This is a genomic window from Kitasatospora sp. Root107 (assembly GCF_001424875.1).
Taxonomy (GTDB): Bacteria; Actinomycetota; Actinomycetes; order Streptomycetales; family Streptomycetaceae; genus Kitasatospora.
This window is the reverse complement of record NZ_LMCT01000073.1, coordinates 96451-151653: the sequence shown is the minus strand read 5'-3', so window position 1 is coordinate 151653 and position 55203 is coordinate 96451. Positions and strand designations below refer to the sequence as shown.

The window sequence follows — 55203 nt, the reverse complement described above, 5'->3', positions numbered from 1 at the left end:
CGAGGCGGAACTCGACCTGCAGCGCGGTGATCGGCGTGACCACCGTCAGCTCCAGGGTGTGCCGGGTGCCCGAGAGGCCGAGCGGCCGGCATTCGGCCAGGCCGGTCAGCACCTCCGGCGACTTGGCGGCCGGGACACTGTCGGCCGGGACGCCGCCGGCGGGCTGTGCGGCGGCGATCGGTGGCTGGCTGGGGCCGTGGCCGGTCGGCGGGCCGAGGGACGGACCGGCCGACGGCACGGCGGACTCGGACCCGGACTCGGACGGGCTCGGGGAGGCCGGCGGCCCGACGGGGGCCCCGGTGGCCGGCGACGGCGGCGCGGAGCTCCGGGACGGCGTCGGCCCTGCGGTGACCGGGCGGGCCGGGGGCTGGCTGGGCTTTGCGGCCGGGGTCCCGGTCTTGACGGCCGGGCCGGGTGTGGTGGGCGAGGTGGCCGTCGCACTGGGGGCGGCCGAGCTGCTCGCGGCCTGCTGCGGGACGGCGTCGGGGCTCGGCGCGGGCGGGCTGGCACCGACGTTGATGAGCCCGGGCGGCCGGCCGACGTTCTGCTGCTGGCTGACCAGCCAGGTGGTGGCCACGCTGATGCCGACCACGGTGGACATCGCCATCGCGGCGCCGGAGAACCGGAAACCGGGCAGCCGGAAGCGGGCGCCGATCGGCTTCGGCCGGCCGTGCCTGGCCTGCCGCTGGTCGGGCTCGGCGACCCGCACCGTCCCGCTCTCCTCGCGGAGCATCAACTTGCCCCCTCCCCACCGTCCGGGCATGACACCGCCCGGGCGCGGGCAGAGTGCTGGAGAGACTACCAGCGGTCACCTGACGGTTCGCCAGGCCCGGTGCGAAACGTCTTGATGACACTTCTGCTCCGTCAGTTCTGGCGGCCCCGAAGGCTGTTGGCGGGTGGTCGGCCGGCCGTTGCAACCTCTTTGCAACCGTTGCAGCGGGCGGCGCACTGCCGCAGTCTGGGCAGAACCCCAGCCGCCTCGGAGAGATCGTCATGCCGCGCGACCCACTGTCAGCAGCCTCGAACCCGCCGTTCGCCGCCACCCCCACGGGCGACGAGGCGGTCCGACCCGACGAGCCCGGGCCGGTGGAGGAGATCCTGATGCTGCGGATCGCACTTGACGAGGACTCGGTGGGCGAGGTGCGCACCCGGTTCAGGTACGACCCGGACCGGCCTTACGAGGTGCTGCTCACCTTCCACCTGGGCCGCTCGGACGAGGCGGACTGGGTGTTCTCCCGTGACCTGCTCCGGGACGGCCTGCAGAGCCTGAGCGGCCAGGGCGACGTCAAGCTCTGGCCCGCGTACTGCCCCTGCCACGGCTCGACCCTGCACCTGGCGCTCGAATCACCGCACGGGCAGGCCCTGTTGGAGGTCTCCAAGCCGAAGGTGAAGGACTGGCTTGACCGCACCTACGCCTGTGTCTCGGCAGCGGACGAGGCGGCCGCCGGGCCGACCGACGACCAGCTCGCCGCACTGCTCGCCGAGGGCTGAGACTCTCCGGGCAGGCAGGAGCCGACGCACCCGGCCCCCGGCAGCCTGAGCACCCCGCGCAGCAGGTCGGCCCGCAGCTCCCGGACGGCCGGGGCGGAGGAGGTCGGCAGCAGGTCGTACGGGTCGCCGGGAGGCAGCACCGAGACCTCGGCGGACCGGCTGAGCCGGTAGGGCCGGTGGTCCAGCAGCCCGCCCAGGTAGCGCCGCAGCCGGGAGATCTCGGCCCGGACGGTGACCGTCCTGGCCCGGTCGCCGAACAGTGCCTCGGCGAGCTGGGCGGCGCTCAACCCGTCCCGGTGCACCGCGAGCAGCAGCACGAGTTCGGCGTGCCGGGGGCTGAGCGCGTGCGACCAACTGCCCACCGCGCCGCGGACGGCCAGCTCGGGCCGGGTGCTGCGGCGCAGGTCCAGGGTGATCGTGGCGCCCTCGGTCTGCTCGGCCAGACCGTCCGGGTCGGTGCCACCGCGCAGCGGGCGGATCAGCCAGCCGTCGGCCAGCGGTTCGACCGCGCACTCGCCGATGGTGGGCAGCCAGAGCCGGGGTGAGGAGCCGAGCCCCTCGGCGGGCAGCCGCAGCCGGGGGACCGGCGGCAGGCCGATCGCGGCGGCTGTCCAGCCCGCGCCGTCCACCACCATGGCGGGCTGGTCGACCCGGGCCAGCAGCGGGATGGCCACCGTGCGCAGCTGGTGCAGCGCCTCCAGCTGACGGGCCTTCAGCTCGGCCTCGGCCAGCCGGGCGGCGGTGGCGGCGAGCGGCAGCAGGTAGGGCGCCATGGTGCGGGCGGGGCCGCTGAGGTTGACCGCGCCGAGCAGCTGACCGGTGCGCGGGTCGTGGATCGGGGCGGCCACGCAGGTCCAGTCGTGGTGGCTGCGCAGGTAGTGCTCGGCGGAGTGCACCTGCATCGGACGGCGGACCCGCAGCGCCATGCCTATCCCGTTGGTCCCCACCTCGTCCTCGACCCAGCGGGCGCCGGTCTCGAAGCCGATGCCGTCGGCGATGCGCAGCAGCGGGCGTTCGCCCTCGTGCCAGAGCACATGGCCCTCACCGTCGCTGATCGCCAGGATCAGCGGGATTCCGCTGGTGGGGAGCAGCAGGGTGGAGCGGAGCACCGGGAGTATCTCGGACAGGTGGGTCTCCCGGCGGCGGTGCTCGACCTCGGCCAGGCTCAGCCGGTATGCGTTCCGGCCTCGCTCCGGGTCGAGCCCGAGCCGGCGCAGCCGCTCCCAGGAGTCCCCGATCTCCGGCCTGGGCTCGGGGGCGCCGGGGTCTCCCGACATCGTCCGGTCGTGCTGTCGGTCCAGATCGAGGGCCTCCGGGGTCCGGCGAGGCTGCGGGACCGCGCGATGACTCTCCAGCAAACCGGTGCCTCCCCGTCCCGTGGTGTCCCGAGACAGGTTACGACCGTCGGCCCGTCGAATGGGGGGCTTGGCAAATCTTTCGACCGTTCGGTATGGAGACGATCTGTCAGGGTTTGACGAGAAATCAGGATCTTCTGCGGCGTCTGATAGTAGTTGTCTCTGTGATCCCATTTGTTCAGGAGACGTTCAGGTCCGCGCCCCTCGCCTACGACGGCAGCGGGATCGACGGCGGCCTCTACACCACGGTCACCGGCTGGGCGCAGGACGCCCCGCACTGGTTCGACCGGCTGGTCGAGGTCTGGTCGGACCTCGGCCTGGTGGTCTTCGCGCTCTTCATGCTCTACGGCTGGTGGCGGGCCAGAAGCGCCGATCCGGTGGTGATGGCCCGGGTGCTGGCGGCCCCGCTGATCGTGGCCGCCGCCTACCTGGTGAACCTGGCGCTGAAGAGCCTGGTGGAAGAGGTGAGACCCTGCCGGCAGATCCCCGGCAGCGTCACGTTGGAGTCCTGTCCGCCGCCGGGCGACTGGTCCTTTCCGAGCAACCACGCGGTGATCGCCTTCGCCACCGCGACCGCGCTCTGGTTCGCCTGGCGGGCGCTCGGCCTGGTGTGCGGGGTGGCCGCGCTGCTGATGGCCGCCTCCAGGGTCTGGATCGGGGTGCACTACCCGCACGACGTGGTGGCCGGTGCGCTGGTCGGCATCCTGGTGGCGATCCCGCTCGCGCTGGCGGCGGCCCGCGCCGCTCCGCTGGTGGACCGGGCCCGCAGCGGCCCGCTCGGCCCGATGTTGTCTGTACAACTCTTGAGGGGCGGTTAATCTCCGCGCCGCCGGTCGGACGTCCGTAGGACACCTGGAGGCTTCAGTCTGGCCGCCATGAGAGTCATCGTCGTAGGAGCGGGCGTGCTGGGGACCATGCACGCCTGGCAGGCCGTCGAGCGCGGCCACGAAGTCGTCCACCTGGAGCGCGAGAGCGAGGCGCGCGGCGCCTCGGTGCGCAACTTCGGCCTGGTCTGGGTCAGCGGCCGGGCCGCCGGGGAGGAGCTGGCGGTCGCGCTCCGGGCCCGCGAGCTCTGGGAGGGCATCGGCGCCAAGGTGCCCGGGCTGTACTTCCGGGGCAACGGCTCGCTCACCGTGGTCCGTACCGAGGCCGAACTCGCGGTGGCCGAGCAGGCCCTGCTGCGGGACGACGCCGAGGCCCGGGGCTACCGGCTGCTGGACGCCGCGCAGACCAGGGCGGCCAACCCGGCCCTGCGCGGCAAGCTGCTCGGTGCGCTGCACTGCGACCGGGACGCCGCCGTCGAACCCCGGATCGCCCAGCCCGCGCTGCGCACCGCGCTGGAGGCTACCGGCCGCTACACCTTCCTGCCCGGGCGCGAGGTACGCGAGGTGGTCGGCGAGAACGCCGTCCGGGACGACCACGGCCAGACCCACCAGGGCGACCTGGTGATCCTCTGCACCGGTGCCTGGCTCGGCGGTCTGGTCCGCGAGCTGGCCCCCGAACTGCCGGTCCGCAAGGTCCGGTTGCAGATGATGCAGACCGATCCGCTGGGCGAGCCGCTGCCGACCTCGGTGGCCGACGGCGACAGCTTCCGCTACTACCCGGCCTTCGCAGGACCCGCACTGGAGGAGCTGCGCGCCGCCCAGCCGCAGGGCCCGGTGGCAGCCGAGCACAGGATGCAGCTGCTGATGGTCCAGCGCCAGGACGGCGGCCTGACCATCGGTGACACCCACGAGTACGACCAGCCGTTCAACTTCGACGTGGTCGAGGAGCCGTACGAGCACCTGGCCGCCGTGGCCGAGGAGCTGCTCGGCCGGCCGCTGCCCCGGATCAGGCACCGCTGGGCCGGGGTGTACGCGCAGTGCGTCGACATCACCCGGGTGGTGCACCGGGAGCAGCTGCGCAGCGGCGTCTGGCTGGTCACCGGGCCCGGTGGGCGCGGGATGACCTGCTCGCCCGCGATCGCCGAGACCACCGCCCAACTCGCCAACCTGTAAGGGTAGTTCTGCAATGACTGACATCTCTCTGGTCGTACTCGACATGGCCGGCACCACCGTGGCCGACGACGGTCTGGTCGAGCGGGCCTTCCAGGCCGCCGCCGACGGGCAGGGCGTCGAGGCGGGCAGCGCCCAGCACCAGCGGATGCTGGAGCACGTCCGGGCCACCATGGGCGAGTCGAAGATCTCGGTCTTCCGCCACCTGTTCGGCGCGGAGGAGCGGGCCCAGCAGGCCAACCTGGACTTCGAGGCCGCCTACCACCGGCTGGTCGACGAGGGCCACTGCGCGGCACTGCCGGGCGCGGCCGAGGCGATCGCCGAACTGCGCGCCTCGGGCCGCAAGGTGGTGCTCACCACCGGCTTCTCCCGGGCCACCCAGGACCGGATCCTGACCGCGCTCGGCTGGGAGTCGGTGGCCGATCTGACGCTCTGTCCGGCCGAGGCGGGCCGTGGCCGGCCGTACCCCGACCTGGCGCTGACCGCGCTGCTGCGCACCGGCACCGACTCGGTCCGGGAGCTCGCGGTGGTCGGTGACACCGGCTACGACATGCTCACCGGCGTCCGCTCCGGCGCCTCGGTGGTGGCCGGGGTGCTGACCGGTGCGCACGACCGCGAGCGGCTGCTCGCGGACGGCGCCACCCATGTGCTCGGCTCGATCGCGGAGCTGCCTGCACTGCTGGCCGGCTGACGGCTGGTCAGCTGGCGGCCGACGGGCCGGCCCGGGGCGGTGGGAGCCCCGGGCCGGCCCTTCTGATTTCAGCCGCCGGCCGGGAACCTGATCGGCATCGCGTCGGTCAGCCCGGGCGGCACCACCGCGATCAGCAGGGCGGTCAGCCCGTCGGGCCCGGCGTGCAGCACGGCGCCGCTGTCCAGCGGGCAGACCGCCAGCGCGTTCCGGCGCAGCGGCAGGGTGCTGCCGTCGGAGGTGACCAGGCGGCCGCCGCCGCTGACCACGAACCAGATCTCCTCGGTGCCCGCCCGCCCGCGGGCGTCGATCTGGCTGCCGGGGGTCAGCGCCAGGTGGTCCACCGCCTCCGTCTCGCTGTGGAAGAAGCCCCGGCGGGCCAGTGACTGTCCGGCGCTGCGTACGGTGCTGTCGCGCAGGGTGAGCGGGGCGCGGCCCGTCCGCGAGATGATCATGCTGCGCTCCCGTCCGTGATCCGGCGGCCGTCCCTGGCGTTCGGCACCCCCAGACTGGCGGTGAAGAACCGCAGCGGCAGCCCGTCGGCCTGCAGGGTGACCTGGCTGCCGAGCGGCAGGGTGACACCAGTGCCGGGCGCCAGCGGCACCTCGGTCTTCCCGGCCTTGGCCCGGCCGGTGCCGTTCAGCACGAACAGGGTGTGCTCGCGGTCGTCCGACCGGAAGGTCTCCTGTTCGCCGGGCTCCAGCGTGACCAGCCGGGCCTCCCGGAGCGGGCCGCTGAGCAGGGTGGTCAGGTCGGCCGGACCGTGCGCTTCGAGGTCGATGACGGTGGCGGCGGCGGTGGCAGCGGTGCTCATGAGGTGCCTTCCGGAGTGACTCGGATCGCCCGTCAGCGTGGCGGCGACGGGCGGGCTGATGACTTCGATGACGATCCAGTCGAGGTCCACGGCGCCCGGGTTGTTCAGCCGGTGCCGGGTGCCGACCGGGTTGGTGATCAAGGTGCCGGGCCCGACCGGGTGCAGCTCGCCGTCGAGCAGCAGCTCCCCCTGGCCGGAGACCACGAAGTACAGCTCCTCGGTCCGGCTGTGGTGGTGCACGCCGCACTCCGCCCCGGGCGGCAGGGTGGAGATCTCGATCGCCTCCCAGGTGCCGTCCAGACCGAGCCTGCGGGCCAGGCACTTCCAGCGAGCGACGGCCAGGCCGCCGTGCATCGCGTACACGTCGGAGGCACCGCCGGGTGCCGCGACGATCAGCTCGTCGGCGTACTCGACTGCCGTGGTGGTGGGGGTCGGCTGCATGCCGCTCTCCTCCTCGGGTGCTCGGTAGGGTTTCTGCACTGCCCCCATCGTGCGGAGCCCGCGGTCCCGGATGCCTGGGGCAGGTGTCACGAACCGGTCCCGAGAGCGGGGTTGGTTCGTCTGACAGCGGCTCGTCCATGTGCGAACATGTCCACCGCCAATGAGATCTGACGATCAGCCAGGGGGACTCGCATGATCAGAACAGGCACGCCTCAACCCATGCCCGGTTGGGACGGTGGCGACGGCAACAGCGCGTATCTGGACAAGACCCTGCGCCATGCCCCGGTCGAAACGGCACTCGACGACCGGGTCGGCCTGCGGACCCTGCTCGGCCTGGTGGCGCCCGCCTGGATCGTCGGCACCGTGGTCGCGGTGACCCTCGCCGTGTCGGGCCTGCTGATCGCGTCGGCCGGGGGCGAGTTCGAATCCGCCGTCAACAGCTACGGCAGCCGGTACGGCGACAGCGAGGGCGGCAGCGGCTTCGGCGTATTCCTGCTGATGTCGGCCCTCCCCGCCTCGTGGGTCGCCTTCCTGCTGGTGCTGCTGTTCCAGCGGGTGATCGAACCGATCGCCGAGTGGCGGGTGCTGCTGCACGAGCGGGCCGACAGCGATTCGGCGTACGCGCAGATCCGGATGGTGGTGCTGCAGCGCGGCTACCCGCTGGCCCACCAGGACGAGTGGACGGCGGCCGGTCCCGGCGGCCGTGACCTGGTGAAGCGGCTGGTGCTGAGCCAGGGGGACTGCACCGCGCACATCGCGGTCTTCACGTACGGCAACGGCCTGTACCTGGGCTGGCAGATGTGGCGTTCACGGCGGTCGAGCCGGCTGATCGGCCAGTACGTACGCGACATCGTCGGCAACTTCACCGGCAAGGCCGACCTGCAGTGGGCGATGGCCAGGACCGAGCAGGTCCGCGCCATGCGCGAGGCCGTGCACGCGGCCTGCCGGGAGGGGCTGGTGGTGGCGATCGAGGGCCGCCAGGTGCCGCTCAGCGCGGGGTTCCCGGACGGGCGGATCCCGCTGGTCAAGCAGGCGGGTGTGGCGGGCGCCGGGGTGCCGGCTCCGGTCTCCGGGGTGCCGGTGTCCGGTGCCACCGGGAGCTTCCCGGTTCAGCAGCCGCCGGCTCCGCCCGCCCGGTCGTACGGCCCGGTCGCCCCGCCCGCTCCGCCTGCTCCTCCCGCGCCGCCGGTCGGGCCGCCCGGTACGTGGTCCGGTGGCCCGGTCGGCCAGGGGTGACGGTGGATCAGTGGGGCCCCGGTGTCCTGGTCCGCGCCGACGGTTCGGGCGGGTACACCGCCTGGACCGCCCAGCGGATCGCTCCGGCGCCGGGTCTGGCCGAGCACCGGGCCTACACCGGGCTCGGTGAGGAGCAGCGTCGGATCGAGACCGAGGCGGCCGAACTGGCCTGGCTGTCCGGCCTGTGCCGCCCCGGCGGCCGCTTCGAACTGCGCTGCACCGGCGGTCCCGCAGATCCGGTCCGGGCCGTCCTGCTGACCAGGGCGGACGCGCCGACCCCGGCGGCGGCGGTGGCCGCGGCCAAGGACGTGGTGGGGGTGCTGCCCGCCCATGTGACGGGCGAACCGGCCGATGTGGAAGTCGAGTTGACCGCCCTGACGGCGGACGGCAGCCCGCCCGCCGCAGTGGACCTGCGGGAGATCCGCAAGCGGATCGACGTCCGGACCATCGCCCGGCCGAGCTCGCCCCGCCGCCAGGCCGCAATCGCCGCGCCGCTGGCCCCGAGCGGCCGGTCCTGGGAACTGCTCTGGACCGAGCTGGCCCGACAGCCGGTGCCCACCGCACTCTCGGTGGCCCTGGAGCCGGTCCAACTGCTCCCCGAGGCCGGGCTGTTGTTCCATCAGTTCGCCGAGCTGTACGCCCGGCTGGCCGCACCGGTGGACGGCAGCCCGCTCTGGCAGGGCGCCCGCCGGGGCGATCCGGCGGCCGAGGCGGGCCGCGACTTCTTCGACGACGCGATCCGCCGCTACCTCGGCCCGGTCTTCCGGCTGCGGATCACCCTGGCGGCCGCCGGACCGCTGCCACCCGGGCTCGCGCAGCTGGCCGCCGACCAGGTCGGCGGGGCGGTGCTGACCCCGGAGCCGTCCGAACGCGGCCTGTCCTGGCGGAACTTCACCACGCTCGCGCTCGACCCGCTGCCCCTCACGCACCGTCCGCCGGTGGACCAGGGTGACTGGGGGGACGTCGAGCAGGAGCTGTCAGGGCTGGTCGACCGCCAGGAGGCGGCGGCCGCGTTCCGGCTCCCGTACGAGTTCACCGGGCGCGCCGTCCGGCTGTTCGAGCGGTCGGCTCCCGGACCGCTGCCCCCACGATCGGCCCCGAGCGGCCCGCTGCCCGGTCTCTCCCCACTGCTCTGAAAGGTCCTTGCTCGTGTCCCAGTTCACCATCGCCTTCGACGGCACCGACGACGACGTCCGGGAGGATGCCGAGGCTCTCCACCAACACCTCGACCGAGACAGCGAGTTGCGTGGTCTGACCGACAGTCGGATCCGCCCGCCCCGCCCGGGCGAGCAGGGCGGCATCGCCGACGCGGTCCAGTACGCCGCCGACCTCGGCCCGCTGGTGATCGGCCCGCTCTGCGTCTGGCTGGAGGCCCGGCTGCGCCGCAGCGGCGTCTCGCTGGAGCTGCGCCGCCCGGACGGCACCGAGCTGCGGATCTCCGCCGACTCCACCCGGGACAGTGCCGAACTGCTGGACCAGGTCGCGGAGTTCCTGGCGGAGTGAGTGCGTGGCCGCTGCTGCCCGACCGGTCCTCCTCCTGGGCGGTGCTGATCGCCGTCGGGGCGTACGCGGAGCTGTCGGCGATGCCCGAGGCGGTCCGGTCGGCCGAGCTGCTGGCCGATCATCTCGGCGGCCCCGACGGGGTGTTCGATCCTGATCAGGTGATCCGGGTGCTCGATCCGCAGAGCGCCCGGGAGGCGACCGACCGGATCGCCTGGGCGGCCGGCCAGGCGACGAGCACACTGTTCGTCTACTACGCGGGCCACGGCGTGACCGGTGGCGGCGCCGAGCGGCTGCACCTCGCGCTGCCCGGCACCGTCGACAAGCCCGGTGTGCTGAGACGGACGGCGCTGTCGGCCGACGCGGTGTTCGCCGCGATGGGGACGCGGGCCACCCACCGGGTGGCGGTGCTCGACTGCTGCTTCGCCGGTCTGGCCCTGGACGAGCCGTCTGCCGCCGACCTGCACCTGCTCACCGCCGTGGACCGGAGCCGCAAGGCGCTGTTCAACCAGGAGCTCGGGCTGACCCGGTTCGCCGAGGAGTTGCTGCGGCTGTTCGAGGAAGGTGTGCCGGAAGCCGCCGAACATCTCACCTTGGATCTGATCTACCGTCAACTAGCCATCAATCTGAACCAGTTGCCGGCCAAGCGATCCCGCACCTATGTGGCGCCGATCCCGATGCAACGTACGGTCGACGCCAGCGGCAGCCTGGCACTGGCCCGCAACCGGGCGTACGGCACGGCCCGCACCGAGCCGGGCCTGCGGGCCAGAGCCGCCTTTGCCTACCGCCAGTTCGCCGTCCGGCACCGTCGCCAACCCTGGCACCAGCCGCAGGCCACCCGCCTCCTGCACGGCATCGCCGCCGACGCTGCCGACTCCCTGGGTCGCACCCACCCCCTGACCTTCCAGCTCCGCAACGCGCACGCCCAAGCCGTCGGAGCCACCGAGGGCCACCCCGCCGCCCTGGCCCTGCTGGAGCCGCTCGCCACCGAAGCCACCGCTGTCCTGCCCGCCGACTCCCCAGTGCTTGCCGTCATCCTGGCCACCCTCGTGGAGCACAGGCCCTGACGCCGGATGTATGGGTCCGGTTCATTCGGAAGGAGGCATCAGCCCCGTCTCCCCCGTGCTCGACCTCTGGTTGGCCTACGCTGGCCGGGCAGCCTAGGAGGAACCCGTGAGCACAGCGCCACAGCATCACGGCGGGGAGCTGATTCCCCGCCCGGAGAAAACCCCGGACGCTCTCCGGGCAGCCCTGGCCGTCGTGGCACCGGATCGCCTTGACGAGATGCAGGCAGACCTCAACAAGGCGTTCGCCGAGGCCAGCCGAGAGAACAGCATCACTCCGGTGAAGGCATTCGTGATTCAGTGGGCCACCGTCGTGGAGATCGAGCGTCACCCGGAACGCGCAAGGGAGTTTCACCGCGCCGAGTACTTGGTGCAGATCGAGGACGACGACGTGAGCTTCCGGAAGCACATGACACTTATCGCCACCACCCTCCGTGAGGCGCAGGCGGCGGTGCAGGAGTGACCTGGTCGTGGGAGTACTGGACCAGTAGGGAAGAGATCGCGGGTGGAGCGCCGCCGTCGTTCGTGAAGGCGGTGGAGGACAAGGCGGCCGAGATCGTCCGGGCGGCCGAAGTGCTGTACCTGGACGGAACCGCTTGGCAGGGCCCCAACCCGAGGTCCGCCGACATGCGCGTTCCCGGCGGCATGTTCAGCTACACGATCATCATCCGCAAGGAGCGGGTCTACGTCCTGCAGATCACCTGCCTCGACTTCTAGTGGCTCGTCTCAGTTCCTTTGGAGGGCAGGCTGGTGTCCGCGCAGGTCAGTCGGTGCCGGACATCACCACGTTATGCATCCCTCTACGCTAGCCAGGTGCGCTACCTGACCGGATCCTTCGCCCTCGGTGCCCTGCGGCGAAGCCGCAGTCCGGGCAGTCCTAATGCCCGCCACCCCGACGTCCTGGCCGCCCAGCGCCCCGCCGAACGGCTTCAGATTCTCAAGTCGAGGACTGTATGACGACCTGCTCACCCTCTCCCTTCGGTTCCTCGAAGCYGGCCAGGTAGCGGTTGAACAGCGCCTCATCCACGGTGACGGCGTTGGCGCCCTCTACRCCGCTCCGTACTTCGAGGCGGCGCTCCAGCGTCGTCCGGTCAGCCTTGAGGTGGACCAGTTCCCAGTGGCAACCGTGGCTTTCAATCAGCGCCTTGTAGTCGTCGCGGGCGGCGCGACTCCAGAAGCTGTAGTCCACCACCACGTCGCGCCCGGCCAGCATCAACTCGACCAGCTCCTGCCGTTGCTCGCGGCGGATCACTTCCTTGAGCCGGTCGAACGCATCAGCTTCCAGCACCAGGCCGGCGTCGCGCTGCCCGAGTCGTTGCCAGACCACTTCGTCGATCGACAACCGGGCGAAACCGCGTCGCACCAGATCCATCGCGTAGGTGGTCTTGCCCGCTCCGGGAAGACCGCACATCAGCACCACCGTGCTCAATTGCTCCGTCACGGAGCCAGGTTNGCGTCGCACCAGATCCATCGCGTAGGTGGTCTTGCCCGCTCCGGGAAGACCGCACATCAGCACCACCGTGCTCAATTGCTCCGTCACGGAGCCAGGTTAGACCGACCAACCCGGGCGAACCTTGGTCCGGATGTCTGCTGCACCCGTTTCTGCGGCCCGTGCAGCGCTAGCGTTGGGCCTCGTGATCATATGGCTGAACGGCACCCACGGCGCAGGTAAGACGACGACCAGTGCACTCGTGCAGGAGCTGATCCCGGATTCACGGGTGTTCGACGCCGAGAAGGTGGGCGAGACACTCATGGACATCACGCCGGGGCTGCCCAGGACGGACAACTTCCAGCACTGGCCGCCGTGGCGGCCACTCGTCGTCGAGACCGCCCGCCGCGTTCTCGACTACACCGGGGGCACTCTGGTGATGCCCATGACTGTCCTGGTCGAGCAGTACTGGCGCGAGATCAGCACGGGCCTCGCTCAACATGCCATTCCGGTGCGGCACTTCGTCCTCCATGCTGACCAGGAAACCCTCCGAGGGCGCATCGCGGGCGACACTGTTGTTGGCCCCAACTCCTCGTTCCGCCTCAAATACCTTGAGCCCTACGCCGAGGCGGCCCGCACCTGGCTGCACGCCGAGGCCGAGGTCGTCGACACCACGCACCTCACGCCCGCCCAGGCTGCCCGGCAGATCGCAGAGGCCGTCAAGAGCTGAGTTCAACCCGCCGCCCTGGCTGAGCGCCGGGCTTGACGTCCGTGCCGGGCCCGGTAGCGCCGGTCAGGTCCGGTAGTGCGAGGCGACCCCGGGCTGGCCGGTGTAGTTGGGGCCGGCGGTGTCGTCCGCGCCGAGGTAGTCGAACGGCAGCCTGACGGTGCGTCCGCCGTCCAGGGTGAGCAGGTGCCGCCGGGCGCGGTACTCGAAGCCTGCTGCCCGGAGGGCCGCCAGTACGGGGCGGGCCAGCGAGCCGCCGTCGGGGCGTCGGACGGACTCCGGGTCGAAATGTGCGGTGAACCGGCCGTCCGGGACCAGCCAGTCGGCGATCTTGGCCAGCAGACCGAGCTTGTCGCCGAGGTAGTGCAGGCCGTGCACGCAGGTGATCAGGTCGTACTTGCGGCCGGGTGACCAGTCGGCGAGCGAGGCGGTGACCAGGCGGACGCCGGCGGCCGAGGTTCGGTGGCCGACCGGGCCCACCAGGTCCACGCCGGTCAGCACCGCGTCGGCCAGGAGCCGGTCGGCGGCGAGCAGCAGGGCAAGGCCCTCACCGCTGCACAGGTCGAGCCAGGAGGCCGGGCCCGGCCGTCCGAGCAGCCACTCGGCCGGGTCGAAGCCGAGTTCGCGCCGGTAGCTGTTGACCCCGGTCAGGGACCGCTCGCGGTTCATCGTGCTGTTGGCCACGACAGTGGAACGGTCCAGGTCGGAGTCGGTCAGCAGGGTCGCCATCAGCTCAGGCTACCGGCCGGACACCACCGCCTTCAGGGCGTCCAGGAAGCGGGCGGTCGGCTCGCTGGCCCGCCCCGTACTGGCGGCCAGGACGGTGCGGACCGGAGGGTCCGTCAGGTTACGGACCAGGAGGTCGGTGCGGAGGGCGGGGGTGAGGAGACGCGGGACCAGGGTGATGCCGAAACCGGCGGCGACGAAGGCCTGTTTGCCGAGCAGGCTGCCGCACTCGATGTCGATACGGGGAGTGAAGCCGGCTCGGGCGCAGGCGCCGGTGAGCAGGGTGGCGGCGCCGGGGTCGTCCTCCACCCAGGTCTCGTCGGCGAGTTGGGCGAGGTCGACGGTGTCCTGGTCGGCGAGCCGGTGGCCGACGGGGAGGAGCAGGCAGAGCGGGTCGTCAAGGAGCCGGACCAGTTCGATCCCGGTGAGCAGCGGCAGGCCCGGCGGGTAGTCGGTGACCACCGCGACGTCCAGTTCGCCCTCGCGCAGGCGGGGAAGCAGCTTGGACGTGACGTCCTCGACGAAGGTGACCCGGGCGCCGGGGCGGTCCCGGGCGTAGCGGGCGAGGGCGCGGGGCAGCAGGGTGGCGGCGGCCGTCGGCACGGCGCCGACCCGCAGCCGGGCGGCCTGGTCGCGGCCGACGGCGGTGATCTCCTCGGCGGCCCGTTCGGCCCGGGTGACGATCGCGTGGGCGTGCTCCAGCAGCACCAGCCCGGCCGGGGTCGGCCGGACGCCTCGGGCGTGCCGCTCCAGCAGTGAGCTGCCCAACTGTCGTTCCAGCGCCGCGATCTGACGCGACACGGCGGACTGGGTGTAGCCCAGGGTCTGGGCGGCCGCGCTGATCGAGGTGAGCCGGCACACCTCACGGAAGGAGCGGAGGGCAGCGAGTTCCATGCACGGGAGGGTATGCGGTGGACGCATGGCCGGTCTGCCGGATATTCGCTACCGGAAGATCAGCGCGAGGGCGAGGATGACGCGGTATCAGTAGGCGCTTCGGAAGGACCCGTCATGTCCCAGCTCAACCGTCTCGGCGACCCGGCCGGCGTAGCTCCCAGTGGCCGGTACAGCCACGTGGTGTCCGGCACCGGGCGGCAGGTGTTCGTCGCCGGGCAGGTGGCGTTCGACGAGAAGGGCCAACTGGTCGGTGAGGGCGATGCGTTGGCCCAGGCCCGGCAGGTCTTCGCGAACCTCGGCCACTGTCTGGCCGCCGCCGGGGCGGGCTTCGAGCACCTGGCGAAGCTCACCATCTTCGTGACCGACATCGCCCACCTGGAAGCGGTCCGCACCGCCTGGGACGAGGCGCTCGACCCGGCGTACGCTCCGGCCAGCTCGGCGGTCCAGGTCGCGGGGCTGTTCCGGCCCGAACTACTGCTGGAGATCGAGGCGTTCGCCATCGTGCCGGAGCAGCTGGCGTGAAGGTCACCGTCTGTGGACTCGGCCGAATGGGAACCGCCTTCGCCGCCGCCCTGGTGACGGCCGGTCATGAGGTGACGGGCTGGAACCGGACCGGCCACGGGCCGGTGCAGGACGCCGTCGCGGGCGCGGAGGCGGTGGTGATCGCCGTACTGGACGGCCCGGCCGCCCGGTCGGTGCTGGCCGGGGTGCTGGCGGGCGCCGCGCTGGGGACGCTCGTGATCAACGCGTCCACCGTCGGGCCGGACGAGTCCCGGCAGTTGGCGGCCGAGGCGGTGGCGGCGGGGCTGCGCTACGTGGAGGCCCCGGTGCTGGGCTCGGTGCCGGCCGTCCGGGCCGGGAGCCTGACCGTGCTCACCGGAGGGGCGGCGACGGACGTGGCGGCGGCCGAGCCGGTGCTGCTCGCCTGGTCGCACGCCGGGGAACGCCGCTGGACCGGGCCGGTCGGTACCGCGTCGGCGCTCAAGCTGGTCGCCAACCTCACGCTCGGCATCGCGGCGGCGGGCCTGCGGGACACACTGGCCCTCGGCGAATCCCTGGGGCTACCGAGGGGTCAGATCCTCGATCTGCTGGCGGAGGGGCAGTTCGGCCGGCTGGTCACCGCCAAGCGCGAGCGGCTGGCCGAAGAGTCCTACGGGGACGCCGACTTCACCCTCGCGGCGCTCGCCAAGGACCTCCGCCTGGCGCTCGCGGCCGGGCCCGCCCTGCCGGTCGCCGAGGCCGCCGCCCGTACGGTGGCGGCGGCCGTCGCCGACGGCGGGGCGGACCAGGACCTGGCCGCGCTGGCCCGAGGTCAGGCGATCTCGTAGTCGAACCAGATCCGGTGGGTGCCGTCGGCATCCACCTGGAGGCCGCCGGAACCGGTGATGCCCGCCAGCTCACCGGTGCCGCTGGACGGCACGATCAGGAAGAACCGGTCGGTCGGCTCGCCGCCCGCGGTGGTCATCGAGTGGACGAAGTTGAACGCCCCGGCCCGGCCGTTCACCTTGCCCTCGAAGGACTCCATCGCCAGGTAGGTGCCGACCCCGGCCGCCTGGTCGTACGCGCCGGTGAAGACGGTGGCCGAACGGCCCGCCGCCTCACCCTCGAACTGCTTCTCCATGATCGCGACGCCGACCGGCAGCGCGGTCTCCACGACCGGATCGACCGTCAGCTCGGCCGGGACGAAACTCTTTACGGTAAAGGTGCCGGAAGCTCTCATGCGGCGGATGGTACGGCGGGGCACTGACACTGGCCGGGGATCAGGGCGCCCCGGGCGGGTCGGGCCACGACAGGTGGAAGCCGGTCGGGCATGTTGGAACTACTGGAGACGTACCGCAGTCCGGACAAGGTCGGCGACGGCTCTGGACCGGCTGTGCGGTGGCCAGGCGATCACGGTGGTGACTGTGGGCGCGTCCAGCACGGGCACGGCGGCGAGGTCATCGGGCAGTTGGGCTCGGCACGACTCCGGTGAGACCGCGCAGGCCCGGCCGAGCGCGACGAGCTGCAACAACTGCGCGTGGTCGCGGACCTGCGGGCCCGGGCCGGGCGAGTAGGTGCCGTCGCGGCAGGGCCAGCGCGGCAGAGGCAGGCCCGGCAGCCCGGTGATGTCGGCCATGTGTACATGAGCTCGGACGGTGAGCGGATGCCCGGCCGGCAGGATCACGACCTGGCTCTCCGTGCTGAGCTCCTCGGTGTGGAACCCGGCCGTCGAGTCGAACGGCCGGTGCAGCAGCGCCACGTCGGCCCGGCCTTCGCGCAGGAGTCGTTCCTGCTCGGCCGGACCGCACAGGATGACGTCGACGGGGACCGCGCCGGGTTCGGCGGCGTACGCGTCGAGCAACTTCGCCAGCAGTTCTCTGGACGCGCTGGCCTTGGTGACCAGGACCAGGCCGGGACCGCCGGTCACCGAACGGGCCGCGCGGCGGGTCCGCCGCTCGGCGGCTTCGACCGCGTCCAGGGCCGCCCGGCCCTCGATCAGCAGCACCGAGCCGGCCTCGGTCAGCGTGACGGTGCGGCTGGTCCGGTCCAACAGCACCGCCCCGAGCCGACGTTCGAGCTGCTGGATCGCCCGTGACAAGGGCGGCTGCGCGATCCCGAGCCGCTGCGCGGCGCGCCCGAAATGCAGCTCTTCGGCGACGGCGACGAAATACCGCAGTTCCCTGGTCTCCATGCAGGCACGCTACCCCGGATCAATACCCGGACGGTATCGCCGACCACCCGATCGGTCTTGGACCCCCGGCCGGCTCCGCAGGCAGCATGGTTCCCATGAGCGAACGAACGATTGCGCTGATCACCGGCGCGAACAAGGGAATTGGCTACGAGATCGCCGTGGGCCTGGGCGCCCTCGGCTGGAGCGTCGGCATCGGCGCCCGCGACGAGCAGCGCCGTGCGGCCGCGGTGGAGAGGCTGCGCGCGGCCGGCGTCGATGCGTTCGGCGTGCCACTGGACGTGACCGACGACGCGAGCGCCACCGCCGCAGCGCAGTTGATCGAGGATCAGGCCGGGCGTCTCGACGTACTTGTCAACAACGCGGCCATCACCGGCGGCATGCCGCAGGAGCCGACCCGGGTCGATCCCGCCACCATCCGAACTGTCGTGGAGACCAACGTGATCGGCGTCATCCGCGTCACCAACGCGATGATGCCGCTGCTGCGCCGCTCCGCCTCGCCGCGGATCGTCAACATGTCCAGCGCGGTCGGCTCCCTCACCCGGCAGTCGGAGGACGCCTCCGAGCAGGCGATCGGTCCGGTGGCCGCGGCGTACTCGCCGTCGAAGAGTTTCCTGAACGCCGTCACCCTCCAGTACGCCCGGGAGCTGCGCGGCACGAACATCCTGATCAACGCCGGCTGCCCCGGTTACGTCGCGACCGACCTCAACGGCTTCCGCGGCGTGCGTACCCCCGAGCAGGGCGCCGCGATCGCCATCAAGCTCGCGACGCTGCCCGACGACGGGCCGACGGGCAGGTTCTTCGAGGACGCCGGCGTAGTTCCCTGGTGATGTGCAGGGCTGTCATCGCCCGCAGGGTCTCAGTCGGGCCAGCCGCCCCGGCCTGCCAGGTCGAGCACCAGCGCGCCGATGTTCCACGCATCGTCCTCGCCCCGGTGGTGGCGCCCCTCCAGTGGCAGCCCGGCGATCTCCAGGGCCTGCGCCATGCCCGGCCGCTTGCGCAGCCCGTACACCTCGGTGAAGACCGCCTTGGCGTTCACGTGCCGATCGCCGAAGGGGTAGGCGACCTGGTAGCCGCACTGCCGGGTGAACTGCTTCCGGTCGTAGTCGCCCCAACTCGCCCATGGCAGCGACCCGGTGTGGTGTTCGGCGGCCAGCAGGCGGCACGCCTCGGCGAAGCTCACCCCGGTGTCCACCTCGGCCTGGGTCAGCCCGGTCAGCTGGGTGCAGAAGGCACTGACCGAGGAGCGGGCGGGGCGCACCACGATCCGGTGCCGCCCCACCCGCTGCCCGCTGTCCAGGTCGACCACGGTCAGCCCGATCTCGATGATCTCGCTCACCGAGCCCACCGGGGGCATGCCGTCCCAGCAGGTCGCCTCGATGTCCACCACGTTCAGCAGTCCGGCTGTCCTGTCCATCCGCCGAGCGTAGGTGGGCCGGGCCGCCGGGTCACCCGGATTAGCCGTCAGTGCAGGGTGCCCGCGTAGCGCTGGGTGAAGCGGGTGCCGGTGGCGGCGGTCACGGTGACGTCGTAACGGCCTTGGTCCAGCGCCCAGTTCAGGGTGCGGGTGGACTGGGCCGGGACCCAGACGGACTGCGCCGGGGTGCCGAAGTCGTTCGGTGTGGCGGCGAAGTAGGCGGGTGTCCGCCCGGAGTTGGTCAGGGTCAGGGTCAGCGAGGACCCCGTGACGGCTGCGGTCACCACCGGGACGGCCACGTCGTCCTGCCCGGCCGGCACCACCGAACCGGCGAACCGGCGGACGAAGCCGTCCGGGCCGTGCACGGTGAAGTCGTACCGGCCGTCGGTGGCGGCGGTGTCCCAGACGTAGCTCGCGGAGGCTCCGGCAGGGACGGTGTACGGGGTGCCCGCGAAGGCGTACACGATGTTCGGGTAGACCATGTAGGGGAAGGCCACCGAACCGGAGTTGGCCAGTGCGCAGGTGACCTTGCCGGTGGACCGGTCGACCGTGACATCGGCCCACGGCCGGTACGGCAGTCGCCGGTGCGGGCGGGCTCCGGGCTCCTGGACGGGCTTCGACTGGGCTCCGACGGCGGGGAGTTGGACGGCCGGGAGCTTGGCGGCGGCGTCCGCCTTGGCCATCAGCGCGGCGGTGTCCGGCAGGGTGGGCAGCGAGAGGTCGGGGTTGCCGAAGTCGAAGCAGCTGGTGAGGTCGCCGCTGACGGTCCGTCGCCAGGCGGAGATGTTCGGCTCCTGCACGCCGGTCACCACCTCGAGCAGCCGGAGCACCGAAGTGTGGTCGAACACCTGGGAGTTGACCCACCCGCCGCGCGACCACGGCGAGGCGACCCAGCACGGCACCCGGTTGCCGAAACCGATCGCCCGGCCCTGGGTGAACTCGTTCGCGGTGCCCGCCTCGGGTGTGGGCGGCACCATGTGGTCGAAGTAGCCGTCGTTCTCGTCGTACATCACCAGGTAGGCGGTGTGCTTCCACACCTCCGGGTTGGCCATCAGCGACTGGAGCGCGGTGTTCACCCAGTGCGCCCCGTAGTTGGGGTTGGCCGCCGGGTGCTCGCTGAACAGGTACGGGGCGACCAGCCAGGAGACCGTGGGCAGGGTGCCCGCCTTGCAGTGCTGGTCGAAGGCGGTCAGGTCCCACTTGGTCATCGCGTTGATGTAACGCGGGTCGGTGGCGGGGAAGTTGTGGAACTGCTTGAAGTAGGAGAGCGCGTTGTCGTCGTAGTCGCCGGTCCGCTCGTCCTTGCTCGGGTTGTGGTAGACCCGCCAGCTCACCCCGGCGTCCTGCAGTCGCTCGGCGTAGGTGGTCCAGTCGGCCACCGGGTTGTCGGTGACCGGGGTGTTGTCGATCCACGGCCCGGTGGTGCCGTCCACGCCGGGGCCCGAGGTGCCGGTCCACAGGTAGAGCCGGTTCGGGTCGGTCGGCCCGGCCAGCGAGGTGAAGTAGGCGTCGCAGAGCGTGAAGGCGTCGGCCAGCGCGTACTGGTAGGGCACGTCGGCGCGGGTGAAGTACCCCATCGCCCGCTCGCCCTTGGCCGGGATCCACTTGTTCATGGCGCCGTTGTTGATCGCCTGGTGGCCGGTGGCCCAGTCGTGCGGCAGGCCGCCGGCGTTCTGCGCGTTGTACTTGCTGGTGTCCATCCGGTACGGCAGCATCACCCCGCCGTCGCTGCGGCCGGCGTCGGGCTGGCGGAACACGTTGCCGCCGTCGGGGAACTGGAGCGCCTGCTTGTCGTCGAAGCCCCGGACGCCGTTGAGGGCGCCGAAGTAGTGGTCGAAGCTGCGGTTCTCCTGCATCAGGATCACCACGTGCCGGATGTCGGCGACCGTCCCGGTGAGCCCGACGGAGCCGGGGGTGACGGCGGAGGCGGTCTCGACGGGCAGGCCGACCAGGGCGGCGGCGCCGGCGGCCGCGGTGGCCCCGACGAAGGTGCGACGGCTGAACTCGGTCATCGGATACGGCCTTTCAGAGGGCGAAGGTCGCGACGGCGGCGGCGGTGTCGGAGGGCCATTCGTTGCCGGTGACGGCCGGGTCGGGCTGTGGGCGGCCGGTGGTCAGGGTGTGCGCCTCGACCAGGGTGAGCGGGCCCGCGTACTGGACCTGGTCGATCCGGTCCTGCGGCTCCGGCTTGCTGCCGCGCTGCTTGCGGGTCGGTGACCAGGTCGCGCCGGGGGAGGCCACCGGGTCGGGGTGCGCGGCGCGGTAGGCGTCGGTCAGCCCGGCGTTCTGCAGGGCCACCGTCACCGGCCAGTTGAGGGGGTGTCCGGTGGCGGCCGTCCAGTCCAGGTGCGAGGGCGAGGCCAGCCCGGCGGCCAGCAGCACCGGGGCGCCGGTGGCGATGTCGGCCTTGACGGCGTTCGCCAGCGCGCTGGCCTGCTGGCCCCGGGTGGACGCGGCCTCGGCGGTTGTCACCTGAGCGGGCGTCTGGCCGTCCTGGATCGCGTACGGGCCGTACGCCGTCTCGTCCAGGTGCGCGCCCCAGAGCCGGACCGAACGGCCGCCCGGCAGCTGGACGGTGACGCCGACGGCGGGCAGTGCGGGGGTGGTCGCCGCGGTCAGCGGGTAGCGGCTGAGGATGCCCACGCTGCCGGCCGTCTGCTGGACGTACCAGCCGAGCGCGTTGGCCAGGGTCTGCGCGGCGGTGCCCGCCGTCTCCTGCAGGGCGACCACGTCCAGGCCCTGGGTGAGCACCACCCGGAGCTGCTTCTCCACCGGGTCGGTGAAGGCGAGGCCCGCGTTGGCCAGGTTCCAGGCCGCGACCTTCAGCCGGAGCGGCGCGGTGGCGGCCTGTACCGGCACCAGCAAGGTGAGCGTGTCGGTGTTGCCCGCCGTGTCCTTGGCCTCGACGGTGAGCACCGCCGGGTCCGCGAGCGCGGCCGCCGGGGCGGTGCCGGTGACCTGGCCGGCCGAGCTGACGGTCAGCCAGGACACCCCGCCGGTACGGCGGAAGGTGACCGCGCCCGCCGCCCTGACCCAGAGGCCGCCGAGCTTGACGCTGACTGCCGCGCCGGGCGCGACCGGGGTGGCAGTCAGCGCGTCCACCGCCAGGTGCGGGCGGACGGCGGCGGGCTTGGGCTTGAAGCTGAACGGTGCGCTCTGCGCCAGGATGCCGTAGCCGTCCTTGGCCAGCAGGTAGGCGGTGTACGGGCCGCCGGTCAGCGCCGAGGTGTCCAGCTGGACGTCACCCAAGGTACCCGGGGTGTACTTCCACAGCAGCGAGGAGCCGGTGCCGGGGAGCCGGGTGCCGTCGTAGATCCCGACCCAGTTCTTGGCGTCGGGGACATCGGTGGTCCAGTGGAAGGTGAGCCGGTCACCCTCGGTGGGGCTGGTCGGAGTGCTGAGCGCAAGCGTGCTGCCGGTCGCCACGGAGCTCCTGTCCGCCGCACCAACGCTGGTGCGGCTGGGTCGAGTTGGCTGTACAACTGACCCAATTCACTCTAGCCCCAGGGGACTTCGCGTGAACAGGACATGACGAAGCGACGTGAAGACCGCAAACTCAGTGACTGCTCCGGAGGTTGAGCACTACCACGCCGGTGATCACCAGTGCGATACCGATCCACTGCGGCTTGCCGAGCTGCTCGCCGAACGCCACCACGCCGATCGCCGCGACGGCGGCGGTGCCCGCGCCGGACCAGACGGCGTAGGCCACCGAGACCGGGATGTGCTTCAGCGCCCGGCCGAGCAGTACGAAGGAGAGCGTGTAGCCGAGCCCCACCCCGACGCTCGGCCACAACCGGCTGAAGCCCTCGGTGAGTTTGAGGCAGCTGGTGGCGCAGACCTCGCTGACTATGGCCAGCGCCAGCAGCAGGTACGGCATCAGCGCGGCCCGGTGAGCCCGGCCAGCAGGGCCAGGTCGGCCTGCTCCAGGCTGTCCAGCAGGGTGATCCGTTCGGCGGCGGCGATCGGCACGGCGGACGGTACGGCGAGCACCGCGCAGCCCGCCGCGTACGCCGAGGCGACCCCGGTCGGGGTGTCCTCGACCGCGACGCAGTCCGCCGGGTCCAGGCCGAGCCGGGCGGCGGCGGCCAGGTACGGGTCGGGCTCGGGCTTGGTGCGCGGGGTGTCCTCGGCGGCCAGCGTGACGGCGAACCAGTCCCGCCCCAGCGTGCCGAGCACCAGGTCGACCACCCGGCGGGGCGAGGCGGAGACCAGCGCGGTCGGCACGGCGGCGTCCCGCAGTTCGGCCAGCAGGGCCAGCGCACCGGGGCGGGGGATCACCTCGGCGGCCACCTTCTCGGTGAACGAGTCGTTCAGCCGCACCGCGAGCTCGAGCTCGCTCAGCGCGGTGCGGCTGGTGCGGTGCAGGTGCGCCGCGGTGTGCTCGACCGCCTGGCCGAGCACCTCGGGCAGGTCGGCGTCGGTCAGCACCAGGTCGAGCTCGGCCGCGCACTCGACGGCGGCCTGCCACCAGAGCTGCTCGGTGTCGACCAGGGTGCCGTCCATGTCGAACAGGACGGCGGCGGGCTTCTTGGCTTCAGGCGTGGTCTCAGGCATGGCTTCAGGCATGGCGGTACCTTCGGTGGTGGATCAGGCGGTGCGGCGGTCGACCAGCACCGGGCGGTCGGGCAGGGTGAGTTCGGCGTTGCTGCCGATCGGCAGCGCGGCGGCCGCCTCGGTCGGCAGGTCGGCCTTCACCTCGGTGCCGTCGGCCAACCGTACGGTCAGCCGGGTGACGCTGCCCAGGAACGAGGCGGACACCACCAGCGCGGGGCCGGTCGCCGAGGCGGTCAGGCCGACGTTCTCCGGCCGGACCAGGACGTCGAGTTCGCCGTCGTAGGGCAGCGTGCCGTCCACCGCGAAGGGCCGGCCGAGCAGCACCACGGAGTCGCCGGAGCGGACGCACGGGATCCGGCTCATGGTGCCGACGAACTCCGCGACGAACGCGGTGGCCGGACGGGCGTACAGCTCGGACGGGGTGGCGCACTGCTCCAGGCGGCCGGCCCGCAGCACAGCGACCCGGTCGGCCATCGACAGCGCCTCCTCCTGATCATGCGTCACGAACAGGGTGGTGATGCCCAACTCCTGCTGCAGGCGGCGGATCTCGTCCCGCAGGTTCAGCCGGACCTTGGCGTCCAGTGCGGAGAGCGGCTCGTCCAGCAGCAGCACGCGCGGCTGCAGGGCCAGCGCGCGGGCCAGCGCGATCCGCTGCTGCTGACCGCCGGAGAGCTGGTGCGGGTAGCGGTCGGCGTGCTGCGGCAGGCCGACCAGCTCCAGCAACTCCTGGGCGCGGCGGCGGCGTTCGGCCTTGCCGGCACCGCGCATCCGCAGGCCGAAGGCCACGTTGTCGGCGGCGCTCAGGTGCGGGAAGAGGCTGTAGGACTGGAACACCATGCCGGCGTCCCGGCGGTGCGCGGGCACCCCGGTGATGTCCTCGCCGTCCACCAGCACCTGGCCCGAGTCGTGCGACTCGAAGCCGGCCAGGATGCGCAGCGCGGTGGTCTTGCCGCAGCCGGACGGGCCCAGCAGGGCCACCAGCTCGCCCGGGTTGATGGTCAGGTCCAGGCCGTCCAGCGCGGTGGTGACCCCGAAGGACCGGCGCAGCGCCTTGAACTCGACGGTGGCGCCGACGGCCGTCTTCTTGTCAACAGTGGTGGTGCTCATGGGGGTTGTCTCCGCAGAATTCAGTGGGTGGTGGTGTTCCGGCGCCGCTCACGGCCGGCCGTGGACAGCAGGAGCAGCAGCACCCAGGTGATCAGCAGGCTCAGCACCGAGACCGCGACGGACATCTGGCCCTGGCTGTTGCCGACGGTGTAGATCCAGACCGCGAAGGGCTGGTAGCCCAGGATCGAAGAGGCGGTGAACTCGCCGAGGACCAGCGCCAGGGTCAGGAAGGAGGCGTTCAGCAGCGCGCCGCGCAGGTTCGGCAGCACGACCGTCAGCACCGCGCGCGGCCAGCTCGCCCCGCAGTTGCGGGCGGCCTCGACCAGGGTGCGGACGTCCACCGCGCGCAGCCCGGCGTCCAGCGCCCGGTAGGCCAGCGGCAGCGACATCAGCACGTACGCGATCACCAGCACCAGCGGGAACTTCGGGTCCTGGATGAACACCATGGTCTGGAAGAACGGAGTGTCCATCAGGTAGTCCGGGCCCCAGCGCAGCACCCCGATCAGACCGGCGGTGAGTGCCACCGGGGGCACCACCAGCGGGAGCGTGCAGACCACTTCGAGCACCGCGCGCAGCCGGGGCGAGCCGAGCCGGACCGCGATCAGCGCGGGCACCAGCAGGAGCAGCAGCACCACGACGGTGACGGCGGCCAGCTCGAGCGTGAGCACCAGGCTGTCGGTGAAGCCCGGCGCGCTCAACAGGCCGGTGTAGGCGGCGAAGTCGATGCCGTGGTTGGTGTCGAGGGAGAACCAGACCGAGGCCCCCATCGGCACCAGGAAGTACACCCCGGCCAGCAGCAGGACGAGGCCGCGCCACAGGCGCAGACGAGAGATCAGCTGAGCCATCGGGCGCTCCGGCGCTGGAGGGGGAGATAGACGGCCATCACCAGGACGGCGACCAGGATCATGTCCAGGCTGAGCGCGAGCGCCAGGTTGCCCTGCCCGACCAGCACGTTGCCGGAGAGCGCGTCCGCGATCGAACGGCTGATCAGCGGCACGGTGGCGCCGACCATCGCGGCCGCCGTGGCGTACGCGGCGAAGGCGCTGCCGAACAGCAGCACGAAGCCGCCGAGCAGCGAGGGGAACAGGATCGGCAGCGCGACGTGCCGCCAGTACTGGAAGCCGGTGGCCCGGTTGTTCTGCGCGGCCTCGCGCCACTGCACCCGCAGGCCGTCCAGCGCCGGGGTGACGGTGAGCACCATCAGCGGCACCAGGAAGTACAGGTACACCACGGTCAGGCCGGTGAACGAGTAGAGCGACCAGCCGTGGTCGGTCAGGTCGAACATCTCGGTGATCTCACCGGCGTTGCCGAGGGTGGCGACGAAGGCGAAGGCCAGCGGCAGGCCGCCGAAGTTGGCCAGCACACCGGAGGCGGTGAGCACCGCCTCGCGCAGCGCGCGGAACCGGGAGGTGACGACCGCCTGGGCGATCGGCAGGCCGATCAGGGTGGCGAGCAGCGCGGTCAGCGCGGAGAGCTTGACGCTGCTCCACAGGGCGGTCTGGTACGCGCCCTGGACCGAGTCGGTGAGGTTCGCCGTGGTGAACTCCCCGGCGCCGGCCTCGGCGTCGCTGGAGGCGGTGAACGCGCCGACCACGATCGCGACGGCCGGCAGGCCGAAGCCGACCAGGAAGAACAGCAGCAGCGGGACGGTGGCCAGCCAGGAGCCGCCGAGGCGGCGCAGCGACCGGACACGCTTGCGGGGGACGGGAGTTGCGGTGCGGACCCCCGCGCCGCCACTGATCATCTCAGTGGCGGCGGGGGTCGGCACCGGGGTGGGAGCCGTGGTCATTTCGGTGATCAGCCCGCGATCGCCTTGGTCCAGTTCTCGGTCACGACCTTCTTCGCGGCCGTGATCTGCTCCGGGGTCGGGAAGACGGTGAACGGCTTCTCGATCACGGGCAGCTTCGCCGCGGCGGCGGTGTCCAGGGTGCCGTCCTTCTTCAGCGCCTCGAACTGCGCCGGGTTGGCGTAGCCGCCCAGGAAGAGGTTCTGGCCCTCGACGCTGAACAGGTACTCCTGCCACAGGCGGGCGGCCGCCGGGTGCGGGGCGAACTTGTTGATGCCCTGGTTGTAGTACTGGGCGTAGCTGCCGTCGGCCGGGATCGCGACCTGCCACTCGATGCCCTTGGGCTTGAACTGGTCGGTGTAGCCGGCGTTCAGGTAGGACCAGTCGATCGAGATCGGGGTCTCACCCTTCTCGATGGTGGCCGGGGTGGACTCGACCGGGTTGAAGTTGCCGGACGCCTTCAGCTTGCCGAAGAAGTCGATGCCGGGCTGGATGTTGTCCAGCGAACCGCCGTTGGCCAGCGCGGCCGCCATGACGCCACCGAAGGCCGAGCCGGACTTGGTCGGGTTGCCGTTCAGCGCGACCTTGCCCTTGTACTCGGGCTTGAGCAGGTCGGCGAAGGTCTTCGGGCAGTTCGGGATCTTCTTGGCGTCGCAGCCGATCGAGATGTAGCCGCCGTAGTCGTTCACCCGGGCGCCGCTCGGGTCCTTCATGGTCTCGGCGACCTTGTCGAAGGTGGCCACCTTGTACGGGGCCAGCAGGCCGTCCTTGACCGCCTGGATGGCGAAGGCGCTGCCCAGGTCGACCACGTCGGGGGCGCGGTCCTGGCCCTTGCGGGAGGTGATCGCGTTGATCTCGTCCTGGCTGGAGCCGTCCGGGTTCTCCTCCTCGACCTCAATGCCGTACTTGGCCTTGAAGCCGTCGATGATCTTGCCGTAGTTCGCCCAGTCCCGGGGCAGCGTGATGACGTGCAGCTTGCCCTCCTTCTTGGCGGCGGCGATCAGGGCGTCCATGCCGCCGAGGTCGGCTGCGGAGGCGGCGTCCTTGGCCTCCTTGGTGCCCGCCTTCGGGGCGGCGTCACCGGACTTGGCGGTCGAGCCGGCCGAGCCGCAGGCCGACAGGGAGAGCGCGGCGGCGGTCAGCACGGCCGCGAGGGCGGCGGCACGGGAGCGGTGCGTGATCACGGGTGGATCTCCTGAGGAAGGGGAGTTCGCGAGGGAGGGGGCCAGCTGACGCTGTGCCAAGTTGGCCAGCCAACTTGGCTGCCGGAGGTAAGTACGCCGGAGTCCGGTGACGAGAAGGTGAACGGATGGCCCAGTACAGGGGGCGGCTGCGGGAACGGTGTCGTCCGACCCCTGCGTGGTGATCAGCAGCGGCTACAGTCGGTGGCGTCCGTGCACCATCTGGGTGGACAGGACACCGCGCAGGGAAGGACTTTGACGCACGTGGCACTCGACCAGGACCGCGCCGCCGGCTCGCTCTACCGCAAGGTGGCCGCCGACCTGCGGGAAGCCATCACCTCCGGCTCCTACGGCGACGCCGGCCGGCTGCCCGCCGAGGGCGCCCTGGCCGAGCAGTACAGCGTCTCCCGGGGCACCGTCCGCCAGGCCCTGGCCGTGCTGCGCGCCGACGGACTGGTCACCTCCCGTCGCGGCACCCGCCGGGTGGTGCTCGGCACCGCCCGGGTGCAGAGCTTCTCCGAACTGCTCTCCTTCACCCACTGGGCCCGCTCGATGGGCGAGGAGCCCGGCGGCCGGCTGGAGTCCCTGGTCCGCCGCCCCGCCGACGCCGCCGAACGCGAACAGCTCCGCCTGGAGCCCGGCTCCGAGGTCTACGTGACGCTCCGGCTGCGCACCCTCTCCGGCACTCCCGTGATGGTGGAACGAACGGTCTACCCACCCCTGGTCGGTGAGTTGGTCGCCCAGCTCCCCCCGGACGTGGTCTCCCACACCGAGCCCCTGCGCGAACACGGCATCCTCTTCACCGACGCCGACCACACCATCGACGTGGTCGCCGCCAACGCCGACGACGCCCGCCTCCTCACCTGCCGCCGCGGCAGCCCCCTGCTCCGCGAGAAGCGCCGAACCACCGACCCCACCGGCACCCCGGTCGAGTGGTCCCAGGACCGTTACCTCCCCGGCACGGTCGCCTTCAGCATCCACAACTCGCTGGCCTCCTCCGCTCTTTCACGCCACGCCCGCGAGAGCGACTAGGCACACTGTGCATGGTCAGGCACTTTCGCAATGACCCGCACGCCAGATCTCCTCGCAGTTCCCCGAGCCCCTGACCGTAGATACCTGAGCACCTGCGCAAGCTCAGCCCAGAACGCGGGCCAGCAGCGGCCGGAAGTGGTCGAAGTCCGGGGTGACCGCGTCGGCGTCCTTCGCCTGGTCGTCCCAGCGCCGGACGGTGACTGCGTCGGCGGCCCCCGGAAGGGCGGCGAAAGTGGCGGCCTCCTCGTCCGTCATCGGCCCGCCCTGGACCTGGAGGGTGAAGACCGAGGCCTCGGAGAGCAGCGCCAGGTAGCTGGGATCCACCGCACACAGGTACCGCTTGGCGGCCACGTGCAGCTGGATCGGGCCGGTCACCTCGGGGCCGAACCACCGCGCGAGCCAGTCCGCACCGGTGTGGCTGTGCCGGTTGTCCTGACCTGCCATCAGCTCCAGGCCGGAGCCGCCGAAGTGGCCGACGTCGTGCAGCAGGGCGGCGGCCACCAGGTGGTCGGGTGCGCCGGCCGCTTCGGCCAGTGCGCCGCACTGGAGCATGTGCTCGGCCATCGTGACGGCCTCGCCGAGGTACTCCCCGGCACCCTCGGCCGCGAACAGCCCGGCGATCGTGTCGATCGCGGCGGCCCGCCGGTCCAGTACCGCGAGCGTGGAGGCGAGCGAGTCCAGGTCGGCGTAGCAGCCCTGCAGGTGCCGGGCGCCGTCCTGCTCGAAGGCGGTCCTGGCGTGCAGCAGGCGGGTGTTGTCGAAGATCAGGCAGTCGCCGGGCCCGAGCCGGAACTCCAGCTGCAGCTCAGGCCGCAGGGTGATCTCCGCGAACCGCCGGTACGCCCGGTAGAACGCCTCGACGTCACCGTCCCGCAGGGTGCCGATGGAACGGTTGTTGAACCGCACCTCGCGGATCCGCCCCAGCGGGTCGACCTCGATCAGCGGCCGGTCGGCCCGCAGCTCGGTGCCCCGGTCGCGGAACACGAACGGCACCGGCGTACCGGTGAGCACCGCGAAGTCCGCCGGGTGCTCGGCCCGCAGCGTGGCCGCCGCCCGGAAGCCGTCCACCAGGCCGGAGTCGCCGCCCTCGGACTCGTTGCGCAGGCAGTGCAGCAGCTGCAGGGTGGGCACCGGGTCGCGGTAGGGGTTGTCGGTGTGCGGGGCGATCGCCACGTTGGTGAAGGCCAGGTTGTTGGCATCGGCCTCGACCCGGACGTCGAACAGCTCGCCGTAGTTGGTCGCCCGGACGTACCCGAAGGTCCCGGCCACCGCCAGCACCTGCCGCTCGACCGCCGGCACCTCCCGCAGCAGCGCGAAGCCGAACCGCCGCACCGCGCCCAGCACCGCTGCCCGCTCGGCCGGTTCGGCCACGTACGCGGACCAGTCCGCCTCCGGCAGCCCGCCCGCGAAGTCCGCGACGGCCCAGAGCGGCTTGCCCTGCTCGGTCCGGCCGTCGTCACCGCCGTCTCCCGCGAGGAAGTCGACCGGGTAGCGCGAGGAGTGCCCGTCCGACCACTCCACCGCCAGCACGCCGTCGGCCTCCGCCGAGTGACCGATCGTCAGATCGCCGGGCAGGTCGGTGATCTGGAACAGCTTCTGCCCCGTGCGTGGGTCGCGGCAGTCGGTGCAGGGGCAGTTGTCGCGCAGCCAGTACGGCGAGAGAGTCATCGGAACGTCCTCCTGAGGCAGAAGTTGTACATACAACTCTGACTGCCGAAGGTGACCGCCCAGAGGCCGGGAAACGAACAACGACCGACGGGCGCCCCTCCGGAAGGAGAGGCGCCCGTCGGCCGTAGGAAGGGTCAGGCGCGGTACGAGGCCCAGGAGTTGTTCATCCGGGTGACCTGGCCCGGGGTGAACTGGGTCATGCAGGAGTCGTAGGTGTAGTCCATGAAGTTCTTGATCGGGTCCAGGCCCGGCTTGCTGGTGCAGGTGTCCCGGCCGGTCGGGCACTCGAAGGCCGCGCTCTTCTCGGCGGGGGTGTCGGAGACGTAGTCGCCGTTGCCGTTACAGCCGCCCTGGAAGGTGTGGTAGAGCCCCATCCAGTGGCCGACCTCGTGGGTGGCGGTGTCGCCCTCGTTGTAGTTGGTCGCCGAGCCGCCGGGCAGCGAGGCGTCCAGCATGACCACGCCGTCGTCCGACGGGTTCGAGTTGTAGGAGCTCGGGAAGGTGGCCCAGCCCAGCAGGCTCTGGCCGAGCTTGGCGGTGTAGATGTTCAGCGCGTTGGCGCCGCCCTTGCGCAGGGTGCTCTTCATGCTCTTCTCGGCGGTGGAGCCCGGCGTGATGCCGTTGTACCAGGTCGAGTTGTCGGTGTAGTCGGTGGCGACCAGGGAGAACGAGAACGGGGTCGCGGTGTTACCGGTGCCCTGGCCGCCGTAGGCCGCGTTCAGCACGGCTATCTGCTTGCTGATGTCGGTCGAGGTGAGCTTCCCGGTGGTGCCGCTGTGCACCACGTGGAAGTAGACCGGGATGCTGGTGGCCGCCAGCGAGCCGCCCGCGAGCAGCTGCTGACCCTGCGCCGACTTGCGCAGCTGGGTGACCTTCGCGTTCAGGTCGGCGTCCATCGCCTTGGCCTGGGCGTCGGTCAGCGCGTTCGGCTCGGCGGCGTGACCGCCCTTGACCTGACGGGCCGAGGCGTTCTCCCCGGCCTGGTCGGAGGCGCACGCGGCGGCACTCGGCACACCCAGCGCACCGATCGAGGAGGGTACGGCGAACTGACCTGCGGTCAGCAGCCCGGCGATGGCGGCGACGCTCAGCAGCCGGCTCGAGGTGTGGGCAAGGGAAAGGACAGGACGACGCATCTGCTCTCCTGGTGAAGCCGTGGGGGTCGGCGGTGAGGGGCCGCCGAGCAGAGAGGCTACGCAGCATCGGCGTGCACGCGTCATACCTGAACCGGCCGTAAAATATCCTGCCCGACCGCCCCCGCCCCGCAGATCCTCCCTGGTGAGTCCCCTGCCGCACACAGGTGTTACCGCCACGCAACACCACGCGTTGTCCGAAAATCGCCCCTGCACCCGGCCGAACGGACGGTCAGGAGCCCCAGGCAGCCAGCAGTTCGCGTGCGCCGAGGTGAAGATCGGGTCGGACCTCGGAGTGGACACCGGCGGGGCAGACGGTGATCAGCCGCGCGTCGGCTGCTTCCGGGACCACCGACCGTGCGACGGCCAGGTGGTTCAACTCCGCTGCGGTGACCTGCTTCCGCTCCCGCCACTTGACGGTGCCAACGGCCGACACCCGACGGGTCCGGGCGATCCGCGCCACGATGTCGAACTCGTTCGCGTTGTCGCGGGTCCACCAACTGCCGATCTCCTCGGCGCCGTCGAGGACGGGGAGGTCGGGGCGGAGCCGACGGAGCGCCTCGTGGACCAGGGGTTCGATCGCCTTGCCCCGCCAGGTCGTCCAGTCCCGCTCGAAGACGTCGATGGCGATGTCGGCCCGGCCACGCGCGATCTGCGGCACCTGCTGCTCCACGAAACGGAACCAGAATCGCAGGTACGGGTCCTCGATCCGGTAGCGCTTCAGGCGGCCCTTCGGCGGCGCGCCGACCGGCGTGTCCGTGACCACGACACCCTTCTGCTCGGTGAGCGTGCGCAGGGCGCGGGTTGTCGCGGTCTGCGCGGTGCCGCCCTCCTCGGGCAGTCGGCCGACGATCTGCGAGAAGGCGGCCACGCCCACCTCGTGCCCTCCTATGGCGGACAACACCCGGCGCGCCTGCGGCCCCTCGGGGAATTCCGCCTCGAGTGTTCGTTGGCCCGCCACCACCAGACTGCTGTTCTCGTCGGAAAGCTCCTGCCGGACGAACTCCCGCACGCCCCCCACTCGTGCGCACTCGAGCAGCAGACGCGGGTAGCCGCCGGTGACGAGGTGGGCGTCGAAGGCGTCCACCGGGGCATGGCCCGAGCCGAGGGCCTCCGCGCACTCCGCAGGATCGAACGGGTGGATCAGCAGGTCGCGGGCTCGGCCGAACAGTGGGCGGTCGTGCTCGGTCAGTCGTTCCATCATGGTGACGTCCGAGCCGATCAGGACGAGCAGGATCGGGCTCTGTTCGAGGCGACGGTCCCAGGCGTTCTGGAGAGCTCCTTCCAGCGTCGGGTCGGTTGCGGCGGCCCAGGGGAACTCGTCGAGGATCACGACGGTCGGGGTGTGTGCGGCGGAGAGCGCGATCCGCCCGAGCGCGTCCGACCAGGAAGAGGGCGGTGCGGCGAAGAGGGTGTCCGCTTCCGGAAGCCGGATGCGCGAGGTGGCCAGGTCGGAGGTGAGGGTCTGCAACTGCCCGGCCGGATCCGCGTTCTTCACCGCTGTGAAGTAGAGATACGGGAGTCCGGACTGCTCGACGAAGCGAGTGAACAGACGGGACTTTCCCACCTGGCGTCGCCCCCGGACCGCCAGCATTCGGCCCGTGCCCTGGTCGCGGATGGCATCGAGGTGTCCGGAAAGCTGCCGGAGGACAGCCTGGCGCCCGTAGAAGCTCATGGTCCGCTCAACATGCAGTCGATTAACATACCGCCAAGTATCATACATCGGCGTTTGTTATTCTACGTGACCAGATGATCCCAGTCGGTCAGGTGGAGCTGCGGACCACCAGTTCGGTCGGGAGGATCACCGTGGAGGGGTCGTCGCCGGCGATCTGGGCCAGCAGCAGGCGGACCATCTCCTCGCTGATCCGGTCCCAGGGCTGCCTTATCGTCGTGAGCGGGGGTCGGGCGGCGAGGGCGGCGGGGGAGTCGTCGAAGCCGCCGACGGCCACGTCGTCGGGGACGGTGCGGCCGGCTCGGGTGAGGGCGGTGAGGGCGCCTTCGGCCATCAGGTCGGAGGCGACGAACAGGGCGTCCAGGTCCGGGGCCTGGGTGAGCAGCCGGTCGGTGGCGGTCTCGCCGCTGGTGCGGCTGTAGTCGCCCTCGGCGACCAGGCGGTCGTCGTACGGGATGCCGTACTCGGCCAGCACCTCGCGGTAGCCGGCCAGCCGCTCGACGCCGCCCGGGGTGTCCTGCGGGCCGGTCACGGTGGCGACCCGGCGGCGGCCGGAGTCCAGCAGGTGACGGACCATCTCCTTGGCGCCCTCCCGGTCGTCGGCCGCCACGTATGCGAGCCGGCCGCGGTGGCCGAGCGGTTTGCCGCAGGAGACGACGGGGAGTTCGGCCTGCCGGAGCTCGGCCAGGATCGGGTTGCCGGCGTGCGAGGAGACCAGTAGGACGCCGTCCGCGTGACCGGCCGCCAGGTAGCGGGTGACCCGGCGGCGTTCGGCCTCGTTGCCCGCCGTCATCAGGATCAGCGGGATGTCGTGGTCGGCCAGTGCGGCCGTGCAACCCCGCAGCAGGGTCACGAAGTTGGGGTCCTCGAAGAAGCGCTCCTGCGGCTCGGTGAGCAGGAAGGCGACCGAGCCCGAGCGCTGGGTGACCAGGCTGCGCGCGGCCCGGTTGACCACGTAACCGAGCTTTCTGATCGCGGCGTTCACGGCCTCCAGGGCAGCGGGGCTGACGTTGTGTCCGCCCTGGAGGACGCGGGAGACGGTGCCGCGCGAGACGCCGGCCTCGGCGGCGACGTCGTGGATGGTGGGCGGACGCCGGGTGCGGCCGGTCCTGCCATGGGGCGCGGGTTCCGTCATGGGTGGTTCCTCAACAGATGAAGCTGGCGGACAGTCAGGACTTTACGGCGCCGGAGAGCAGATCGATGCGCCAGTAACGCTGGAGTCCCAGGAAGAGTGCGATCAGCGGGACGATCGAGAGCAGCGCCCCGGTGATCACCAGGGTGTACAGCGCGGGGGCGTTGGCGCCCTGTTGGAGCAGCGAGTACAGACCCACCGTGACCGGGAACTTCGAGTCGTCGCCGAGCATGATGTACGGCAGCAGGAAGTTGTTCCAGATCGCCACGAACTGGAACAGGAAGACGGTCACCAGACCGGGCACCATCATCGGCAGCGCGACACTGCGGAACAGCCGGAACTCCCGTGCGCCGTCCACCCGGGCGGCCTCCACCACCTCGTCCGGGATCGCGGCGGCGGCGTAGATCCGGGCCAGGTAGATGCCGTACGGGCTGAGGATGCTGGGCAGCAGCACCGACCAGTAGCTGTCGGCCAGACCCGCCTCGGCCATCAGCAGGTACTGCGGGATGGCCAGCGTGATCGGCGGCATCAGCACCCCGGCGAGCAGGATGCTGAACAGTGCGTTCCGGCCCCGGAAGCGGTACTTGGCCAGCGCGTAGCCGGTCACGCCGGAGAGTGCGGCGGAGAGCAGTGCGCCGAAGCCCGCGTACAGCGCGGAGTTGAGCATCCAGCGCCAGTAGACGCCGTCCCGGTAGGCGGACAGCTCGGACAGGTTGTCCAGGAAGCCGGAGCCCGGGGCGAAGGTGAAGGTGGTGAACAGCTCCTGGCCGTTCTTGGTCGAGGCCATCACCACCCAGATGATCGGGACCAGACAGTAGACCGCGCCGAGCAGCAGGATCAGGGTGGGTATCCACCGGGTCGACTTGGTACGCATCAGCTGCCCCCGTCGGTGCGCTTGTTGACCAGCTTGAGGAAGCCGAAGGAGAGGATCAGGGTGGCGACCGCGATGACCACCGAGGTGGCGGCGGCGGAGTAGATGTCGCCCTGGATGAAGGCGTCCCGGTAGACCTTCATCAGCGGGCTCCAGGTGGAGCTGAGCGCGTTGGTCATCGGCTTGAGCGTCATCGGCTCGCTGAACACCTGCAGGGTGGCGATCATCGAGAAGAAGAAGGTCAGCACCAGTGAGGGCAGCACCATCGGGATCTTGATCTTCAGGGCGATCTTCAGCTCCGAGCAGCCGTCCAGCCGGGCCGCCTCGTACAGCTCGACCGGGATGGACCGGAGCGAGGTGTAGATGACGATCATGTTGAAGCCGGTGCCGCCCCAGACCGCGATGTTGGCCAGCGCCACGAAGAGGCCGTTGCCGGAGAGCAGGTCGGGCCCCTCCATCCCGGCCTTGGTGAGCAGGAAGTAGCCGGGGCTGACGGTCGGCAGGTAGAGGAAGCCCCAGAGCAGCGAGGCCACGATGCCGGGCACCGCGTACGGCAGGAAGATCGCCAGCCGGGAGAACGCGCCGAACCGGATCGCCGGGGTGTCGAGCAGCAGCGCGAAGAACAGTGCGGCGCCGAGCATCGCGGGCACCAGCAGCGCTCCGTAGACCAGGGTCCGCCCGGCGCCGCCGAGCAGTTCGGGGTCGCTCAGCGCGGAGGTGTAGTTGCCGAGGCCGGCCCAGATCTCGGTGCGGGCACCGGAGCCGAGGCCGAGTCCCTTGACCCGCACCGCGCGGAAGCTCAGGTAGATCGCGTAACCGATCGGCAGGGCGAAGAACAGCGAGAACAGCAGGGTGGCGGGGGCCAGGAAGGCGTACGGGGCGAGTCGCCTGGTCGGCCTGGGCTGCGGGGGCGCCATGGCGGTCCTTGGGTTCGGGAGGACGCCCGGGGCTGACGCTCGGTCAGCCCCGGGCCTGGTCAACTGGCCGGTCAGCCTTCGGTCTTGAAGCCGTTCTTCTTCAGGTCCGCGACGGTGGCCTGCTGCATCGCGGTCAGCGCGGCCGAGAAGTCGCCCTTGTCCTGGGCGGCCTTGCCGAAGGCGTCCTTGAAGGTGGAGTAGGCGACGTTGACGTTCGGGCCCCAGGCGGCGGCCGCGGTGCCCTTGGCGATCTCGGCGGCCTTCGGGTAGAAGTCCGCCTGGTTGGCGAAGAACGCCGGGGGAACGGCCAGCGCGGAGCCGGTCTGGGCGGTGGTGGCGGCCGGGTAGATGCCCGCCTCCTTGACCAGCGCGGTGACGGCGGTCGGGTCGGTGTTCAGCCAGGAGGCGAACTGGGCGGCGGCGTCGGCGTGCCCGGCCTTCTTGGCGCCGGTGGTGACGCCGGTGGTGGAGCCGCCCCAGCTGCCGGTGACGGTCTCGCCGGCGTTCCACTGCGGCAGCGGGGCCATCGCCCACTTGCCCTTGGTGTCCGGAGCGGAGCTGTCGAAGACGCCGGGCGCCCAGACCGCGCTGACCCAGGCGATCTGGCTGCCGTCGTTCAGCGCCTTGCTCCAGGCCGGGGTGTACATCGGCTGGTTGTCGACGGCGCCCTCCTTGACCAGGCCGCCCCAGAAGTCGGCGACCTTCTTGGTGGCCGCGTCGTCGATGCCGACCTTCCAGGTCTCGCCGGAGGCGGTCCACCACTTGGCCCCGGCCTGCTGGGCCAGCCCGGCGAACAGGCCGGAGTCGTTGGCGGAGAAGGTGGTGAGCGCCTTGCTCGGGTCCTTCTGCTTCAACTGGCGGGCCGCGTCGGCGAACTCGGCCCAGGTGGTGGGCACCTTGAGGCCGTACTGCTGGAACATGTCCGTGCGGTAGTAGAGCGCCAGCGGGGCGGTGTCCTGCGGGATCGCGTAGACGGCGTCGGTACCGAGTGAGACCTGCTGCCAGACGCCGGCGGCGAACTGGCTCTTCACCGCACCGGCCTGCTTGGAGATGTCGGCCAGCACGTCGTTGGAGACCAGCGTCGGCAGCGCCTGGAACTCGGCCTGCACCAGGTCGGGGGCGTTGCCGGCCTTGGCGGCGGTGATGGTCTTGGTGACCAGGTCGTCGCCGCTGGCCTGCTTCTGCACGCTCACCTGGATGTCGGGGTGGCCCTGGTTCCAGAGCGCCACGACCTTGTCCATGTTCGGGGTCCAGGACCAGAAGGTCAGGTTCACCGGGCCGGTGGCGGCCTTGGGCTCGTCGGAGCCGGCGGAGCTGGAGCAGGCGGCGAGCGCGAGCACGCCGGTGAGAGCGAGGGCGGCCGGGGCGAGGGCGCGACGGTTCATGGGGATCCTCCCGAGGATCACTGCTGCAGGGGGAGAAGCGGGGGCAGTCGGAGCGGGTGGGGGCCGCGATCATCGACTGTGCACGTTCACAGTACGGAAACCAGCCAGACACTTGTCAATGCTTGGGATCGTACGGTTATCTAGGCGAGACACAGGGACCCAGTCGCTGTGCACGTTCACAGAACTTCCTGATGGAGCCTCACATGGAACACCCGCTGACCTGGCCCGTCGGGCTGGACGCGCTCGCCTTCGGCGGGGACTACAACCCGGAGCAGTGGCCCGAGGAGGTCTGGCAGCAGGACGTCAGGCTGATGCGCGAGGCCGGGGTCACCATGGTCAGCGTCGGGATCTTCTCCTGGGCCCTGCTGGAGACCGAGCGCGGCGCCTACGACTTCGGCTGGCTGGACCGGCTGCTCGACCTGCTGCACGAGAACGGCATCCGGGTCGACCTCGGCACTCCCACCGTGGTCCCGCCGGTCTGGTTCTACCGCGAGCACCCCGAGGCGCTGCCGGTCGGCAAGGACGGCCTGCGGTACGAGTTCGGCGGACGCGGCGCGATCTGCCACAGCTCGCCCGCCTACCAGGAGGCCGCCGCGAGCATCACCGAGCAGCTCGGCCTGCGCTACGGCAGCCACCCGGCGGTCGCGCTCTGGCACGTGCACAACGAGTACGGCGTGCCGGTCAGCGCCTGCTACTGCGAGACCTCCGCCGCGCACTTCCGGCGCTGGCTGGCCGACCGGTACCAGACTCTGGCCGAGCTCAACTCGGCCTGGGGCACCACCTTCTGGGGCCAGCGGTACAACCGCTGGGACGACATCCGGCCGCCCCGGACCACCCCCACGGCGGGCAACCCGGCGCAGCAGCTGGACTGGGCCAGGTTCACCAACGACGCCATCCTGGCCAACTTCAAGCGCGAGCGGGACGTGCTGCACCGGCTCTCGCCCGGTATCCCGGTCACCACCAACTTCATGACCGCGCTGTCCCAGTGCGAGTCACTGGACTACTGGGCCTGGGGCCGCGAGGTGGACCTGGTCTCGAACGACCACTACCTGGTCGCCGATGCGCCTCGCAACCACATCAACCTCGCGATGTCGGCGGACCTCACCCGCTCGGTGGCCGGCGGTCGCCCCTGGCTCCTGCTCGAGCACTCCACCGGCGCGGTCAACTGGCAGCCCCGCAACCTGATCAAGCAGCCCGGCGAGCTGGCCAGGAACAGCCTGGCGCACGTCGCCCGCGGCTCGGACGGCGCGATGTTCTTCCAGTGGCGGGCCTCCCGCTACGGCGCCGAGAAGTTCCACTCCGCGATGCTGCCGCACGCCGGGACCGACAGCCGGATCTGGCGCGAGGTGGTCGCACTCGGCGCCGACCTGGGCTCGCTGGGCGCGGTCCGGGGGAGCCGGGTCAAGGCCGACGCGGCGATCCTCTGGGACTGGCAGTCCTGGTGGGCACAGAAGCTGGAGTGGCGGCCGAGCGAGGACCTGGACGCCCGCGAGCGGGCCGACGCCTGGTACGCCGCCGCGTACGACCGGCACCTGACGGTCGACTTCGCGCACCCCGAGGCCGATCTCAGCGGCTACCCGTTGGTGCTGGTCCCGGCGCTGTACCTGATGACCGAGGCGGCCTCGCTCAACCTGCAGGAGTACGTGGCGCAGGGCGGCACGCTGGCGGTCTCCTACTTCTCCGGCATCGTGGACGAGCACGACACCGTCCAGCCGGGCCCGCACCCGGGCGCGCTGCGCGACGTGCTCGGCCTCACGGTCGAGGAGTTCGCACCGCTGCGGGCCGGGGAGACCGTCCGACTGGTCGGCGGTGGCTCCGAGCTGACCGGTGACGTGTGGTCCGAGTTCGTCGTCCCGCGCGGCGCCGAACCGGTCTGGACGTACGCCGACGGCCCGGCTGCCGGGCACCCCGCCGTCACCCGGCACGCGCTCGGGGACGGCACCGCCTGGTACGTCTCCAGCCGGCTGAACGGCGCCGGCCTGGACACCGTACTGGCCCGGGCCTGCGCCGACGCGGGCCTGGCCGAGCGTGAACTGCCGCGCGACGTCGAGCTGGTGGAGCGGGTGGGCGAGCACGGCCGCTACCTGTTCGCGATCAACCACAGTTCGGCCGACGTCGAGCTGCCGCTGCCGGGCGAGGGCGTCGAGCTCATCACCGGCAGCCCGGTGGCCGGCCGGCTGGACCTGCCCGCCAACTCCACCCGAGTGGTCAGTATCTGACCCTCTCCCGGATCACCTGTCGGACCCGCCGAGGGTCGGATCCGACAGGGCAACGGCCGGCCCGGCTCCCCCGGACCGGCCCCCGGTGGGGCGCTCCCATCCCCAGTGCGGAGCGCCCCACCGCTGCACCCTCGTGGCAGTACCTCCCCCACCCCACCTCATCGCCAAGGATGACGATGCACCAGGGAATCAAGCGCCTGCTGAGCAGCGGCGCAGCCACACTCATGCTCTCCGCGGCCGTCATCGCGCTCCCCACCACGAGCGCCGAGGCCGCCACCACGATCACCAACCCCGGCTTCGAGTCGAACGGTTCGGCCACCGCCACCCCCACCGGCTGGTCGACCTACTCCGCCGCCGGGCAGAACGCCGCCTCGTACACCGAGGCGGGCGGCCACGCCGGTTCGTACCGGCTCACCCACTGGAACGCCGCCGCCTACAAGGTCGAGACGTACCAGTACCTCTCCGGGCTGACCAACGGGAACTACACGCTCACCGCCTGGGTCCGCTCCAGCGGTGGGCAGAACTCCGCCTACCTCGCGCTGCGCAACTGCGGCTCCACCGAGCAGCGCACCGACCTGCCGCCCACCCCCAACGGCGGCTGGATCCGCCTGGTCACCTCGATCGCCGTCACCGGCGGCCAGTGCACCATCAGCATCAACTCCGATGCCAACGCCGGGAACTGGCTGAACGTCGACGACCTCACCTTCACCTCGGGCAGCACTGCCGTCGCGGCCAAGGGCGGTGACCTCTCCTCGCTGAAGAAGAGCGAGGACAAGGGCGGCGTCTACCAATACGCGAGCGGCACCACCGGCGACGCGATGACCATCCTGAACTCCAACGGGATGAACTACGTCCGCCTCAAGGTCTGGGTCAACCCGGCCGACGGCTACAACACCAAGACCCAGGTGCTGGCCATGGCCAAGCGGGCCAAGGCGCTGGGCATGGGCGTGCTGGTCGACTTCCACTACTCCGACCACTGGGCCCACCCGGGCCAGCAGGACAAGCCCGCCGCCTGGTCGGCCTACACCGTGGCCCAGCTCAACACCGCCGTCTACAACCACACCTACGACGTGCTCAACGCCCTCAAGGCGCAGGGCACCACGGCGGACATGGTGCAGATCGGCAACGAGATCAACGACGGGATGCTGCTCCCCACCGGCTCCACCTCGAACTGGTCCAACCTGGCCGGGTTCCTCAAGCAGGGCGCCAACGCGGCCAAGGCGGTGAGCAGTTCGACCAAGGTCGCGCTGCACCTGGCCAAGGGCGGTGACCTGGCGGGCACCCGGACCTTCTTCGACAACGCGGTGGCCAACGGGGTGTCCTTCGACCTGATCGGGCTCTCCTACTACAGCTACTGGCACGGCCCGCTGAACGACCTCCAGGCCACCCTGGACGACGCGGCCGCCCGCTACGGCAAGCAGGTCTTCGTCGCCGAGACCGCCTACGCCTTCACCACGGCGGACAAGGACGGGCTGGAGAACAACTTCACCTCGGCCGACGTCCAGAGCGGCTACCCCGCGACCCAGGCCGGCCAGTCCGCCGCCCTGCGCGACGTGCTGAACGTGGTCGAGGCCGTGCCGAACGGCCGTGGCCTGGGCGTCTTCTACTGGGAGCCGGCCTGGACCGCCGTCACGGGCAACGGCTGGGACCCGGCCGACGCGAGCTCCAAGAACGCCTGGGAGAACCAGGCGCTGTTCGACTACAGCAACAAGGTCACCAGCGCCGCCAGTTGGTTCAAGCACCGCTGACCATCCTTCCCCGGCGCGCCCTCACCTCCCCCCATGGGTGAGGGCGCGCCCTTTTCATGGCCGGAGCACCGATGCTGATCGCCGATCTCCCTCCGAACGCCCGGCACTCCATCCTCTGGGAGCCGCTCTGGGCTGTCCCCGGCACCATCTCGATCTACTACGCGACGCTCTATCAGAAGACCGCGGGGCTGAGCACGCTGGAGATCGGTCTGATCGCCTCGGCCGGGCTCTATCTCGCCTGCTGCGCCCAGCTGTTGGCGGGCACGATCACCAACCGGTTCGGACGCAAGCGCACCACGCTGATCTTCGACCTGCTCTCCTGGTCGGTCCCGATGTTCATCTGGGCCTTCGCCGACAGCTTCTGGCTGTTCCTGCTGGCCGCGCTCTGCAGTTCGCTCAGCCGGGTGGTGAACCTCTCGTTCTTCCTGCTGGTCACCGAGGACGCCACCGAGCGGCAGCGCCCCCGGATCTTCGCCGCCATCAAACTCGTGGTGATGGCCGCCGGGCTGCTCACTCCGCTGGCGGGCATCGCGATGGCCCGGTACGGGACCCTGCCGACCCTGCGCTGGGTCTACCTGCTCGGCGGCGTCAGCATGACCGCGCTGTTCCTGATCCGGAACCACCTCACCACCGAGACCGCCGCCGGACACCAGTCCGCCGCCGCCCCGCGCGGCTCACTGCTCGGCGGGGTCGCCCGGGGCCTGCGGATGCTCGGACTGGCGTGCCGCTCCCGGCAGTTGTGGCCGGTGGTGGTGCTCTGCCTGCTCACCAACCTGGCCGTCCAGATCAACCTGTTCCAGGTCGTCCACCTCGCCGACAACCTGCACTACGGCACGGCCGCGATCGCCGCCCTCCCGGCGGTGGCCGCCGTCACCGCCTTCACCTGCTACCTCGGCCCGATGCCCCGCTGGCAGCACCGCCCACTGGCCCGCTCCATCATGACCGGCCTGCTGCTCAGCACAGCCGGCTGGCTCGCCTTCCTGGGCGTGCCCCGGGGCGGCCTGGCCGTCCTGCTGCTCAGCACCGTGCTGACCGCCGCCGGGCCGTTCCTCCTCGAGTCCTACCGGGACGCCCTGGTGGTCAGCGCGATCCCCGCGCTGGACCGGGCCGAACTCTCCTCCGCCATCCAGACCTTGACAGCCCTGGTGGCGATACCCTCCGGCTACCTCGCCGCCGTCCTCTACGACCACGACCCGCGCCTGCTGTTCGGTGCGGTGGCGCTCTGTTACGGGCTCAGCGCGCTGGCGGTGCTGCCGCTGCTCCAGCCCCGCGCGCCCCGGGTGGAGCAGGTGCTCACAGTGCGATCAGAGTGACCCGATCACCGCAGAGCTTCGCCATGTCGTCCACGTCGGAGGTCAACATGACCACCGGGCCGGGCTGGTGCAGTGCGGTGACGGCGACCATCGCGTCGATGGCGTACTTGTGGCCGTGCAGGCCGACGTCCTGGAGCAGGGTGGCTGCCTCCCTGGCCCACTCGACGTGCAGCGGCTCAACCTGGAGCTGAGAGAGGACGAAGTTCCAATGGGCTCGCTTGATGCCTCTGTGCTGGACCTCGATGAGGGTCGCTCCGCTCACGACCCGCGCCGAGCCGCGCTCTACCGCACCGCGGGCGAGGCGGCCGACATACGGGTCGCCGTCGATGTACTTGGACAAGCCCTGGCTGTCCAACACGAGCGTGCCGCTGTCGGTCACCCGGCCGCGCGCCACTGAGCCTCCTTCTGCTCGGCGGCAGCCCAGATGTCGGCGACCTCTTTTATCTCCTCAGGCGTGCTCGGCCCGTGCTCGGCCTCGATCTGGTCGAGGTACTCGATGGTCGCGAGATCTCGCAGTCGCTTCTCCATCGCGGTCGCGATGAAGGCCGACAGTCCACGGGTGCCGGCCGCCTCCCGGAGCGCGAGCAGTGTGCCTTCCGGAATGGAGATGCTCACGACCTTGGCGGAGCCTTCGCCGATGCCGGGAACAGCGTCATTGTCTGCCATGACAGAAGTTTAGCAATCAGATTGCCAATCGAACGTCGGGTGCCTTGAGAATCACCCGATCAGGGAGTCCTAGGGCCTCGGTAGAGTGCCAGGCATGAGCGATGCTGCGGTGCTGCACGTCAAGGGTCGGGTGCTGGTCGGGCCGGACGACGTCCGGGACGAACTCTGGGTGCTGGACGGCCGGGTGACGTACGAGCGGCCCGCAGGCGAGACCCGTACGGTGCACGGCTGGGCGGTGCCCGGGCTGGTCGACGCCCACTGCCACGTCGGCCTGGACGCGCACGGGGCGGTGGACGCCGCGACCAGCGAGAAGCAGGCGATCACCGACCGGGACGCGGGCACCCTGCTGATCCGGGACGCCGGTTCGGCCGCCGACACCCGCTGGGTGGACGCCCGCGAGGACCTGCCCCGGATCATCCGGGCGGGGCGTCACATCGCCCGCACCAGGCGCTACATCCGCAACTACGCGCACGAGATCGAGCCCGGCGACCTGCCCGCGTACGTCCGGGCCGAGGCCCGGCGCGGCGACGGCTGGGTCAAGCTGGTCGGCGACTGGATCGACCGGGAGCGCGGCGACCTGGCCGCCTGCTGGCCCGGCGACGCCCTGCGGGAGGCGATCGCGGCCGCACACCAGGAGGGGGCCCGGGTCACCGCGCACTGCTTCGCCGCAGAGTCGCTGCCCGACCTGCTGGCCGCCGGGATCGACTGTGTGGAGCACGCGACCGGCCTGACCGAGGAGTTGATCCCGCAGTTCGCCGAGCGCGGGGTCGCGATCGTGCCGACACTGGTCAACATCGCGACCTTCCCGAAGCTGGCGGCCGGCGGCGACCAGCGCTTCCCGGCCTGGTCGGCGCACATGCGGCGGCTGCACGAGCGGCGCTACGACACGGTCGGCGCCGCCCACGACGCGGGCGTGCCCATCTACGTCGGCACCGACGCGGGCGGCTCGCTCGCCCACGGGCTGGTCGCCGAGGAGGTGGCCGAACTGGTCAAGGCCGGGCTCTCACCCCTCTCCGCCCTGGGCGCCGCCACCTGGACCGCCCGCAAGTGGCTCGGCCGCCCGGGCCTCACCGAGGGCGCCCCGGCCGACCTGGTCGTCTACGCCGCCGACCCCCGCGCGGACATCCGCGTCCTGGCCGACCCCCAGCTCATCGTCCTCCGCGGCCGGGTCCTGTAGACGGACGTCAGCCACCAGGGGCTCGGGGAACTGCGACGCCAACCTCGAAAAAGGTGATCCGCACGTGAATGGTCAGGCACTTTCGTACGTGACCCCGGCGCCAGACCTCCTCGCCCCGCGGCGGAGCCGCCGATGAGCAGAGCCCCGAGCCCCTGGACCGTAAATGGCCGAGCCCCGTGCCCGTTAGGCTGGCCCGTATGGCTGCACGTCCGTTGAACGAGATTGTCGAGCCCGGCTGGGCCAAGGCCCTGGAGCCGGTGGCCGGACGGGTCGCCGCGATGGGTGACTTCCTGCGCGGGGAGCTGGCTGCGGGCCGCACCTACCTGCCGTCCGGCCCGAACGTGCTGCGGGCGTTCCAGCAGCCCTTCGACCAGGTCCGGGTGCTGATCGTGGGTCAGGACCCCTACCCGACGCCGGGCCACGCCGTCGGCCTGAGCTTCTCGGTGGCGCCCGAGGTACGCCCGATCCCGGGCAGCCTGATCAACATCTTCCAGGAGTACGGCCGGGACCTCAGCTTCCCGCCGCCCAGCAATGGTGACCTCACGCCCTGGACCGAGCAGGGCGTACTGCTGCTCAACCGGGCGTTGACCACCGCTCCCGGCAAGCCGGCCGCGCACCGGGGCAAGGGCTGGGAAGAGGTCACCGAGCAGGCGATCCGGGCCCTGGTGGAGCGGGGCGGGCCGCTGGTCGCGATCCTCTGGGGGCGCGACGCCCGTAACCTGCGCCCCCTGCTCGGCGAGGTGCCGGCCGTCGAATCGGCGCACCCGAGCCCGATGTCGGCGAGTGGCGGCTTCTTCGGCTCCCGCCCGTTCAGCCGGGCCAACCAGATGCTGGTCGGCCAGGGTGCCCAGCCGGTGGACTGGCGCCTGCCGTAACCCCGGTTCCGTCAGCACTGAGCGTCAACTCAACCCGAAAGAGTGAACTGACGCTCAGTGTTACTCATGTGACGGATTGTTCGAAGAGACTGACGGCAGTCGAGAGCACCGCCCCCTCCCCGTGCCTGCGCCGAGGAGCGTCCGTGGCCGGCTCTGCCAACTCTTCCTCCCTGGGGGTTCCTCCGTCATGCCCGTGCGCCACTCCGTTCTCCGTGCCTCGGCCGCCACCGCCCTGATCGCCGTGCTGGTCCTACCGGGCACTGCCCAGGCTGCCGACCCGGCCATCGCCTCGCCCGGCCGTGCTGCCGCCGTCACGGCCGAACTCGACCTGAACGTCGCCCTGTTGGCCGGTACCGCCGCCGTCCCGGTCCGGATCTCGTTGAACAAGGTGGAGTCCCCGGCCAGCCGGGACGGCTCGGTGCTGACCGCCAAGGTGGACGGAGTGGACCAGGGCCGGCCGGTCACCCTGGTCAGGGCGGAGGTCGGCAAGTCCACCACCAAGGCGGACGCCACCGGCTCCGCGGCCAAGGTCGAGCTGCTGGATGCCGACGTCCGGGCTCCCGGCCTGCTGGGAGCGGCCCTGCTCGAACTGGAGGCGCTGAGCGCCGAGGTCACCTGCCCGGTGGACGGGCCGCCCACCGCCAAGGTGAACTCGCCCGCCCGGATCACCGTGCTCGGCAAGCCCGTCACGCTCGGGCTGAACGGGCCGACCCATGTGGAGGTCCCCGGGGTCGGCATGGTGGACGTCCAGTTCTCCCGGCGGAGCACCACCTCCGGTACGGCGGCCGCCTCTGCACTGGAGGTCACAGTGGACGTCAATCCGCTGAAGCTGAACGTCGCCAAGGTCACCGGGAAGATCACGGTGGCCTCGGTCAGCTGCGAGAAGCCCGTCCCGGCCCCCAGCCCGAGCGCCGCCGGCACCCCGACCCGGGCCAACCGGGCCGTCCCGGCGGTGGTGAGCGAGAGTCCGGAGGGCGGCCGGGCGCTGGCCGCCACCGGAAGCAGTGGGACCGGCACCGTCCTGGCCGCTTCGGGCACCCTGCTGGCGGTCGGCGCGGTGGCACTGCGGATGACCCGGCGCCGTCGCGGACACGCACGGAAGCACTGACCAAGGGGTGGGAATCAACTGTCCACCATCCGGACATGACACTTCCCGACCGTACTCGTGCCGCTGCGGACGGTTGGTTCACATGGGCGTTACATAGGAGGAACAACGGGGAAACGGCGACTTGCGACGCTACGCGGGCACCCACCACCCAAGCAGTGAGGTTCACCGCAATGGCAATCAAGGCCGAGTACATCTGGATCGACGGCACCAAGCCGACCGCCAAGCTCCGTTCCAAGACTCGGGTGCTGGCCAACGCGGACAAGATCCCCACCTGGGGCTTCGACGGCTCGTCGACCAACCAGGCCGAGGGTCACGCCTCGGACCGTGTGCTCGACCCGGTCAAGGTCGTGAAGGACCCGATCCGCGGCGGCGACAACATCCTGGTCCTCTGCGAGGTCCTCGAGACGGACGGCACCCCGCACGAGTCCAACACTCGCGCGCTGCTGCGCCCGATCGCCGAGCAGTTCACCTCGCAGGAGGCGATCTTCGGCATCGAGCAGGAGTACACCTTCTTCAAGGGCTCCCGCCCGCTCGGCTTCCCGGAGGGCGGCTACCCGGCCCCGCAGGGTGGCTACTACTGCGGCATCGGCGCCGAGGAGGTCTTCGGCCGCGAGATCGTCGAGCTGCACCTCGACCGCTGCATGGACGCCGGTCTGGCGATCTGCGGCATCAACGCCGAGGTCATGCCCGGCCAGTGGGAGTTCCAGATCGGCCCGGTCGACGCGCTGACCGTCTCGGACGACCTGTGGATCGCCCGCTACCTGCTCTACCGCACCGCCGAGGAGTTCGGCATCGACGCCACCCTGGACGCCAAGCCGGTGCGCGGCGACTGGAACGGCGCGGGCGCGCACACCAACTTCTCCACCAAGGCGATGCGTGAGGGCTACGACGCCATCATCACCGCCTGCGAGTCGCTCGGTGCCTCGCAGGAGAAGGTCCTGGAGCACGTCAACCAGTACGGTGACGACATCCAGTCCCGCCTGACCGGCAAGCACGAGACCGCCCCGTGGAACGTCTACTCCTACGGCGCGTCCGACCGTGGCGCCTCGGTCCGCATCCCGTGGCAGGTCGAGGTCGACCGCAAGGGCTACATCGAGGACCGTCGCCCGAACGCGAACGTCGACCCGTACGTGGTCACCCGCCTGATCGTCAACACCTGCTGCTCCGCCCTCGAGAAGGCCGGCCAGGTCTGATCGGGCTGAACACCAGTCACCTCGCGCGGCCCGTCCACCCCTTCGGGGGAAGGCGGGCCGCCGTCGTTCTGCCACCCTTGACTCCCATGGACGACTTCACCCCCGAGCAGGTGGCCCGGGGCCGGGCGCTGCGCCGGGCCCAACTGCCCTGGGCGCTCGGCGCCCGCGCCGCCGGACTGCTGTTGCCCCTGCTGCTCGGTCTCACCCCGGCCGGAGCCGGGCTGGTCAGCTGGGCCGGCGGCCTGTTCGGTGGCTCCCGGACGGCACAGGTGCTGGCCGGGGTGGCGCTCCTGCTGCTGCTCGGCGAACTGGTCCAACTCCCGTTCGCGGCCCGGCTGCGGGTGATCCGCCGGGAGTACGGGCTGATCACCCAGGGCTGGTCCGGCTGGGCGGTGGACCTGCTGCGCGGGCTGGCCCTCGGCCTGCTGCTGGCCCTGCCGGTCGGGTACGGGCTGTACGCGCTGACCGACCGGTCGCCGGACGGTTGGTGGTTGCCCGCCGCGCTGCTCGCCGCCCTGCTGGTGCCGCTGCTCTCGTTCCTCTTCCCGCTGCTGGTCGAGCCGCTCTTCAACCGCTTCACCCCGCTGCCCGAGGGTGAACTGCGCACCGCGCTGCTGGACTTGGCGGACCGGGACGCGATCCGGGTCCGCGAGGTGCTGGTCGCCGACGCCTCCCGCCGGACCACCGCACTGAACGCCTACGTCTCCGGCCTCGGCGCGACCCGCCGGATCGTCGCGTACGACACCCTGCTCTCCACCGCCGACTCGCGCGAGGTCGAACTCGTGGTCGCCCACGAACTCGGCCACGTCAAGCACCGGGACGTCCTCACCGGCACCCTGCTCGGCTCGCTCGGCGCAGCCGTCGCGGTGGTCCTGCTCGGGCTGCTCACCTCCTGGCAGCTGCTGCTCTCCGCCGCCGACGCCTCCTCGGCCGCCGACCCGCGCTCGCTCTTCCTGTTCGCGGCCTGCGCCGCCGTGCTCGGCACGCTGGCCGGGCCGTTCCAGTGCGCCGCGAGCCGCCGGATTGAGGCCAGGGCCGACCGCCATGCCCTCGAACTCACCTCGGACCCCGAGCAGTTCATCGCGATGCAACGCCGCCTGGCGGTCACCAACATCGCCGACGTGGACCCGCCCCGGCTGCTCCACCTGCTCTTCGCCACCCACCCGAGCGCCACCTCGCGGATCGCCGCCGCCCGGGCCTGGGCGGCGGGCACTCCGGGACCGCGCGTGTCGGGCTGAGGGGGCGGGGCCGGTGTTCGGTAGCGTCGCCGGTATGGACTGGAAACTCGAACTGGTGGCGGTCCCGGTCACGGATGTGGACCGGGCCAAGGCGTTCTACACCGATCAGGTCGGCTTCCACGCCGACCACGACCACACGGTCAGCGACACGATCCGCTTCGTCCAGCTGACGCCGCCGGGCTCGGCCTGCTCGATCGCCCTGGGGAAGGGGCTGCTGGACACCCCGCCGGGCTCGGCCCAGGGGCTGCAGCTGGTGGTCGCCGACATCCACGCCGCCCGCGCGGAGCTCTCCGCGCGGGGTGTGGCGGTGAGCGAGGTGCAGGAGTTCCCGTGGGGCTCCTTCGTCTTCTTCGCCGATCCGGACGGCAACGGCTGGGCGGTCCAGCAGCTCCCCGTCCGGGACGCGTCCGCGCAGGCCGGCTGACCGAGCGTCAGCCGGCCGCTCGGCGCCAGACTCAGAGCAGCGGACCGCTGCCCGCCAGCGACGGGGCCCCGCCGAGGGAGTGGGCCAGCTCGGCGTCGCCCTCCACCGAGAGGGCGCTGTCGGTGCACTGCTGGACTAGCCCCGCCACCGGGAGCGGCTGGGCCGCCATCGCGGTCATCGCGAAGGCCTGCTGGGCGCCGAGCTTGCCGACCTCCGAGCAGGTGGTGTCCAGCGCCGCGCCGGTCGGGTCAGGGGCGGCCCAGGCGACGGCGGGCGCCGCCCCCAGCACGGCGAGTGCGACGGCGGAGACGGAGGCGGCGGTCTTACGAATCATCGGGTACCTCCATGGATACCCCCGGCTTTAGCCGGGGGAGGAAACGGACTGCCTGCGGAGCAGGTCAGGGGGCGGCGTTTCGCTGTCAGGGCGGACGGCCGTGCATGTGCGCGTGGGCGGTTGTCAGTGCCTGTCGGTAGGTTGATCGTGTGCATCTTCGGTACTCCTTTCGGATCTGTCCGACGGTGGGTCAGCGGCAGGCGCTGGCCCGTACGTTCGGGTGCGTGCGGGTGGTTTACAACGATGCGCTCACCATGCGGAAGCAGGCGTGGATAGTGGACCGGTCGAAGGTTCCGGCGGGTGCTCTGGCCAAGTCGGTGATCACCGACGCGAAGAAGACCGAGGCCAGGTCGTGGCTGGGATCGGTGTCGGTCGACGCGTTGCAGTCGTCTTTGCGCGATCTGGACGCGGCGTATCGGAACTTCTTCGACTCGCTGTCCGGGAAACGGGCCGGTCACCGCTCGGGTCTGCCCCGGTTCAAGTCGCGGAAGGACAACCGGCAGTCGCTTCGGTTCTCCCGCAACGGGTTCCGGCTGCGGTCCAACGGCAAGCTGAATCTTGCCAAGATCGGTGACGTGCGGGTCAAGTGGTCGCGCGCGCTGCCCGCCGATCCGTCGTCGGTGACGATCGTGCTGGACCGGTCCGGCCGGTACCACGCGAGCTTCGTCGTGGACGTCGAACTTGACCACCTGCCCGAGCTGGACACCGAGGTCGGGATCGACCTCGGCCTGACCACTTACGCCGTCTGCTCGGACGGCACGGTGATCGACAACCCGCGCTTTCTGCGCAAGGCCGAGAAGAAGCTCAAGGCCGCGCAGCGGGAGCTGTCCCGTAAGGCCAAGGGGTCGAAGAACCGGGCGAAGGCCCGCAGGAAGGTCGCCAAGGCGCACGCCAAGGTGGCTGACACCCGCATGGACTGGTTGCACAAGCAGACGACCAGGTTGATCCGAGAGAACCAATCGGTGTACCTGGAAGATCTGAATGTGCGCGGTCTCGCGCGGACCCGGCTGGCCAAGTCCGTGTACGACGCAGGGTGGTCCACCTTCCGGCGCCTGCTCACTGAGAAGGCCGCTCGGTACGGACGGCACGTCGGCGTGATCGGACGGTTCGAACCCACCTCGCAGGTGTGCTCCGCGTGCGGGGTCCTGGACGGGCCCAAGCCCCTCGCGGTCCGCGAGTGGACCTGTACCGCCTGCGGCACCCTGCATGATCGTGACCTCAATGCTGCTCGGAACATCCTGGCCGCCGGACGGGCGGACAGGCTAAACGCCTGCGGAGGGCCGGTAAGACCTGGCGTGGCGATCCCACGCCAGGCACAGCCCGTCGAAACAGGAACCCACCGGAACGCCGGCCGCACCGGGCGCAAGCCCTGTGCCGCAGGCGCGGCCGGAGGCCCCGTGCTTTAGCGCGGGGAGGATGTCAACAGGTCTCTTTCCCAGGGAGTTCCGGAACCATCGGCAATCATCCCGCCCTGGACCGCCGCCGCCCCGCCGGACACGCGCCGGTTCGCCGGAAGGAGTGATGACTGGGCGTCAGCAGGGTGACAGCGCCGGTCAGATGAAGTTCTTGTCGATCAAGAGCTGCAGGGCGTTGGTGTGGAAGTCGGGGAAGTCCATCGGCACCACACCGAGGTTGGCCCGCTGCAGCTTTCGGGCCTCCAGGTACTCCCAGGCCTTCTGCATGATGGTCTGGGAGGAGTACTTCGGCCACTCGCCGTTCCCGAGGCTGGCGAAGTTGATGTAGAGCTTCGCCGAGTTCTGGTCGTTGAAGGCGTTGTCGAACTGCCGCTGCACGTACGAGGACCACTTGGTGCTGCTGCTGATGCCGGTGTACCGGTCCTGCAGGTTGATCACGTCGTTGGACAGGAAGCCGTTGTCCCCGCCCGGCCAGTGCAGCACGGACCAGTCGTTGGCGAAGTCGGTCAGCAGCACGATCCGCCCACGTGCCTCGCCGAGGGTGGGGAACCACGGGTTGGTCCAGAACAGCGGCCGGTAACCCTTGGTGTCCAGATAGCCGTTGAAGATCCGGGCGAAGTCCGCGCCGACGTCGTTGTTGGTTCCGTTCTCCTTCTTCACCCGCATCAGCAGCACCTCGCCCGAGTGCCCGGCCAGGAAGCTCCGGCACTGGTTCAGTACCTGGTCGAACGTGGTGCCCTGGTACCACCCGCCGTGATAGATCCCGAACGAGTCCGGCGCCCCCGCAAGGCCGTTGCACCGGATGTCCAGGAACCGTATGCCGCGCTCCAGTTGCTCCGGCACGCCCCAGTTCTGGGTGTGCGACCACTCCGTCCCGTTCGCCGGGTCGGTGCAGCACGAGTCGTGCGTGCCGGGAACGGTCATCCGCAAGAGCGACCGCCCGTCCGGCAGCCCCGCCATCCACGAACCGGCCGGCGGGACGGCGGCTCGTGCCGCGCCGGTGCCGAGTGTGCCGAGCGAACCGACGGCCAGCGTGGCGGCCATCGAGCCGAGGAGTGTGCGACGGGACAGGTGCATCGGTGCCTCCAGGACGGGAGTTGACGGTGAGCAGCCACCACGGTCCCGCCACCCGAGCCCGCCCCACAAGACCCCCGACGAAAACCGCAGGCGGCCGAGCGCCGGAGCGCCTACGGTGCCTTCACCTACCGTCCCGAGGAGTCCCGATGCCCCGACCGCTGCTCCTGCTCGACGTGGACGGCCCGTTGAACCCGTACAACGGCAAGCCGCACCGCCGCCCCGAGGGCTACCTGACCCACCGGGTCCGGCCCGCCTCCTGGATCGCCCGGCAGATGCAGTGGCAGCACCGGCCCGCCGACCGGGTCCGCCCACTCCGGCTCTGGCTCAACCCGGAGCACGGCCCGGCCCTGCTCGCCCTCCCGTACGACTTGGTCTGGTGCACCACCTGGACCGCCGAGGCCAACACCTGGATCTCCCCGCTGCTCGGCCTGCCCCAACTCCCGTACGTGGACTGGCCGTCCATGCACCAGGGCGACCCCGAGGACCTGCACTGGAAGACCCGCCACCTGGTCGCCTGGGCCGCCGGCCGCCCCTTCGCCTGGGTCGACGACGAACTGACCGAACGCGACACCACCTGGATCGCCACCCACCACCCGGCCCCGTCCCTCACCGTGCACGTCGACCACCGCTACGGGCTCCGGCCCGAGCACTTCACGGTGCTCGCCGAATGGGCAGCCGGGCTTGGCCGGTCGTAGTACGCGTCGGACAACGGCCTACCTGGCGGCGCTGGACGCCCACGACGTCCACGCGGTTCAGATCTGACGCCGTACGGCGGGCGGCCTGTCCGTTTGACGTGGGGATTCCGCAGGGGGCCTTTGGCGAGGGGCAGCGCGCGGAGCTGGCGGAGTTCTTCGCCCGCGCGCTGCCGCCGGTAAAGCGGCCCTGGTCCCGGCCGTTCTGACGGCCCGACAGGCCGCTACTTCCCGTCCTTGTCGGGGTCGACGCCGAAAGTGATGACGCCGAGGTAGCCGTCGGCGTCCTCGGTGATCTTGAGGAGCATGGACTCCTTGTAGATGCTGTCGCCGTCGTTGAAGGTGTCGCGGTTGGTGTGCTTGGCGTAGGGCTGCTGGGCAAAGACCTTCGAGTTGAGCGACTCGTCCATCATCAGCTGGGTGGTGAGGGTGCGTTCGTTGTCGATGTGCACCATCGCGTGGATGTGGACGGTGCGGCTGACGTACCAGCCCGGCCAGATGGTGGTGAACTGGGCGATACCGTCGCTGTTGGTGACCTGGGCGCCGCGCAGGTAGCGCTTGTCATCCGTCGGCGTGAGGTCCCCGCCGCCGTCACCACCGCCCGAGCCGCCGCCGGGCCCGCCCGACGGCGGAGCACCGGTCGGAGCGCCCGAGGGCGGAGTGCCGCCGCCACCCGGACCGCCGCCGCCACCGCCGCCCGAGGAGAGGGATTCGGCGCCGGAGTAGAGGCCGGCCGCGTCGCAGTGCCAGATCTCGACCACGGCGTTGGCCAGCGGCCCGCAGGCCTCGCTGTCCTGGACCCGGATGGCGATGCGGAGCTTGACGCCCTCCCGGTCCTCGCGGATGTCGCTGCGGATCTTGTCGGCGTCGAAGTAGTACGGGCCCTGGGTGGCCTGGGGGGAGAGCGAGCAGGTGCCCGCGCCCGCGAACAGGGCGGTCAGGTCCTCCGTCGTGCTGGGCGAGATGCTGGCGGTGGCACCAGTGGTGGTGGTTGCGGTGCTGGACTTCGGGCTCCCGCAGGCGGCGAGCAGCGCGCCGAGCCCGATGCTGCTGATCCCGGCGAGCGCGGCCCGGCGGCTGACCCGTTGGCCCTCGTGGTGGTCGTGTCCCATGGCTGTGCTCCTCGGTCTCCTGGGTCAACTGCCGGGGAGCCTAGGAACGCCCGGTGAGAGCGGCCTGTGTGCCGGATGAGGGCGGGATCAGTTCTGGACGAGAGCTGAGAGCACGCCGAGGAAGCGGTCGGTGGTGGCCTCGTCCCGGACCGCGATCCGGAGCCAGTCAGGCCCGAGGCCGGGGAAGGTGTCGCCCCGGCGGAGGGCGAAGCCCTCGTCACGCAGCTGGGTACGCAGCACAGCGGCGCCGGGCGTGTGGATCAGCACGAACGAGGCAGCCGGCGTGCCGTGCACGGTGATCCCCGGCAGCTCGGCCAACCCCCGCAGCAGATGGGCACGTTGGGCCGCCATGGTGTGCGTGGCAGCCTCCGCCTCGGCCAGCGCGGCGGGCGCACTGCACGCTTCGGCGGCGGCCAGCGCCGGGGTGGAGACCGGCCAGAGCGGCTGGGCCGCGCCGAGCCGGGTGATCAGGTCGGCGGGGGCGAGGACGTAGCCGATCCGCAGACCGGCCAGGCCCCAGGTCTTGGTCAGGCTGCGCAGTACCACCACCTGACCGGGCAGGTCGCGTACGGCGGCCAGGCTCTCCCGCTCGCCGGGGACGGTGTCGATGAACGCCTCGTCCACCACCAAGGTCCGCCCCGGACGGGCCAGTTGGGCGAGGTCGGGGTGGAGTACGGAGGTGGGGTTGGTCGGGTTGCCGATCACCACCAGGTCGGCGGCGTCCGGCACCGCGTCGGGCATGAGCCGGAAGCCGTTAGCGGGGGAGAGCAGCACACGGTGCACCTGGTGCCCCGCATCCCGCAGTGCAGCCTCCGGTTCGGTGAACTGCGGGTGCACCACCACCGCATGACGCGGCGTCAGCACCCGGGCCAGCAGGACGAAAGCCTCGGCCGCCCCTGCGGTGAGCAGTACCTCCTCGACCGGCCGACCGTGCCGGGCGGCGACGGCGGCCCGGGCGGTGCTGCCCTCGGGGTAGGCGGCGAGGTCGGCCAGAGTCCCGGCGAGGTGCTCCCGGAGCCAGGCCGGCGGAGTGCCGGTCCGCACGTTGACGGCCAGGTCGACCAGGCCACCGGTACGGACCTCGGCGTCGCCGTGGTGCCGCAGGTCTGGCCCGGGCCCGGCCACAGCCACCGTTGCGGACGCGGACTTCCGCTTGGCGGCCAGCAGTTGGCCGCCCGAACCGCCCGAGAGCAGCGCAGCAGCCTCGGCCACCCCGGCGGTGCCGGTGGCGGCAAGCACGGCATCGGACGGGTTCGGCACCGAAACGGCCGCCAACTCCTCGGCGGAGTAGCCGATCAGCGGCACAGCGAGCGCCGCCGCCGCGGCCAGCACCCCAGGCTCGCCCGCCCTGGCAGTCAGGGTGGCCACCCGGGCCACCTCACTCCGCCCCCGGCCGAGCGCAGCCAGGGCGACGTCGATCAGTTCGAGCAGCTCACCGGCGGATACACCGCTGCGGGCGCCGACACCGATCGTGAGAGAGGGGCGGTTCACTGCTGGGTTCCTCTCGACGGCCGGTGCTCCGGAAATCCCACCACGGTGCCGCTGAACTGGTCAATCGTGCAATGTGTGAGACGCGCCGCGCCGTAAAAGCGGTGGACACCGGCCACCACCTGAACGACCATCCGCCTGTGACAGATCGATCAGCACCCTGGACCTCCGCCCCCGCCGCCCCGACCCAGGTCAGCCTGGTACAGGTGCCCCGCGCCGCGATGGCCGCCCTGATGGTGGGCGAC

Annotated in this window: 57 protein-coding genes (1 of these 57 only partly in view); 26 read left to right on the top strand and 31 right to left on the bottom strand. The window is 71.2% G+C overall.

Annotated elements, in window-relative coordinates; all coding sequences use genetic code 11:
* Window positions 1-733, bottom strand: partial view of a hypothetical protein gene (locus ASC99_RS36315; RefSeq protein ID WP_057240299.1) — the 5' portion only. It extends 281 nt beyond the left edge of the window; 733 of the gene's 1014 nt are visible here — the first part of the coding sequence; the start codon lies at window positions 731-733; its stop codon lies beyond the left edge, outside the window.
* Between the two features lie 260 nt (window positions 734-993).
* Here ASC99_RS36315 and ASC99_RS36310 point away from each other — a divergent pair, with 260 nt between their 5' ends.
* Window positions 994-1491, top strand: coding sequence for an SsgA family sporulation/cell division regulator (locus ASC99_RS36310; protein ID WP_057240296.1), 498 nt, complete (start codon window positions 994-996; stop codon window positions 1489-1491).
* On the opposite strand, the gene ASC99_RS36305 is transcribed toward ASC99_RS36310, so the two are convergent.
* A complete protein-coding gene (locus ASC99_RS36305; RefSeq protein ID WP_057240294.1) occupies window positions 1410-2849 on the bottom strand; it encodes a helix-turn-helix domain-containing protein in 1440 nt (479 codons plus the stop codon). The genes ASC99_RS36310 and ASC99_RS36305 overlap by 82 nt on opposite strands.
* Window positions 2850-3010: 161 nt before the next feature.
* Here ASC99_RS36305 and ASC99_RS36300 point away from each other — a divergent pair, with 161 nt between their 5' ends.
* The 3 genes from ASC99_RS36300 to ASC99_RS36290 are packed head-to-tail and all read left to right on the top strand — an operon-like array spanning window position 3011 to window position 5531.
* Window positions 3011-3664 (top strand): phosphatase PAP2 family protein, encoded by a 654-nt coding sequence (locus ASC99_RS36300; RefSeq protein ID WP_057240292.1) that lies wholly within the window; start codon window positions 3011-3013, stop codon window positions 3662-3664.
* A 57-nt stretch (window positions 3665-3721) separates the two neighbouring features.
* Window positions 3722-4843 carry a TIGR03364 family FAD-dependent oxidoreductase gene (locus tag ASC99_RS36295; protein ID WP_057240290.1) on the top strand — a complete coding sequence of 374 codons (1122 nt, stop codon included), beginning with the start codon at window positions 3722-3724 and terminating at the stop codon, window positions 4841-4843.
* A gap of 13 nt (window positions 4844-4856) precedes the next feature.
* Complete coding sequence (locus ASC99_RS36290) at window positions 4857-5531, top strand: phosphonatase-like hydrolase (RefSeq protein ID WP_057240288.1); 675 nt, start codon at window positions 4857-4859, stop codon at window positions 5529-5531.
* Window positions 5532-5599: 68 nt separating this feature from the next.
* On the opposite strand, the gene ASC99_RS36285 is transcribed toward ASC99_RS36290, so the two are convergent.
* Window positions 5600-5983: a hypothetical protein gene (locus ASC99_RS36285; RefSeq protein ID WP_057240286.1), complete on the bottom strand. Its 384-nt coding sequence runs from the start codon at window positions 5981-5983 to the stop codon at window positions 5600-5602.
* Window positions 5980-6783, bottom strand: a complete 804-nt coding sequence (locus ASC99_RS38200; protein ID WP_162257961.1) for a cupin domain-containing protein — start codon at window positions 6781-6783, stop codon at window positions 5980-5982. The genes ASC99_RS36285 and ASC99_RS38200 overlap by 4 nt, the downstream gene beginning before the upstream one ends.
* 219 nt (window positions 6784-7002) lie before the next feature.
* Between ASC99_RS38200 and ASC99_RS36275 the strand changes: the two genes are divergently transcribed.
* From ASC99_RS36275 to ASC99_RS36250, 6 genes are all read left to right on the top strand, one after another.
* Window positions 7003-8019 carry a hypothetical protein gene (locus ASC99_RS36275; RefSeq protein ID WP_057240284.1) on the top strand — a complete coding sequence of 339 codons (1017 nt, stop codon included), beginning with the start codon at window positions 7003-7005 and terminating at the stop codon, window positions 8017-8019.
* Window positions 8020-8021: 2 nt separating this feature from the next.
* Window positions 8022-9155: a hypothetical protein gene (locus ASC99_RS36270; RefSeq protein WP_057240282.1), complete on the top strand. Its 1134-nt coding sequence runs from the start codon at window positions 8022-8024 to the stop codon at window positions 9153-9155.
* Window positions 9156-9168: 13 nt separating this feature from the next.
* A complete protein-coding gene (locus ASC99_RS36265; protein ID WP_057240280.1) occupies window positions 9169-9522 on the top strand; it encodes a hypothetical protein in 354 nt (117 codons plus the stop codon).
* Entirely contained in the window at window positions 9519-10586 is a 1068-nt protein-coding gene (locus ASC99_RS36260) for a caspase family protein (RefSeq protein WP_057240278.1), read from the top strand. Before ASC99_RS36265 ends, ASC99_RS36260 begins: the two co-directional genes overlap by 4 nt.
* 106 nt (window positions 10587-10692) lie before the next feature.
* The gene (locus ASC99_RS36255; protein WP_057240276.1) at window positions 10693-11046 is read left to right on the top strand and encodes a DUF6247 family protein; all 354 of its coding nucleotides are present in this window, start codon (window positions 10693-10695) and stop codon (window positions 11044-11046) included.
* A complete protein-coding gene (locus ASC99_RS36250; RefSeq protein WP_057240275.1) occupies window positions 11043-11300 on the top strand; it encodes a hypothetical protein in 258 nt (85 codons plus the stop codon). The genes ASC99_RS36255 and ASC99_RS36250 overlap by 4 nt, the downstream gene beginning before the upstream one ends.
* Before the next feature lie 220 nt (window positions 11301-11520).
* Here ASC99_RS36250 and ASC99_RS42470 read toward each other — a convergent pair whose 3' ends face one another.
* The gene (locus ASC99_RS42470) at window positions 11521-11994 is read right to left on the bottom strand and encodes an AAA family ATPase (protein WP_369825219.1); all 474 of its coding nucleotides are present in this window, start codon (window positions 11992-11994) and stop codon (window positions 11521-11523) included.
* A gap of 223 nt (window positions 11995-12217) precedes the next feature.
* On the opposite strand from ASC99_RS42470, the gene ASC99_RS36240 reads away from it, so the two are divergent.
* A complete protein-coding gene (locus ASC99_RS36240) occupies window positions 12218-12742 on the top strand; it encodes an AAA family ATPase (protein WP_057240411.1) in 525 nt (174 codons plus the stop codon).
* A 63-nt stretch (window positions 12743-12805) separates the two neighbouring features.
* Here ASC99_RS36240 and ASC99_RS36235 read toward each other — a convergent pair whose 3' ends face one another.
* Both ASC99_RS36235 and ASC99_RS36230 read right to left on the bottom strand, forming a co-directional pair.
* Window positions 12806-13468, bottom strand: coding sequence for a trans-aconitate 2-methyltransferase (locus ASC99_RS36235; protein WP_157531973.1), 663 nt, complete (start codon window positions 13466-13468; stop codon window positions 12806-12808).
* 9 nt (window positions 13469-13477) lie between these two features.
* Window positions 13478-14359, bottom strand: a complete 882-nt coding sequence (locus ASC99_RS36230; protein WP_057240273.1) for a LysR family transcriptional regulator — start codon at window positions 14357-14359, stop codon at window positions 13478-13480.
* Between the two features lie 114 nt (window positions 14360-14473).
* Here ASC99_RS36230 and ASC99_RS36225 point away from each other — a divergent pair, with 114 nt between their 5' ends.
* On the top strand, window positions 14474-14881 hold the full coding sequence (locus ASC99_RS36225) for a RidA family protein (protein ID WP_057240271.1): 408 nt from the start codon (window positions 14474-14476) through the stop codon (window positions 14879-14881).
* The gene (locus ASC99_RS36220; protein ID WP_057240269.1) at window positions 14878-15687 is read left to right on the top strand and encodes an NAD(P)-dependent oxidoreductase; all 810 of its coding nucleotides are present in this window, start codon (window positions 14878-14880) and stop codon (window positions 15685-15687) included. The genes ASC99_RS36225 and ASC99_RS36220 overlap by 4 nt, the downstream gene beginning before the upstream one ends.
* On the opposite strand, the gene ASC99_RS36215 is transcribed toward ASC99_RS36220, so the two are convergent.
* Window positions 15672-16079, bottom strand: coding sequence for a DUF3224 domain-containing protein (locus ASC99_RS36215; RefSeq protein WP_057240267.1), 408 nt, complete (start codon window positions 16077-16079; stop codon window positions 15672-15674). The genes ASC99_RS36220 and ASC99_RS36215 overlap by 16 nt on opposite strands.
* A 99-nt stretch (window positions 16080-16178) precedes the next feature.
* Window positions 16179-17030 (bottom strand): LysR family transcriptional regulator, encoded by an 852-nt coding sequence (locus ASC99_RS36210; protein ID WP_057240265.1) that lies wholly within the window; start codon window positions 17028-17030, stop codon window positions 16179-16181.
* A gap of 95 nt (window positions 17031-17125) precedes the next feature.
* Between ASC99_RS36210 and ASC99_RS36205 the strand changes: the two genes are divergently transcribed.
* Window positions 17126-17857: an SDR family NAD(P)-dependent oxidoreductase gene (locus tag ASC99_RS36205; RefSeq protein WP_057240264.1), complete on the top strand. Its 732-nt coding sequence runs from the start codon at window positions 17126-17128 to the stop codon at window positions 17855-17857.
* A 29-nt stretch (window positions 17858-17886) separates the two neighbouring features.
* On the opposite strand, the gene ASC99_RS36200 is transcribed toward ASC99_RS36205, so the two are convergent.
* The 9 genes from ASC99_RS36200 to ASC99_RS36160 form a co-directional block, all read right to left on the bottom strand.
* On the bottom strand, window positions 17887-18444 hold the full coding sequence (locus ASC99_RS36200) for a 3'-5' exonuclease (RefSeq protein ID WP_057240262.1): 558 nt from the start codon (window positions 18442-18444) through the stop codon (window positions 17887-17889).
* Window positions 18445-18491: 47 nt separating this feature from the next.
* Window positions 18492-20456 carry a phosphocholine-specific phospholipase C gene (locus ASC99_RS36195; RefSeq protein WP_057240260.1) on the bottom strand — a complete coding sequence of 655 codons (1965 nt, stop codon included), beginning with the start codon at window positions 20454-20456 and terminating at the stop codon, window positions 18492-18494.
* A gap of 13 nt (window positions 20457-20469) precedes the next feature.
* On the bottom strand, window positions 20470-21870 hold the full coding sequence (locus ASC99_RS36190; RefSeq protein WP_057240258.1) for an endonuclease/exonuclease/phosphatase family protein: 1401 nt from the start codon (window positions 21868-21870) through the stop codon (window positions 20470-20472).
* A 130-nt stretch (window positions 21871-22000) separates the two neighbouring features.
* A complete protein-coding gene (locus ASC99_RS36185) occupies window positions 22001-22321 on the bottom strand; it encodes a multidrug efflux SMR transporter (RefSeq protein ID WP_057240256.1) in 321 nt (106 codons plus the stop codon).
* The gene (locus ASC99_RS36180) at window positions 22321-22998 is read right to left on the bottom strand and encodes an HAD family phosphatase (protein WP_057240254.1); all 678 of its coding nucleotides are present in this window, start codon (window positions 22996-22998) and stop codon (window positions 22321-22323) included. Before ASC99_RS36180 ends, ASC99_RS36185 begins: the two co-directional genes overlap by 1 nt.
* Before the next feature lie 33 nt (window positions 22999-23031).
* On the bottom strand, window positions 23032-24105 hold the full coding sequence (locus tag ASC99_RS36175) for an ABC transporter ATP-binding protein (protein WP_057240252.1): 1074 nt from the start codon (window positions 24103-24105) through the stop codon (window positions 23032-23034).
* A 20-nt stretch (window positions 24106-24125) separates the two neighbouring features.
* Window positions 24126-24950: an ABC transporter permease gene (locus ASC99_RS36170; RefSeq protein ID WP_200948520.1), complete on the bottom strand. Its 825-nt coding sequence runs from the start codon at window positions 24948-24950 to the stop codon at window positions 24126-24128.
* On the bottom strand, window positions 24938-25849 hold the full coding sequence (locus ASC99_RS36165; protein ID WP_057240404.1) for an ABC transporter permease subunit: 912 nt from the start codon (window positions 25847-25849) through the stop codon (window positions 24938-24940). The genes ASC99_RS36170 and ASC99_RS36165 overlap by 13 nt, the downstream gene beginning before the upstream one ends.
* Window positions 25850-25902: 53 nt before the next feature.
* Complete coding sequence (locus ASC99_RS36160) at window positions 25903-27075, bottom strand: ABC transporter substrate-binding protein (protein ID WP_057240250.1); 1173 nt, start codon at window positions 27073-27075, stop codon at window positions 25903-25905.
* Between the two features lie 261 nt (window positions 27076-27336).
* Between ASC99_RS36160 and ASC99_RS36155 the strand changes: the two genes are divergently transcribed.
* On the top strand, window positions 27337-28104 hold the full coding sequence (locus ASC99_RS36155) for a GntR family transcriptional regulator (RefSeq protein WP_057240248.1): 768 nt from the start codon (window positions 27337-27339) through the stop codon (window positions 28102-28104).
* 102 nt (window positions 28105-28206) lie between these two features.
* Here ASC99_RS36155 and ASC99_RS36150 read toward each other — a convergent pair whose 3' ends face one another.
* The 7 genes from ASC99_RS36150 to ASC99_RS36120 all read right to left on the bottom strand — a co-directional run bounded on the left by ASC99_RS36150 (window position 28207) and on the right by ASC99_RS36120 (window position 36879).
* Window positions 28207-29772 (bottom strand): phosphonate degradation HD-domain oxygenase, encoded by a 1566-nt coding sequence (locus tag ASC99_RS36150; protein ID WP_057240246.1) that lies wholly within the window; start codon window positions 29770-29772, stop codon window positions 28207-28209.
* A 134-nt stretch (window positions 29773-29906) separates the two neighbouring features.
* Window positions 29907-30905, bottom strand: coding sequence for a zinc metalloprotease (locus tag ASC99_RS36145; RefSeq protein ID WP_057240244.1), 999 nt, complete (start codon window positions 30903-30905; stop codon window positions 29907-29909).
* Window positions 30906-31134: 229 nt separating this feature from the next.
* Entirely contained in the window at window positions 31135-32577 is a 1443-nt protein-coding gene (locus ASC99_RS36140) for an ATP-binding protein (RefSeq protein WP_057241156.1), read from the bottom strand.
* 88 nt (window positions 32578-32665) lie between these two features.
* Window positions 32666-33709 (bottom strand): LacI family DNA-binding transcriptional regulator, encoded by a 1044-nt coding sequence (locus tag ASC99_RS36135; protein WP_057240241.1) that lies wholly within the window; start codon window positions 33707-33709, stop codon window positions 32666-32668.
* A 34-nt stretch (window positions 33710-33743) separates the two neighbouring features.
* Window positions 33744-34580 (bottom strand): carbohydrate ABC transporter permease, encoded by an 837-nt coding sequence (locus ASC99_RS36130; RefSeq protein ID WP_057240240.1) that lies wholly within the window; start codon window positions 34578-34580, stop codon window positions 33744-33746.
* On the bottom strand, window positions 34580-35494 hold the full coding sequence (locus ASC99_RS36125; RefSeq protein WP_057240238.1) for a carbohydrate ABC transporter permease: 915 nt from the start codon (window positions 35492-35494) through the stop codon (window positions 34580-34582). Before ASC99_RS36125 ends, ASC99_RS36130 begins: the two co-directional genes overlap by 1 nt.
* Window positions 35495-35565: 71 nt before the next feature.
* Window positions 35566-36879, bottom strand: a complete 1314-nt coding sequence (locus tag ASC99_RS36120) for an ABC transporter substrate-binding protein (protein ID WP_057240237.1) — start codon at window positions 36877-36879, stop codon at window positions 35566-35568.
* Between the two features lie 203 nt (window positions 36880-37082).
* On the opposite strand from ASC99_RS36120, the gene ASC99_RS36115 reads away from it, so the two are divergent.
* The 3 genes from ASC99_RS36115 to ASC99_RS36105 all read left to right on the top strand — a co-directional run bounded on the left by ASC99_RS36115 (window position 37083) and on the right by ASC99_RS36105 (window position 42159).
* On the top strand, window positions 37083-39098 hold the full coding sequence (locus ASC99_RS36115; RefSeq protein WP_057240235.1) for a beta-galactosidase: 2016 nt from the start codon (window positions 37083-37085) through the stop codon (window positions 39096-39098).
* Window positions 39099-39322: 224 nt separating this feature from the next.
* Complete coding sequence (locus ASC99_RS36110; protein ID WP_057240402.1) at window positions 39323-40846, top strand: arabinogalactan endo-1,4-beta-galactosidase; 1524 nt, start codon at window positions 39323-39325, stop codon at window positions 40844-40846.
* Between the two features lie 71 nt (window positions 40847-40917).
* Window positions 40918-42159, top strand: coding sequence for an MFS transporter (locus tag ASC99_RS36105; protein ID WP_057240234.1), 1242 nt, complete (start codon window positions 40918-40920; stop codon window positions 42157-42159).
* On the opposite strand, the gene ASC99_RS36100 is transcribed toward ASC99_RS36105, so the two are convergent.
* Together ASC99_RS36100 and ASC99_RS36095 are read right to left on the bottom strand one after the other, a co-directional pair.
* Window positions 42140-42553, bottom strand: coding sequence for a PIN domain-containing protein (locus tag ASC99_RS36100; RefSeq protein ID WP_057240232.1), 414 nt, complete (start codon window positions 42551-42553; stop codon window positions 42140-42142). The genes ASC99_RS36105 and ASC99_RS36100 overlap by 20 nt on opposite strands.
* On the bottom strand, window positions 42535-42825 hold the full coding sequence (locus tag ASC99_RS36095; RefSeq protein WP_057240230.1) for a hypothetical protein: 291 nt from the start codon (window positions 42823-42825) through the stop codon (window positions 42535-42537). Before ASC99_RS36095 ends, ASC99_RS36100 begins: the two co-directional genes overlap by 19 nt.
* Before the next feature lie 94 nt (window positions 42826-42919).
* Here ASC99_RS36095 and ASC99_RS36090 point away from each other — a divergent pair, with 94 nt between their 5' ends.
* The 6 genes from ASC99_RS36090 (at window position 42920) to ASC99_RS36065 (ending at window position 48840) form a co-directional block, all read left to right on the top strand.
* Window positions 42920-44002 carry an amidohydrolase family protein gene (locus tag ASC99_RS36090; RefSeq protein ID WP_057240228.1) on the top strand — a complete coding sequence of 361 codons (1083 nt, stop codon included), beginning with the start codon at window positions 42920-42922 and terminating at the stop codon, window positions 44000-44002.
* 197 nt (window positions 44003-44199) lie between these two features.
* Window positions 44200-44877, top strand: coding sequence for a uracil-DNA glycosylase (locus tag ASC99_RS36085; protein WP_057240226.1), 678 nt, complete (start codon window positions 44200-44202; stop codon window positions 44875-44877).
* 187 nt (window positions 44878-45064) lie between these two features.
* On the top strand, window positions 45065-45985 hold the full coding sequence (locus ASC99_RS36080; RefSeq protein WP_057240224.1) for an SCO1860 family LAETG-anchored protein: 921 nt from the start codon (window positions 45065-45067) through the stop codon (window positions 45983-45985).
* 170 nt (window positions 45986-46155) lie between these two features.
* Complete coding sequence (gene glnII, locus ASC99_RS36075; RefSeq protein ID WP_057240223.1) at window positions 46156-47178, top strand: glutamine synthetase; 1023 nt, start codon at window positions 46156-46158, stop codon at window positions 47176-47178.
* A gap of 86 nt (window positions 47179-47264) precedes the next feature.
* Window positions 47265-48416, top strand: a complete 1152-nt coding sequence (locus ASC99_RS36070) for a M48 family metalloprotease (protein WP_057240221.1) — start codon at window positions 47265-47267, stop codon at window positions 48414-48416.
* Window positions 48417-48450: 34 nt separating this feature from the next.
* Window positions 48451-48840 carry a glyoxalase superfamily protein gene (locus ASC99_RS36065; protein ID WP_057240219.1) on the top strand — a complete coding sequence of 130 codons (390 nt, stop codon included), beginning with the start codon at window positions 48451-48453 and terminating at the stop codon, window positions 48838-48840.
* Between the two features lie 31 nt (window positions 48841-48871).
* Here ASC99_RS36065 and ASC99_RS36060 read toward each other — a convergent pair whose 3' ends face one another.
* Window positions 48872-49174, bottom strand: coding sequence for a hypothetical protein (locus ASC99_RS36060; protein WP_057240218.1), 303 nt, complete (start codon window positions 49172-49174; stop codon window positions 48872-48874).
* A 149-nt stretch (window positions 49175-49323) separates the two neighbouring features.
* On the opposite strand from ASC99_RS36060, the gene ASC99_RS36055 reads away from it, so the two are divergent.
* A complete protein-coding gene (locus tag ASC99_RS36055) occupies window positions 49324-50580 on the top strand; it encodes an RNA-guided endonuclease TnpB family protein (RefSeq protein ID WP_057240216.1) in 1257 nt (418 codons plus the stop codon).
* Between the two features lie 147 nt (window positions 50581-50727).
* Here ASC99_RS36055 and ASC99_RS36050 read toward each other — a convergent pair whose 3' ends face one another.
* Complete coding sequence (locus ASC99_RS36050) at window positions 50728-51666, bottom strand: phosphatidylinositol-specific phospholipase C (RefSeq protein ID WP_057240214.1); 939 nt, start codon at window positions 51664-51666, stop codon at window positions 50728-50730.
* A gap of 146 nt (window positions 51667-51812) precedes the next feature.
* On the opposite strand from ASC99_RS36050, the gene ASC99_RS36045 reads away from it, so the two are divergent.
* Window positions 51813-52361 (top strand): hypothetical protein, encoded by a 549-nt coding sequence (locus ASC99_RS36045; RefSeq protein ID WP_057240212.1) that lies wholly within the window; start codon window positions 51813-51815, stop codon window positions 52359-52361.
* Window positions 52362-52582: 221 nt separating this feature from the next.
* On the opposite strand, the gene ASC99_RS36040 is transcribed toward ASC99_RS36045, so the two are convergent.
* Together ASC99_RS36040 and cobC are read right to left on the bottom strand one after the other, a co-directional pair.
* On the bottom strand, window positions 52583-53470 hold the full coding sequence (locus ASC99_RS36040) for an intradiol ring-cleavage dioxygenase (RefSeq protein ID WP_057240211.1): 888 nt from the start codon (window positions 53468-53470) through the stop codon (window positions 52583-52585).
* A gap of 87 nt (window positions 53471-53557) precedes the next feature.
* Entirely contained in the window at window positions 53558-54961 is a 1404-nt protein-coding gene (gene cobC, locus ASC99_RS36035; RefSeq protein WP_082598918.1) for an Rv2231c family pyridoxal phosphate-dependent protein CobC, read from the bottom strand.
* Window positions 54962-55203 lie beyond the last annotated feature (242 nt).

Coding starts and splice junctions, on each gene's coding strand:
- ASC99_RS36290 (WP_057240288.1), top strand. CDS start 4,857: ATGACTGACATCTCTCTGGTCGTACTCGACATGGCCGGCACCACCGTG.
- ASC99_RS36175 (WP_057240252.1), bottom strand. CDS start 24,105: ATGAGCACCACCACTGTTGACAAGAAGACGGCCGTCGGCGCCACCGTC.
- ASC99_RS36310 (WP_057240296.1), top strand. CDS start 994: ATGCCGCGCGACCCACTGTCAGCAGCCTCGAACCCGCCGTTCGCCGCC.
- ASC99_RS36165 (WP_057240404.1), bottom strand. CDS start 25,849: ATGATCAGTGGCGGCGCGGGGGTCCGCACCGCAACTCCCGTCCCCCGC.
- ASC99_RS36180 (WP_057240254.1), bottom strand. CDS start 22,998: ATGCCTGAGACCACGCCTGAAGCCAAGAAGCCCGCCGCCGTCCTGTTC.
- ASC99_RS36110 (WP_057240402.1), top strand. CDS start 39,323: ATGCTCTCCGCGGCCGTCATCGCGCTCCCCACCACGAGCGCCGAGGCC.
- ASC99_RS36060 (WP_057240218.1), bottom strand. CDS start 49,174: ATGATTCGTAAGACCGCCGCCTCCGTCTCCGCCGTCGCACTCGCCGTG.
- ASC99_RS36040 (WP_057240211.1), bottom strand. CDS start 53,470: ATGGGACACGACCACCACGAGGGCCAACGGGTCAGCCGCCGGGCCGCG.
- ASC99_RS36095 (WP_057240230.1), bottom strand. CDS start 42,825: ATGGCAGACAATGACGCTGTTCCCGGCATCGGCGAAGGCTCCGCCAAG.
- ASC99_RS38200 (WP_162257961.1), bottom strand. CDS start 6,783: ATGCAGCCGACCCCCACCACCACGGCAGTCGAGTACGCCGACGAGCTG.
- ASC99_RS36105 (WP_057240234.1), top strand. CDS start 40,918: ATGCTGATCGCCGATCTCCCTCCGAACGCCCGGCACTCCATCCTCTGG.
- ASC99_RS36215 (WP_057240267.1), bottom strand. CDS start 16,079: ATGAGAGCTTCCGGCACCTTTACCGTAAAGAGTTTCGTCCCGGCCGAG.
- ASC99_RS36085 (WP_057240226.1), top strand. CDS start 44,200: ATGGCTGCACGTCCGTTGAACGAGATTGTCGAGCCCGGCTGGGCCAAG.
- ASC99_RS36195 (WP_057240260.1), bottom strand. CDS start 20,456: ATGACCGAGTTCAGCCGTCGCACCTTCGTCGGGGCCACCGCGGCCGCC.
- ASC99_RS36130 (WP_057240240.1), bottom strand. CDS start 34,580: ATGCGTACCAAGTCGACCCGGTGGATACCCACCCTGATCCTGCTGCTC.
- ASC99_RS36210 (WP_057240265.1), bottom strand. CDS start 17,030: ATGGAGACCAGGGAACTGCGGTATTTCGTCGCCGTCGCCGAAGAGCTG.
- ASC99_RS36170 (WP_200948520.1), bottom strand. CDS start 24,950: ATGGCTCAGCTGATCTCTCGTCTGCGCCTGTGGCGCGGCCTCGTCCTG.
- ASC99_RS36080 (WP_057240224.1), top strand. CDS start 45,065: ATGCCCGTGCGCCACTCCGTTCTCCGTGCCTCGGCCGCCACCGCCCTG.
- ASC99_RS36285 (WP_057240286.1), bottom strand. CDS start 5,983: ATGATCATCTCGCGGACGGGCCGCGCCCCGCTCACCCTGCGCGACAGC.
- ASC99_RS36090 (WP_057240228.1), top strand. CDS start 42,920: ATGAGCGATGCTGCGGTGCTGCACGTCAAGGGTCGGGTGCTGGTCGGG.
- ASC99_RS36125 (WP_057240238.1), bottom strand. CDS start 35,494: ATGGCGCCCCCGCAGCCCAGGCCGACCAGGCGACTCGCCCCGTACGCC.
- ASC99_RS36050 (WP_057240214.1), bottom strand. CDS start 51,666: ATGCACCTGTCCCGTCGCACACTCCTCGGCTCGATGGCCGCCACGCTG.
- ASC99_RS36235 (WP_157531973.1), bottom strand. CDS start 13,468: ATGGCGACCCTGCTGACCGACTCCGACCTGGACCGTTCCACTGTCGTG.
- ASC99_RS36145 (WP_057240244.1), bottom strand. CDS start 30,905: ATGCGTCGTCCTGTCCTTTCCCTTGCCCACACCTCGAGCCGGCTGCTG.
- ASC99_RS36120 (WP_057240237.1), bottom strand. CDS start 36,879: ATGAACCGTCGCGCCCTCGCCCCGGCCGCCCTCGCTCTCACCGGCGTG.
- ASC99_RS36225 (WP_057240271.1), top strand. CDS start 14,474: ATGTCCCAGCTCAACCGTCTCGGCGACCCGGCCGGCGTAGCTCCCAGT.
- glnII (WP_057240223.1), top strand. CDS start 46,156: ATGGCAATCAAGGCCGAGTACATCTGGATCGACGGCACCAAGCCGACC.
- ASC99_RS36065 (WP_057240219.1), top strand. CDS start 48,451: ATGGACTGGAAACTCGAACTGGTGGCGGTCCCGGTCACGGATGTGGAC.
- ASC99_RS36230 (WP_057240273.1), bottom strand. CDS start 14,359: ATGGAACTCGCTGCCCTCCGCTCCTTCCGTGAGGTGTGCCGGCTCACC.
- ASC99_RS36045 (WP_057240212.1), top strand. CDS start 51,813: ATGCCCCGACCGCTGCTCCTGCTCGACGTGGACGGCCCGTTGAACCCG.
- ASC99_RS36295 (WP_057240290.1), top strand. CDS start 3,722: ATGAGAGTCATCGTCGTAGGAGCGGGCGTGCTGGGGACCATGCACGCC.
- ASC99_RS36200 (WP_057240262.1), bottom strand. CDS start 18,444: ATGGACAGGACAGCCGGACTGCTGAACGTGGTGGACATCGAGGCGACC.
- ASC99_RS36115 (WP_057240235.1), top strand. CDS start 37,083: ATGGAACACCCGCTGACCTGGCCCGTCGGGCTGGACGCGCTCGCCTTC.
- ASC99_RS36070 (WP_057240221.1), top strand. CDS start 47,265: ATGGACGACTTCACCCCCGAGCAGGTGGCCCGGGGCCGGGCGCTGCGC.
- ASC99_RS36185 (WP_057240256.1), bottom strand. CDS start 22,321: ATGCCGTACCTGCTGCTGGCGCTGGCCATAGTCAGCGAGGTCTGCGCC.
- ASC99_RS36150 (WP_057240246.1), bottom strand. CDS start 29,772: ATGACTCTCTCGCCGTACTGGCTGCGCGACAACTGCCCCTGCACCGAC.
- ASC99_RS36140 (WP_057241156.1), bottom strand. CDS start 32,577: ATGAGCTTCTACGGGCGCCAGGCTGTCCTCCGGCAGCTTTCCGGACAC.
- ASC99_RS36205 (WP_057240264.1), top strand. CDS start 17,126: ATGAGCGAACGAACGATTGCGCTGATCACCGGCGCGAACAAGGGAATT.
- ASC99_RS36275 (WP_057240284.1), top strand. CDS start 7,003: ATGCCCGGTTGGGACGGTGGCGACGGCAACAGCGCGTATCTGGACAAG.
- ASC99_RS36135 (WP_057240241.1), bottom strand. CDS start 33,709: ATGACGGAACCCGCGCCCCATGGCAGGACCGGCCGCACCCGGCGTCCG.